The sequence below is a fragment of the Nostoc sp. UIC 10630 genome (genome assembly GCF_010747425.1).
GTDB lineage: Bacteria > Cyanobacteriota > Cyanobacteriia > Cyanobacteriales > Nostocaceae > Nostoc.
The window spans coordinates 1-41,186 of sequence record NZ_JAAGOG010000055.1; the positions used below are offsets into that span (position 1 = coordinate 1).

Genomic DNA, 41,186 nt, shown 5'->3' on the forward strand with positions numbered 1-41,186 from the left:
ATCATGAAGTTAATCTTAATGATAACTTCAGCATTTTTTTAATTTATTTACAAGAGAAAAGCAATTGTTAAAGATATAAAAATAAATAAAGTATTAAGATAAAATAACAGGCCGCAATCAAGATGATATCCCTTTATTAACAAATTCTATTTTCAGACATATTACCTTAATAATTTAGGCAGAGCAGGCAGGCAAAAGTGTTTTCTAAAAAGGTGCAGAGCTACATTAACCAAATCATGGTTCAAGAGGAAGTAATACAACAGGATGAAAAAGTATTTTGCCAGCAGGCAGATACTTCTCCTCTGATGATTTGGATGGCTGGATGCAATGCACTTTATTGCTACTTAAATTCAAATTGGCTGGAATTTACTGGAACCCATCTAAGAAAAGGCGGGCCTGCATCTGCTCGACGAGAAGAGATAAGCAATATCTGGGCTGGTAGCGTCCATCCAGAAGATCGACAACGATGTAAAAATATATACTTAAAAGCATTTGCAACGTATAATTCTTTCCAGAGGCAATATCGCCTGCGTCGGTCTGATGGCAAATATCGCTGGATTTTAGATACAGCTGCGCCACGATTTTCAGCAGATGGCAGCTTTGCGGGTTACATCGGTTATTGTGTGGATGTAACAGAAGTGCGACCTACCCTGAGAGAAGACTGCTCGGCATCTACAAATTCATCTCGTCGTCTCCGCAAATTAACAGAACAAAAACAGGCAGTAGAATTAAAAAAAGCACAAAAGCAACTACAAGCCGAAACTGCAAAACGCCAAGTAGTTGAATCACAGTTACGCCAAAGAACATCAGAATTTACAGCGATTTTGCAAGTGCTTCCTGATTTGTACTTTCGTATCAATGCTGATGGAAGTATTCTGGATTACAAACCAGGAAAGATTGAGAACTCGTATATTTCAACAGAAGATTGTCAGGGCAAGAGTTTGCGAGAATGCCTACCGACTGCTATCTGCGATCGCTTTCAGCAAGCAATAACTCAAGTACTAGTAACTCAATCTTCAGTCAGTTTTGAATATACCTTGCCGCTCCCACAAGGGAATAATAATTTTGAAGCTAGATTATTACCATTACCAGACCAGCAAATCATAGTTCTTGTGCGTGACACCAGCGAAAAAGCACAAACAGCATTAATAGAAAGCGATGCCAAGTTTCGCACCATTATTGAAAATGCCAATAACGTTATTTTTGCCCTGACCCTTGAGGGGATATTTTCTTACGTTTCTCCAAACTGGACTGAAATTTTTGGGCATGAGATTGCAGAGGTTGAAGGTCAATCTTTTGTTCCCTTTGTGCATCCTGACGATGTGTCTATTTGTGCAGATTATTTCCAAAGAATTGCGACAACAACCCAAAAGCAAGAAGCAATTGAATATCGAGTAAAACACAAAAATGGTAGTTGGCGATGGCATACAAGCAACTCATCTGCTATTAGAGATACCAATGGTAATGTTGTAAACTTCGTTGGTATTTGCTATGACACCACCGATCGCAAACAAGCAGAAGTTGCACTTAGAGAATGTGCCCAACGGGAAGCATTACTCAATCGTCTTTCTAACCAGATTCGAGCTTCCTTGGATCTCAATTACATTGTGGAAACCGCAGTGCGGGAGATTCGTGACTTATTCCAGATCGATCGCTGCGCCTTCTTTTGGTATCGGCAAGACGCTGAGGTTCCCTACTGGGAGAAAGTATACGAAGCGAAAAGTTCCTTTTTACCCTGTCTGCTTAACGAGCAAGAAGCAACTAGTGCAGAAATCAAACTCATTGCAGCCAAAACATTGAATAGGGAAATTATTCGCATTAATGATGTAGAGACTGTGGGCGATTTCACTACACAGCTATTTTTGCAGGATTTTGGTTTCACTGCCTTTATGTCGCTACCTGTACACACCCAATCTGGAGAAATAGGCACATTTAGCTGTGGTTCTTGTGGTGGCTTCCGCCCCTGGCTAGACAACGAAGTAGAATTACTACAGGCAGTTACAGTGCAAATAGCGATCGCTATTGACCAAGCTAAACTCTACACCCAAAGTCGCATTGCTGCTCAAACAGCCCAAGACAAAGCCCAGCAACTAGAAGCAGCATTACTAGAACTTCAACACACTCAAGCGCAACTCATTCAAACCGAAAAAATGTCCAGTTTGGGACAATTGGTTGCAGGTATTGCCCACGAAATCAATAATCCCGTCAATTTTATCTACGGCAATATTAGCCACGCCCGTGAATATACCAAAGATTTATTGCACTTGGTAGAACTTTATCAACAGAGTTACTGCCCACCAACACCAGAAATTCACGAACAAATCTACAACATAGATTTAGACTTTCTCAAGCAAGATTTGCCGAAAATTCTGGATTCCATGAACATGGGAGCCGAACGCATTCGGCAGATAGTCCTATCTTTACGCAATTTTTCTCGCCTTGATGAAGACGGCACGAAAGCAGTAAATCTTCATGAAGGTATTGATAGCACCTTACTGCTGTTGCAAAATCGTCTGAAAGCCAAACCAGGATATCCCGAAATTCAAGTAATCCGAGACTATGGCAACCTACCACCAGTAGTCTGTCACGCTGGACAGATGAATCAGGTATTTATGAATTTGCTGGCAAATGCGATCGATGTTTTAGAAGAGTCATTTGTCACTAGTCATTTGTCATTAGTAAATAACTCTAAACAAAGGACAAACGACCAAGGACAAATGACTTCTCCTCAGATTCGCATTCGTACCCTTATCAAAGAAGACTATGTAATCATTAGCTTTGCTGACAATGGCCCAGGCATGACTGAAGAAGTACGCAAACGCTTATTTGACCCCTTCTTTACTACAAAACCCGTGGGTAAAGGCACGGGTATGGGTTTGTCAATTAGCTACCAAATTGTCGTCCAAAAACACGGCGGAAAAATCCAGTGTATTTCAGCACCAGGAGAAGGTGCGGAGTTTATTATCATGATTCCACTACATGAGCAACCTTCAACATAAATATAACTTTAATCTTTTCTTAACCAAAAAGTTAACCTATTGGTTGTTAACTAAGATTAATTCACTTTTTGCTGCAACATTTGACCCCCCAAAAAACCTAAAATTTACAGGAATTGGGGGGATTATTTGTACTATTATGGGGGGTTAGGACTAGAAATATTACACTTTAATTACTCTGTAATGGTAGTACTATCTTTGCGTCGGCATAGCCCAACCCAGGCGATAGCACCTTTAAAAAAATCCCTGAATACAAGTAAAGTAGAAGGCTGGGATGATACAACCCCAAGGTCAAAATAGTATCACCTACACACGCGTTATTCATCTAAGTCACGTGATTGACATAGATATTCCCCAGTGGCCTGGAGATCCCACAGTAGAATTTGAAACTGTGGCTGAACTAAATAATGATGGCTATTACCTCCGACGTTTAGCCTTGGGGGAACATAGTGCTACCCATATCAACGCTCCTAACAGCTTCCATAGCTATAGTATGGGAATTGACCAATATCCCGCCCAATCTCTGGTTGTACCTGCGGTGGTCATAGATATTCGTCAAGCCACAGCCGTGAATTCTGATTATGCCCTGACTGTTGCTGATGTTGGGGCTTGGGAAGAAGAATACGGTGAGATTCCTCAAGGGTGCGTAGTTATACTGAATACTGGTTGGCAAAAAAAGTGGTTTGATAAAAATGCATTTCTAAATCATGATGCTCAAGGTATTGCTCATTTTCCAGGGTTTGGTAGCGATGCAACTCAATTCTTACTGAAGGAACGGCAAATTGCTGGGGTAGGGATTGATACTCATGGTGTAGACCGAGGACAGGATAACACTTTTGCTACTAATCGTTTGGTATTGGAAAAACCGCGTATTGTTTTGGAAAATCTCACCAATTTGGATCAGTTACCACCCAAAGGTACTACTCTAGCGATCGGGATTCTTCGATTGCGTGGTGGTTCTGGCTCTCCTGTGGGTGTCTTGGCGTTAGTGCCTTAATTTTTATATCGATATTTGCTTCTCACACCAATTTTTTAAACTTGAGGATAACCTAGAAAGCAAGCAAACTTAGTACAGCTTTGTGTCAAATCGTAGCGTTTTTAAACGCAGAGGAACGCAAAGTAAACGCAAAGGTACGCAGAGTCTTGCCAAATTTTCTTGGCTTATTGTTTCTTTCTTTGCGTCCTTTGCGTCCTTTGCGGTTCGTTTCTCATATAGAAGTGGTTATCAGTACACAAGTTTCACTCGATCATCAGCCGGGGATTTTTAAGATGACAACTCCGCTATCTTGCCGCAATTACATCGACGGTCAATGGTTGAATGCTATAAGGGAAGGAACTTTAGAAAGTCGCAACCCTGCGGACAAAACCGAAATCGTTGCCACATTTGTGCGATCGCAAGTTAATGATGTAGATACAGCAGTAGCCGCAGCCCGTAAAGCCTACCGCAGTTGGCGCACAGTCCCGGCCCCAGCGAGGGCAGAATACATCTTTCGCGTCGGGGAAATATTACTCCAGCATAAAGAAGAACTTGCCCAGTTAATCAGTCGGGAAATGGGTAAACCTCTGACAGAAGCTAGGGGAGATGTGCAAGAAGGTATTGACTGTGCTTTTTACAGTGCTGGCGAAGGACGGCGACTATTTGGGCAAACTACACCGTCGGAAATGTCTAATAAATTCGCTATGACTGTGCGAATGCCTATCGGAGTTTGTGCCTTAATCACTCCCTGGAATTTTCCTGTAGCAATTCCTTGCTGGAAAGCTATGCCAGCTTTGGTGTGTGGCAACACAGTTATTCTCAAACCTGCCGAAGATACCTCAGCCTGTGCAACTAAATTGATTGAAATTTTCCAACAAGCAGGTTTACCACCAGGAGTAATTAACTTGGTGCATGGTGTAGGAGAAGAAGCCGGGAAAGCTTTAGTTGAGCATCCCAATGTAGATTTGGTATCGTTTACTGGTTCTTCAGAAACGGGTGCCTATGTTGGCGCTACTTGCGGACGCACTCACAAGCGTGTCTGTCTGGAAATGGGTGGTAAAAATGCCCAAATAGTGATGGAAGATGCCGATTTAGAACTTGCTCTTGATGGAGCAGTGTGGGGAGCATTTGGGACAACCGGTCAACGATGTACGGCTACTAGTCGCCTGATTTTGCATCGTGATATCAAAGAAAAATTTACCGCCATGCTTTACGAGCGTACTAGTAAGTTACGCTTGGGTGCTGGCACTGACTCCAATACAGATATTGGCCCGATTATCAATGAAAAGCAACTCCAACAGGTAAGCAAGTATTTAGATATCGCCCGTGAGGAAGGAGCAAAGGTTTTAATTGGTGGAGAAATTGCCAATGAAGGCTCATTGAAAAACGGTTACTTCTTTCAACCAACTATTTTGGATGATGTAACTCCTGATATGAGAGTTGCCCGTGAAGAGATATTTGGGCCAGTGGTGGCATTAATTGAGGTTAGTTCCTTTGAGGAAGCGATCGCAATTCTCAACGATAGCAATTACGGTCTTTCTTCTTCAGTTTACACCCGCGACATCAACCGGGCTTTTACTGCCATGCGCGACATCGAAGCTGGTATCACCTATATTAATGGCCCTACTATCGGCGCAGAAGTACATTTGCCTTTTGGTGGTGTGAAACAAACCGGTAACGGACACCGCGAAGCTGGAACTACCGCAATGGATGTTTTCACAGAATGGAAAAGTGTTTATGTTGATTTTTCTGGAAGTTTACAACGCGCTCAGATAGATAACCGCAGTTAATTTCGCAATACAGCCATTTTCAGTTGAGTAGACTTTTAAAAAAGACCTAACCCCCAGCCCCTTCCCTACAAAGGAAGGGGAGTAAGCCTTTTAGAAAAGAGAATCTAAATAACACGCATTGGACTGCAAAATTTGTAGTATCCCCTTGACATCATGTAGAGCTTGTATTACATTTGTAGTATGAAAAGAAAGCCGACAACAAAGGCAAAACTAAAAGCTCTCAGAAGCTTGGCAATTGCATAAATGCCACTGTTTGGGGCCGCGATTGGGGTTCGACTGCTCCGAAACCAACAAACGGACGGTTGCAGGATTCGGGTTCGATTCCCGACGGCTCCATTTGCTTTGACTTCTATTGAAGGTTGCAATAACCTCAATTAGAGCATCGCAATCATGGAAACTTGGGTCTGTAGCTCTAACGGTAGAGATCCCGGATGTCACTTGTGCCCTGACAGAAAAAGCTTACATACTTGCTCAATGGTAGAGCGATCGTCTCTAAAACGATAAGTGCAGGTTCAATTCCTGCGGTGTTACCACAGCTTTTTCAACTCGCATGAGGTGTGAGTGTAACTCTCACAGGGAGGGTATCGGTTCAATCCCGATCAGATCCACTAATATCAATTTGTAATTAAAACAAGAGGTGATTGCAATGGTTCATATTCGATTTGAAGGACGTTCTGTTGATGTGCCAAAAACCCAATTGGGAATTGCAGCAGGGATGAATGATGTGGCAGTGAAGGAGCGCGTTGCTCGGCATTTAGATGTGAATAGCGATCGCCTTTCTGCTTACGTAATCGATCGCCGTCCTAGTGGCGATTTGATCATTCGCCCTGAAGCTGTCTATGGTTAAATTTCCTAGTCATCCGTGCCCTAACAGAAGAAGCATACATACACATTCATAACGACCCTAAGGTAGTAAAGTTCGAGCGATCGGATTAAGCGAAGCATGATTTCTAAGTCTCTCGCAGATTTAGCGTGCGTGCCCACTGCCAATATTTGGTAAGAGCGGCCGTAGCTGTAAAAAGCTTCTTGAACTTGCACGGAATGAATTAAGACTTAATTCCGCGCCCTAACTTGTAAAGCCTACACACACTCCGGCAACGGAATGCAGGTTCGATTCCTGTCGCTCCCTTTAATGGGAGCGTAGCCAAATTGGTATAGGCAATTGTGAAAACTGCTTTGCTAACTTGTGCGGAATTCTAATTATTTGAATTGTATTTATCTATAACCTTTACTCAATACGGAGGTGAGTTCAATGATGTTAGCTAACTCATGTTTAATAACAACTCAATTAGTACAACTGCATTTAAACAACGTGAGATATGAGCGAACATCGTTTGAGCGAGATTGTGATTGAGCGTCCTCGCGGTGGGAGGAGAATTAGCCTCAAAAAGGTGACTGGCTTTAAGAAGCAATTATACAAAATCACCCAGGATGCTATTCAGGATGGATTGTTGAATCCCTACCTGATTAAACCAATAAATAAATCTAAGTATCTTTCAGACCATCTCGGCCCTCTGCGTCGGTTTTTGCGATCGCAAGTTGGACAGCCTTGGAATGACGTTTACAGCCAACTGTGTCAACGATTAGATCCCAGTACAATGGCAGGACAGCATGTTATCGGTCATGTGTGGGACTACGTTGAACGGTATGTAGAAATAATTGATGGTGGTTTCTATAGCAAGCCTTATCAAGGGTATCGAAATCAGCTAGATGTAAGCTATCGCGATCGCTTCTATATCCATCCTGAAACCGGAATTCTTTGTGCATCTGAGAAAATACCTCGAAAGCAGAAGCAAAAGCAGGAACAAACTGATATTCTCATCATTGATAATTATCATCAATACCAGAAGCTAAACGATATTTGGTATTTAATTACCTTTGAAGATTTTCCACCGCCACCAACTGATTATGTGACCGATGTTGTGAAAGGTATAATTCATCGTTCTGCCGCAATGTATAGAGGTCGAATGATTTACGCTGTTAGTAAACAGCAGTGTAATAAGAAAGAAATTCGATTTATTTTAAATCAACTTTCTAAAATCTAAATTTTTCACTTCGTGCCCTAACTGAAAAAGCTTACATACTAGCCGAATGGTAAGGCACTTGAATGAAGATCAAGCAACTACGGGTTCAAATCCCGTGTGTGAATCAACAGCTTTTTCGACTTGCACGAGGTGATCTTATTTGATGATAATTTCTCTTTGCTTTCAGTGCCTTTGAGTTGCGAAAACTAGTTTTTTAAACGAACCGCATAGACGCGAAGGTGAAGAGAAAAGACAGAGAATTTCACTTACTAATCAGCTCATTACCCAGTCCCTAATCCCCAGTCCCCACTTCCTTTTACTTGGCAGTTGTTGCCGCGCCCCGATCGCAGAAGCTTACATAACTCTGCACAAGTTATACATGATGCTTCTACAACTTGCGCGGTGACTTGATCGCCCCGCGTGCAACATCTGCCTCCTCATTCATCACAACTAGAGTAGGTTCATAATGAATACCGCAGAACGTGACCTGCGTTTGGAAATGCTCAACAGTTTGCTCACAACTCCTCACCGCAAGCTTGAGCAAGTCGCAGAAATTCATCAGTTAATTGTTGAACTCGATCCCATTTTCTACGGACATTTGGCAGTCTGGTATCAGCGTCATGGTGATGTCCGTGACCATAAAGAAGTATTCCTAGCTTATTTACTAACCAGCAATTTGACTGAACACCGAGATGCTGGATTTATGATGTTGCAAGAGTTTCCACCTTATCAGGTAGCTCGTGTGGTGGACTTCATGAAGCAGCAGCAGAATAAACTGCCTCGTTCGGCTCGGACTGCGGTACGGCGTTACTTGAAGACACGGGAGAGCAATCCGGCTCTGTTTGATCGCGCCGCTTTGCGAGGTCGTAAGGCAATGAAGCACTTATATGCTTCGCTGCACATCAAGCCAAATGAACGGGCAAATGCGATTCTGTTTGGCGATACTCCTCCAGAGGGTTCCTTAGCAAATGTGCTGAAGCAGCTGGCTAAGGCAACAAATGCCGTAGAACAGGCACGGCTGATTGTGGAGTTCAAAATTCCATATACGATCGCAGTTGGTGCAATCAAGCAACTTACACCAGTTGTCTTGGTGGCGTTAATCAATAGTATGTCTCCACAAGAAGTGATCAACAACCTCAAGTCTCTCCAGACTAGAGGTGCAATGGATCACCCACAAGTGAAAAAGCTGATTGATTCCAAACTGGAAGCAGCTTCTAAGAGTGGGCGTGTCTCAGCATTCAAAGCACAGATTGCCACAGATGCAGGAGATTTTGACGCAGACACCGTTGCCCAGCTGGAAAAGGTGACAAACGAACAGGTGAAGCGGCGCGGTGCGATCGCTCGTCCAACTGCTTTACTGGTGGATAAGTCTGGTTCAATGGAAAATGCGATCGCTATCGGTAAGCAACTCGCTGCCCTAATTTCTGGTATCACAAAGGCAGAACTGTTTGTCTACGCCTTTGACACCATTCCTTACGCTGTTACGGCAAAAGGCAAGGAGTTGACCGACTGGGAGCGTGCCTTCCAGCACATCAATGCAGGGGGTAGCACTAGCATAGGCTGTGCATTGGAAGCAATGCGGCGGAAAAAGCAGGTGGTTGACCAGATTATCTTGGTGACGGATGAGGGCGAAAATGCTGCTCCTTACTTCGGTGAAGTCTACAAGAACTACTGCCGGGAGTTGGCGATAATGCCCAATGTGGTGATTGTCCGTGTGGGTGGTCATTACGACTGGGTGGAGAGTCAACTAAAGCAGCAGCAAGCACCTGTAGATACATTTACTTTTGCGGGTGACTACTACAGTTTGCCGAATCTTGTCCCACTTTTAACGCGCCCCTCTCGTCTGGATTTGCTGATGGAGATTTTAGATATGCCGTTGCCTGTAAGAGAGGATAAGTAAGGTTAGAATGTGGCATTGCTTGCCAGAACTGGTGAGCAATGCTTATTCAGTAGGTAACCCTTCATATTGGAAAAGGCAGATTTATGGAGATTCAAAATAAATTTAGTTTTTTAGGGAATTTAAGAAAGCTACATGAAGAAGATAATCAACCAATTGAGAATTTTATTGCTAATATTCTTTGCTTTCAAAATGGAAATATTTTTATTGATATCGACTCAGGAATCAAGGAAAGTTTTAGTTATAAATTTTTTTATGAATCTGCCGATATTAAATCTAAAAAGTCCTTAGAGATTATAGAAAACAAAAATCTTTATCGATTGGTAATTTCTCAAACAGACGATCTTGAAGAGGAATTAATTCAAACTCCTTATGAGGGTGATTACATAATTGAAGGAATAACTTCTGAAGGATGGGCTATTAAAGCAAACATTGCAAATGCTAATTTTACAATTAACCACCAACATTTTGCGGTAAATACTCAAAATTATTTAATTAGATTAAGCGATTTATATATTGACTATAATTCTGAATGTATTAGTGGCAAAACAATAGAATCTATCTATGGTATGTCTAACTTAGAAATACTATACAATTTTTCAACTCTTTTTCTAGATTCCAAATGTGAATTCAGTCTTGTATCGGCATATATAGGTAATAAAGAGGCTGATATTTTAAGCGCTGAAATGATATTTAAAATTATAGATAAAAACAATACAGAAGAAATTCCATTCAATACTTATTTTGCATGGTTTGAACTATTAATCTCATTTGCAACAGGAAAATCTATAAAAGAGATTTATAGAATTGAAATAACTCAGAGTAGTAGTGGAAAGAAAAAGATAGAGTATTGGTCTGGCAGTCAGGTTTTTATAAAAGGTGGTGGAGTTGCTGTAATCCAGCAGCCATATTTGCATTTGTTTATTCAGCAATGTGCTTCAAAAGTAACATGAGTTACCTTCAGTGATAAAGGACTAGGATTAGCCTTACATTGGTATATTGAAGCATTTACTACCAATACAGTTTCAGTAGAATTTATACTACTTTGTACAGTTTTAGAAACACTAAATCAAAAGCACTTGTCAGTATTTAGCAGTAAGCTCATTCCTTCCTCTATTTATAGAAAAATCCGGAAGCGAATTTTGAGTATTTTAAGTGAATATCAAAAAGAATTTGATGATCAAGATACTGTAGGAAAGTATCATATATTCAGAGCAAAAGTTGAGAAATCATTTGATGATGCCTCATTGAATAAAGTGGGTAGCCTCAGAACAAGTCTTAAACAAATGCTAGAATTTTATAAGGTTCCCTACGAAGACTTATTTCCAGAACTTGAATTCATAAAAATTAGAGACAACATTGTTCATGCAGGCTTTGGTGGCTTGGATATTGCACCAGAAGTTCGTAAACTTGCAAATCTTATAGTGCGTTTAATCCTCTCTATACTTGAGTATCAAGGTAATTACATTGAGTCCATAAGAATAGAAATTGAGGATAAAATGGGTCGTAGTAAGCACGGTCTTACCTACAAAAATTTTCCTTTTCAGAATGAGTGTTAATTACAATAACCATTCTGCATTTACATTTACAATATTTTTGTATTGTATTGTAGTATAATAATTATATGCGTGCCCTAACTCTTGGAGCCTACATACTAGTACGAGAGGAAAAGTAACACTGTCAAATACAGTGGGCGTGTGTGAACGGGGAGTGCGAAGAACCTGGGAGGTAGGCTTAAAAGTAGCCATCCTTGAAAGAGTGTGTAACAACTCACCAGTGGAGTCCCTCTAGTAACTGAGAACACGCAATGCTCCACCAACTTGCACGCAGAATTTTATTAATTCGTAATTCGTAATTCGTAATTCAGAAAGTCAGATTTTATAGGGTTGCATCTGTAACCTTGTTTAAAAAAATTGGTATTAGTTATGGCTAACATATTTAAGCTAATCAACCAAATTGCGATCGCAGAAGCGCAATTACATACCACCCAATTCCTTGCGCCCTGTGTCAAAGGTGGACGAGTTCGCACAAGGGTAGCCGGGATGGTTTACACCTTCACGCCAAAGCCTGGTAAATTTGAAGGTTGGGGTATTTTTCAGGCTGTGAATGAGAAAACAGCAACGGTTGTAGAAGAAGCAGACTTACCCCAAATTGCAGAATACCTGCAACACTTTCCCCAAATACGGCTGCGGTTAGCACATCAACTGCGGAAACAAACTTGGTTAGCATACCCCGTGAATGAAGTAGATATGCGTCAACGGTTAAAGGTAGTTAAGCCGATCGCAGTCCACTTAGTTACCGAGGGCGTTACCTTTGAGCAAATCATTGCCCGATGGAATGGATATTCTTGCTGGTTTGAGGAAGTCGATCGCCGTACCGATCCGGCAATTTTTGAAACTCTGCAATCTGCCGTCAAGCAACTCATTCCTGCTGAAGAATTACAGTTTAAGGGCATTACTTCAGAAATCCGCACAGTGTATGAATTAGCAACTCGGCGCATTGAGGGATTTACTCAACCTCAACAGGATGAAAAGCGACTAAAAAAGGCTTTGCAAATGGGTGGCGGTGAATTAAATCAATTCCACGATCGCGGCGATTATTGGACAGTCGATTGGACAACTGCTGATGGTGTTCGCCATAGTAGTGCGATCGCTAAAACTGATTTGACTGTTGTCAGTTCTGGCATTTGTCTGAGTGGACGTGATCGCGATTTTGACTTGCAATCCTTAGTAGGTGTAATGGAACACCAAGAGTATTAATTACGAATTACGAATTACGAATTACGAATTATTATGAGTATCTTTTTTCACGAACAGCTTTACCGCACCAATGCTGTGATGGCAAAGTTGAAAAACTATCCTGTAACTATTTGTGGCGCTGGAGCATTAGGAGCTAACATTGCAGAAAACTTAGCTCGCTCTGGTTTTGATAAACTTACAGTGATTGATCGCGATCGCATTGAGGAGCGTAACCTTTCGACTCAGCCTTACTACCGTTCTGATGTTGGAGCATTCAAGGCAAAAATCTTGGCAAATAATTTATATCGAGCAATTGGTACTAAAGTTGATGCCAAAATAAAGGAGTTAACACCAGCAAATACAACTCAACTACTCAAAGACAGCCAGCTAATTGTCGATGTCTTTGACAATAGTGTGGCACGTCAAGCAGTGAAAGATTATGCTCAACAGTTAAGCATTCCTTGTCTTCATGCTGGACTATCGACTGATTATGCAGAAGTGATTTGGAATGACGTTTATCGCGTTCCTTCTGAGGTTAATGATGATGTCTGTGATTATCCGTTGGCACGAAACCTGGTGATGTTAACCGTTGCTGTGGCGTGTGAAGCGATCGTTTCATTCATTGCGACAGCAGAACAACATAACTTCAGCATTACCCAGAAGGATCTGACTGTTCAATCTCTATTTTTGTAGATTGCTTAAACCCTCTTAGCGGCTTGTAGCAGGGTATAAATCCCCTTAATTACGTTAGTCTAGCGGAGGGTAGCCCATCACGAATTAATTAGCTAGATAGCTGTGTATCTTATCCTTGTGTCTTCTTAGACTACCCAAAGCTTGTTGCTCTATCTGTCGCACTCGTTCTCGACTAATACCCATCCGTTGACCAATCTCTGCTAAAGAAAGTTCATTTCCATCTGTTAAACCAAAACGTAAAGTTAATATTTCTCGTTGCTGGGGATTTAATTTTACCAATAAATTTTGAATATTTTGTTGAAGAAACTTCTGTTCAGCATATAATTCTGGAGAGAGTCCATTATCCTCCAACATATCTTGTAATTCTATATCTTTGTCTGAGCCAACTCGTAATTCTAGAGAGACAGGTTGACGTGCTAAAAGTAAATAATCTCGAATTTGTTTTGGATCTAAAGATAGTTCTTCGGCGATATCAACTGTGGTAGGAGTATGACCTAATTTTTGAGTTAGTTCACGTTGAATCCGCTTGATTTTGTTCAGCTTTTCTGTAATATGAATAGGCAAGCGGATAGTACGTCCTTGTTCAGCGATCGCTCGTGTAATTGCCTGGCGAATCCACCAATAGCCATAAGTTGAAAACTTGTACCCTTTAGTTGGGTCAAATTTCTCAACTCCTCGCTCTAAGCCTAAACTTCCTTCTTGAATTAAATCGAGAAAATCTAGGTTATGTCTTTGATATTTTTTAGCAATAGATACTACAAGTCGCAGGTTCGCCTGAATCATTTTCTGCTTGGCTTGTTGCCCTTGATGTAGCTGTTGTAGTAGTGATCTTTCACCAATATTTATATTTTCAACCCACTCTTGTTGTGTTGGTTGACGTTTTAATTGAATAGCTAATTTTTCTTTCGTAGCTAGTAAAGCCATCATTTTTTGAACTTGCTTGGCGAAATTAATCTCCTGCTCATGAGTTAATAAAGGTATCCGTCCAATCTCGCGAAGATAAGTACGCACTGTATCAGCAGTATATAAAATTTTCTCCTTTTTATTACTTTCTTCTAGATACTTGTAAGATAGATTATTCATAGTTATTTGAACCTTCAAAAACATTTGTTGGTTTAGAGGATGTTTTAAAAATCCTCTTGGTAGTAGCAAAACATTTTATATTCCCTTAAATCCAGGCTACTTGCTTCGCTTTTGTCCTAATTTTACTTTTTACTCAGCATTCAGTACTGAGTAACTTAAAAGTCAAGAAATCTGAAATATTTTTTAGTTGTTGCTACGGATCTTTATTTTGTTAAAAGCAATATTTTTTAAGTTAATAGCTTGATGTTACAGGAGCTTGTCAAAGAATTGAAAAAGTTATGTCTGTCCAAATTCTAGTCCGTTCTGAAGCAGGAGCAATAACTCTGGGACTGCTTCTACAATTAGTTTTACAGCACTGGAGACAATGGATTATGGTTTGATTTCACTTTTGCGATCGCAGGGTAACTGACTTGATATCTTAAAAGACTGCGATCGCTTTTGATTAATCCTTACTCAGATTTTGACCTTTTTCTACTAAACAAACTAGTCATACTTAATCCAGTAACCAACAACCCTAATAGCCCTAGTCCGTTCAAAATTGGGTAAATTCCCTGTAATCCCAAGATTTCACCACGATGAATCGAAAGTAGTAGACTACGTGGAACTCCAATGTTAGCTGACCACTCACCTACCAGGGTAGCTGCAATACCAGTTAACAATGTTACAGCAAGCGGTAAAGCCAAAATAATCGCCAGAGTCCGGTGATATTTGCGAAATGAACGCATTATCCAAAATCTCCAGTGGAAACTATAGCAGTTCGCAACTTGATAAGCTACAGAACTATTTGTCTCAAAGCCAGATATAAAGACTTTTTTTGGTGTCTCTTGTCTTTTAAATCCTGCTCTATGTTAGTTTTACCTCACTTAGAAACAGTGGCAATGTTTGTCTCAAGTGTTTGTAATCCTTTAAGAGATTTCGCTTTATCTTTTGCTTTTAGCGAACCCTTCACCTGGGTCGCAGCATCTTCGATGACATTATAGGTTTTTGAAGATTTAGTTTTGACACCATCCTCAACTTTAGACCAAGAATTTTCAAACTTATTAAATTCCTGTTGAGCTTTCTCAAAGTTTCCGGCTTGCACCGCAGTTTTTGTATTTGTAACGACACCGGTCAAAGTATTAAAACCTCCCTGCGTAGCACTAGGGGTTTTAGATCCTGTTGTTGCCTTAGTGGTTTCTGTGGTAGTAGGAGTTTGGGTGGTGGATTTTTGATCGCTGTTGCATCCTACTAATGTCAGTAAGCTAATTGCAGTAACAGGGATGATGTAGATTAAGCGTTTCATAAGACCTCTTGAATAATGATAAGTCGCCAAGTAATGACGGTATCAGCTACTATATCAGCTAAAGTTGCTGGAGGTGTAGGAAGATTCTATGCTAGCTTTCTCTCTGTAAATGCTAAAGTTTTTTATACAATTTTTTATTGGTACGGTTGTATTAAGGCTGTTTTTCTATATTAATTTGGAATTGATACCTCATTATTTTTGATAAGTAAGTTAGGTGTTATTTGTTACTTTATTTATAATTAAAAAGAATGTAGAATTCAAAATTAATTAGTGTGGGACTTAAACTCACATATTTATCGGCTACTCATACAGAATTCAGACTGAACACTTTCTTGTTAAAAAGTCTTGCATAGAGTTGACAAATTCTTTTAACTCTAAAACTAAGTTAGTAGCATCTCTAAGCTCTTGCTCGTAAGCTAACTTTTCTAGTTTGTCAGCTGCTAGATACATAGCTGTGGCTCCAACATTGGCACTAGCACCTTTAAGGTGATGAGCTTCTCGCGCAATTTGCCTAAAGTCATCAGATGCGATCGCTGCAATGATGGTCTCTAAACGGGGTTCAACATCTTTAAGGTATATTTGCAATAGATTTAATTCAAATTCTCCATCATTTTCCGATATCCGATGCAAGTGTTCCCAATCAATTGCTAGGTTAATTGTGTCGTTGTTTGTGGTGGAAACTGTCTGTTCTTCAACAACTGGCTCTTGTTTTGAGAGGATAACGCCTGTCCAATGCTCTAGAGTGGCAGCCAATTTTTCTTTAAACACTGGCTTACTCAGATAGTCATCCATTCCTGCATTGAGACACATTTGTTGGTCTTCTTTCATGGCATTAGCCGTCATCGCAATCACCACAGGACGACGACGCAGAATAAAAGCGTTTTCTTGCCAACGATGAATTTCTTTTGTGGTTTCTAAACCGTCAAGAATTGGCATTTGGCAATCCATTAGAATCAAATCATAAGGAATTTTTTCTAATAGCTGCAAAACTTCCTCTCCATTGGCAGCAACATCGGCTTTGTAGCCTAAACTCTGAAGTTGCTTCAGGGCAACTTTTTGATTCACCAAATTATCTTCAGCTAAGAGAATTCTTAACTGGAATTGAGTAGAGGAGTTATGGGCAGAGGAAGTAAGAATGCTGGAAGTTTCTGTACTTGAGATTTTTTTGGTAGCCTCTAGCCTTCTTCCTTTAGACCCTTCTTCTGGTTGAGGCTGAGTTTTTAGAATAGTCATAATGGTATCAAGGAGTCGAGACGGCTTAACAGGTTTGATTAAATAAGCAGCAAATCTTATTTTGAGCGCTCGTTGCAATTGGGTGCGTTGATTAATAGAGGTGAGTATAATCAAAGGTATCTTAGCAATTGCAGAATTAGCTTTAATTTGTTCTTCTAAAGTTATGCCAGAAGTTTGAGCCATTTGCATATCAACCAAGACGACATCATAAGAATTACCACGCTCACAAGCTTCCTGAATAGCAATGAGTGCAGCAGCAATACTGTCAGCTTGATCTACCTGCATTCCCCAACTGGTAGCTTGATGATAGATAATTTTGCAATTAGTAGCATTACTATCTACCACTAACAAGCGGCGATTGTTCAAAAATCTGCCTTCGTTCTTGACCTTCGTGTAACGTGTCGCAGGCAAGAAGCTATCGGAGTTTGGCAAAACAGGTTCAAGTTGTTTGGCAAAAGACACCTCAAACCAAAACTTAGATCCTTTCCCCCTCTGACTTTCCACGCCAATGACTCCTCCCATCAAAGTCACCAGTTGTTTGCAGATGGCTAATCCTAAACCGGTACCACCATACTTGCGAGTGGTAGAAGCATCCACTTGGGTAAATGGCGTAAAGATTTTGTGTTGGTCTTCAGGGCTAATGCCAAGACCTGTATCTGTAATGGCAAAATAGATGGTGGCTGTTGTGGAGGAAAGGGATGGCTTTGTCAAAGGCGATCGCAATTCTATTTGCACTACGACTTCACCAACGTTAGTGAACTTGATAGCGTTACTAATTAGGTTCATCAGAATTTGCCGTAACCTACTAACATCGCCTTTGAGGTGGGTAGGGACGTTGCTATAAAGTAGTGCAGCAATTTCTAATCCCTTACTATGGGCTGATGGAGCCAATAACTCTACCACTTCTTCAACACAAGTGGATAGGTTAAAATCTAGAGTTTCGAGAGCCATTTCTCCAGCCTCAAGTTTGGAAAGATCCAAAATCTCATTGATTAAACTTAAAAGGGCATCTCCACTAATCCGAATTGTTTCAATAAAATCTCGTTGTTCTGGATTTAAGGGAGTATCTAAAACCAAACTGGTCATCCCCAAGACAGCATTCATGGGAGTGCGAATTTCATGACTCATATTTGCCAAAAAAGCACTTTTAGTCTGAGAAGCTAATTCCGCTTGGTGACGGGCAATTTCAAGTTCTTCTCGCTGACGAGTTTCTGCTTTTAAAAGTTGAGCTTGGGCTAAAGCAATGCCTACTTGGTCGGCTATTTGCCGCAAGAGATGAGTTTCAAAACTAGACCATTGGTGAGAATCATCACACTGATGGACTATGAGCAAACCGCGAAGTTCTTCTTTGACCAAAATAGGTACAACAAAGTTGACTTTGACCCCAAACTGTTGGATTAATTTCAGGTCACTTTGTTGGACTTCGAGTAAATCTAACTCAGCCAGTCCTAAAATCTCTCCTTGACGGTACTTTTGTAGATAGTACTGTTGCAGGTATTCTGCTCGTAAGTAAGGGGCGGTGATATTTTGCTCTTTGATTTCTGGTAAGCCAGAAATTACTGCTTCAACAACGGAGGTTGCAGACTCATCTGGTAAAAGCTGATAGATTAAAACTCGGTCAGTTTGGAGAATCTTTTGCACTTCCTTGACAGTGATTTCGAGAATTTCTTCGATTTGCAAAGACTGGCGAATTTTGAGGGTGATTTCGGTAAAAAGTTGCGATCGCAAGTTTTGGCGTTGTAATTCCTCTTCAGCCCGCTTACGCTGAATAAATTGCCCCACTTGCTCACCAATAGAATTCATCGTGTTGACTAAATCTTGGTCATGAGGTTTGATTTCACGATTGAAGCAGGTAATCACGCCCAGAATTTTGTTACCAGTCCGAATTGGAAAACCGAAAGCTGCGTGTAGCCCTACTTGAGCCGCGATTTTAAAATAAGGAAAATTCAGATCCGTGACGATATCAGTAAGCCAAACAGCTTCAGAACTAGCCCAAACACGCCCAGGTAGTCCAATTCCTTCTATAAAAGTGGTTTGCCGCTTCAGTGCTTCAAATTCTTGCACTTCAAGGGATGCTTTATGCCAGATGGAAAGAAAACGCAGCACATTTGCTTGCTGATCGACCATCCAAATTTCACCTAAATCCCATCCTAAACTCTCGCAGATTCCTTGTAAGATTCGGGGGTTAGCCTCGTTGATTGTGGTAGACTCTGCTAAAACGCGGGTTGCAGCATATTGTGCAGTTAAATGCTGTTGTACTCGTTTGCGTAAGCGAAGCTCGTCGGAGACATCGGTGATGTCAGTGCCAGTGCCAACAATGTATTCCACCAATCCTTCATAGTCTTTTAAGAAGGTATTCGACCAGGCAATCAGTCGGCGACTACCATCCTTCATTACCCAATGGTTCTCATGCTCCAAAAAGCCTCTACCAGTTAGCAATTGCTCAAAAACTGCTTTGACTGACTCTACTTCTTCAGGAAGTAAGAATAAGTTCCAAAAATACCTACCCCTCACCTCATCGAAGGAGTAACCTGTTATTTGCTCACAAGCTTGATTGAAACGAACGATTTGCCCTTGAGAATCGAGAACTATTACTAATGCACTGGCTGTATCAAGAACTGCTGAGATAAAATTGCGTTCTTGATTTAAGGTTTCTTCTGTCCTTTTGCGCTCTGTTACCTCACGATATATGAAGTAGTAGACTACAGCAAGAACGATAAAACTTAGGCAAATAGCGATCGCAATTGTCACAGTTGTTTTACGAGTCCAAGCTTTTGCTGTTTGTGAAAGTTGCTGATGCCGCTCCCTTTCCTCGTTCTCTATCTCATTGATCTCCTTGCCGATATCATCCATGAGATTTTGACTTTTATTTGTCAGTACTACCTGCAATGCCGCCTCTGCTCCATTTTTTTGGCGTAAGTTGATAGTCTGCTTTAGTTCAGTAAGTTTATCTGCAATTAGAACTTCAAGCGTTGCAATCTGGTTTGGTTGATCTGTGCTTAAATTCTTGAGTTTGGCAATTTCTTGCTCGGCATTGGTAAGTGATTCTTGATAGGGTTTTAGATAAATTGGTTTTCCAGTAATAATGTAACTACGTTGCCTAGTCTCCGCATCCTTTATTTGAGACAGTAGTTCTTTTAAACTGTTGATTTTTTGAGAAGTATTTTTTAATATACTGCGATTATTAATAGATACTGTTGTATTTTGATAGGAAACTACACCAATCAAAACTAAAATTACCGACGCGACACCAAAACCTGCTGCAATCTTTTTAAAAAACTGTTTGCTTACCTTCTGTGTCTGTTTGTTTTTCTTGGTAACAAGTACCAAACTTGCTAAATTTCGGCGCAATTCCAGTTGCTTGATGACTTGACGGCCTAATGCTCGTAATGCCTCTATCTGATCTGGAGTAAGTTCTCGTTGTACGTAATCAATCACACACAGAGTTCCTAGAGCATATCCTTCAGGGTTAGTCAGAGGTACACCAGCATAAAATCTAATATTTGGGTCAGATGTAACCAGTGGGTTGGTGGCAAACCTTTCGTCATCTCTTGCATCAGGCACAACAAAAACGTCAGGCTGTAAAATAGCATGGCTACAGAATGCAAAATCTCGATGTGTTTCTAGGGGATCTAAACCGACTTTTGACTTGAACCACTGGCGATTTGTATCAATTAAGCTAATTAAGGCAATAGGAGTCTGACAAATATACGAGGCTAAACGGGTGAGGTCATCAAAGGCAGCTTCAGATGGTGTGTCGAGAATTTTATACTCCAAAAGTGTCTCGATTCTCTGTATTTCGTTATTAGGTAATGGTGCTTTCATCCTTAAGCCTTATCTACATTTTGGGGGCTGGGGAAGAAGCAGGGAAATGAGGGAGATTAAAGGGGAGACAAGGAGATTGCCCACCATGCCCAATACCTAATATCCAATGCCAATGCCCAGGTCAATAAACTTACTTCAATTAATGACAATAGTTTAGTTAAAAGCGTTAGCGTAATTTCACTGAGTTCTAGCTGATGCATAAATTTGTCAAATGATTAAGTCTCTACTGTATTTTTTGTGGGCTGGTTTATTTGAAATTGGAGGAGGCTACCTAATCTGGTTGTGGTTGCGAGAAGGTAAGCCGTTCTGGTGGGGCATATTGGGGGGAATTGCTTTAGCTTTCTATGGGATTATTGCAACTCTTCAATCGGCAAATTTTGGCAGAGTGTATGCTGCTTACGGTGGTGTGTTTATCGCAATAGCAATGTTTTGGGGTTGGAAGGTAGACGGTGTAATTCCAGACCGCTACGACCTCATAGGAGCATGTTTAGCTTTAGTGAGTGTTCTCATTATCATGTTTGCACCCAGATCTTAAGTAGAACTTCTAGATTAATAAATTTTTTAATACCCGCTTTTCAGAGACTGACAAAAAATAAATTATCCAAAATTATTTATACATTTGTTTGGATAGCACATCTGTGCTATCTGGAGATGGGATGTTTCTTTTGCTGGAATCCCCTAAACACATAATAAGCTGACCAAAAATCGCCAAGGTTTTTTAATAACCAGCCGAAGATAAGCAAGAATCTGTATACTCCCGCGTAAATGCGTAGAGATAAAGAGAATTCATGATAAATTTGTACAAATTTTCTAAAAATTGATAATTATTATCAATTTTTACAAGTATCTTGTTTTGTAACAGTAAGTAACTAAAAATTTGGAGTTTTGTAGCGCTTGCATAAAATGCTATCCTGCACAAAAAGATGCAATCATTGCATGGTTACACTCTTGTTTCCATTTTGGCAACTACAATCCGGATTATATTTTTGTTAACATTTCCACAAAATTAAAGTTAAGTAACTTTTAAGACAAAAATGTGTAGCTAAAAGTAATCAAATGTAGTTAAGGATACAAATCGTTGGTGCTTAGGAAGAAAAAGAAGTGTTGAAGAAAATTGTGATGATTGGGGCTATGACCCTACTGTTTTTGGCAGGGCCGCTAATGGGCAATGCTTTTGCCCAAACACCAGCTGCTGCTCCACCAGCTGCTGATACTGGAGATACGGCATTTATGCTGATTTCAGCAGCACTCGTGCTGTTAATGACACCAGGATTGGCATTCTTCTATGGTGGATTTGTGCGATCGCGCAATATCCTAAACACATTGATGATGAGCTTTGTCTTGATGGCGATCGTGGGAGTTACCTGGATTCTCTGGGGTTATAGTCTTTCTTTCGCACCAGGGTTGCCTTTCATCGGTGGATTGCAATGGTTTGGGTTGAACGGTGTCGGTTTAGAGACTCAAGGCTACTTGCCGCACCTGCCTTATGAAGATGCGCTCAAAGCAGCAGACCCCAAATATGCTGATGTAGTCTCTTATGCCGGAACGATTCCCCACCAGGCATTCACGATTTATCAAGCCATGTTTGCCATTATCACCCCAGCTTTAATTTCTGGGGCGCTCGTTGAGCGGATGAGTTTCCGCGCCTATTCGCTGTTTGTACTGCTGTGGTCAACCTTCGTTTACGCCCCCCTAGCCCACATGGTATGGGCGAAAGGTGGATTCTTGGGTTTATATGGTGGATTAGGTGCCCTAGACTTTGCAGGTGGCACAGTAGTTCATATTAGTTCTGGTATTTCTGCTCTGGTAGCAGCGATCGTTCTTGGCCCTCGGAAAACCCATCCTGATCGCCTTAGTCCGCCGCACAACGTTCCTTTCATCTTGCTGGGTGCTGGCTTGCTATGGTTTGGTTGGTTCGGTTTCAACGCTGGGAGTGCCCTAACTGTTGCTAGTGGAACTTCTGGGGACTTAACAACAAATTTAGCAACAACAGCCTTTGTTGCCACCAATACGTCGGCGGCGGCAGCGACTTTAATGTGGCTAATTTTGGAAGCAGTTTTACGGGGTAAACCCACAGCCGTGGGAGCAGCTACAGGAGCCGTTGCTGGTTTAGTAGGTATCACTCCCGCCGCCGGATTTGTGACACCCCTATCAGCGATTTTAATTGGTTTCATTACCGCCTTTGTTTGCTTCTATGCTGTAAGTTTCAAGCACAAGCTGCAAATTGACGATGCTTTAGATACCTATCCGGTACATGGCGTTGGTGGTACAGTGGGGGCAATTTTAACAGCCATCTTTGCCACGACTCAAGTCAACGGCGGAGGTAAAGACGGAGTGCTGCGTGGTAATTTTGGTGAATTGGGAGTTGAACTAATAGCAATTGCCATTGCTTACGCGATCGCAGGTGTTGGTACGTGGATTATTCTCAAGGTTATCGATGCTACAGTTGGACTGCGTGTTAAAGAAGAAGCAGAATTGCAAGGTATGGATATCAACGAACACGGCGAAGAAGGTTACAATTCCGAGTTTGGCGATCGTCCGACTTAGTTAGTAGGAAATGGGAATTGGGAATTGGGCATTAGTTATTTCCCCTTTGCTCCCTCTGCTCCCTGCCCCCTGCCTCCCATTCCCCACTCCCGAATTTAAGATTGTGTAATTTGCGACCGCTAGCGTTAAAATTTGATTCAAATAATTGGTAAATTTCGCTAGTCGTGTCTACTTCTGCAAAAACCTTTCCTATCTGGGCATTTTTCTCGCTGTTAACCAACGGCATCCTAATGTTGGCGGTCATTCTGCTAATTTGGCAACAGCAGAAATTGGCCGCTTTTTTTGGGATAGTAACATCCCCAGAACAAATTAACCTGAACAACTCAACCCAAATTGCTACACCTGATTTGGGTCGCCGTCATCAACTCACTTATCAGGAGTGGGTAGAAATTCTCAAGCAAGAAGCCAAGGTCGCTGCTGACCAACTTCCTCCGCATTTAACTATCCTGGCGGGAGATTCTCTGAGTTTATGGTTTCCCCCTGAGTTATTACCCGAAGGTAAAACTTGGCTCAATCAAGGGATTTCTGGCGAAACCAGTAATGGACTCTTAAACAGGTTGAAAATATTTGACCGCAGCAAACCAGAAGTCATTTTTGTGATGATTGGCATTAATGACCTAATTCGGGGGGTGAGCAACGAGGAAATTTTAGATAATCAGCGGCAAATTATCAATTACCTCCGAAAGAGGCATCCCACCGCGCAAATTGTTGTGCAATCGATTTTGCCACATGGGGCAGAGGAAGCAACCTGGAAAGGACGAGATAAACTTCTGGCTGTTGCCAATAGTCGCATTCAGGGGTTGAATCAGCAACTGCAAAGCATATCTAGCAAAAAAGGTGTCAAATATCTTGATTTATATCCCCTGTTTACTAACAAGCAAGGAAATCTACGCCGCGAATTTACTACTGATGGCTTACATTTAAGTCCCGAAGGGTATATAGTTTGGCGTTCTGCATTGCAGATTTATAGCGAAATCGAATTAAAATCCCAGCAAGAAGAAGAGGGGAAAAGGTTAAAGGGTAAAGGGTAAAGGTCTTAAATCCTTTTACATCTTATCCTTTTCCCTTTCCCCCTCTCTGATAATATTTTTGAATACAACTGTGTATAAATCTCGTCTGGGCACGAGAAAATAAAAAATAGTGGTTGAAGTAGACAAATCTAATGGATACAAAAGCTTTTAAGCGCAGTCTGCAACATTCAGAAAATTACAATCGCAAGGGTTTTGGTCATCAAGCAGAAGTTGCCACCCAGTTGCAATCTGAATATCAGAGTAACTTGATTCAAGAAATTCGCGATCGCAATTACATCCTGCAACGGGGTGATGTTACCATCCGGCTAGCACAAGCCTTTGGTTTTTGCTGGGGTGTAGAACGGGCTGTGGCCATGGCCTACGAAACTCGTCAGCATTTTCCCACAGAACACATCTGGATTACTAACGAGATTATCCACAACCCTTCTGTAAATCAGCGAATGCAGGAGATGGAAGTAGAATTCATCCCTATTGAAGGAAAGAATAAAGACTTTTCTGTTGTTGGCACTGGTGATGTAGTGATACTACCCGCTTTTGGGGCTAGCGTTCAAGAAATGCAGATCCTTCACGAGAAAGGCTGCAAAATTGTTGATACAACTTGTCCTTGGGTATCTAAAGTTTGGAATACAGTAGAAAAGCACAAAAAAATAGATTATACATCAATAATTCACGGTAAATATAAGCACGAAGAAACAGTCGCTACTAGTTCCTTTGCTGGCAAATATTTGATTGTGTTGAATTTACAAGAAGCACAATATGTTGCTGACTATATTCTCAATGGTGGGAATCGTGAAGAATTTCTGACAAAATTTGCTAAAGCTTGTTCAACAGGATTTGACCCCGATCGTGATTTAGAAAGAGTTGGCATTGCTAACCAAACTACGATGCTTAAAGATGAAACTGAGCAAATCGGGAAGCTTTTTGAGCGGACTATGTTGCAGAAGTATGGCCCCATAGAGTTAAATCAGCATTTCCAAAGCTTCAATACTATCTGTGATGCTACCCAAGAACGGCAAGATGCAATGTTGGAATTGGTGGAACATAAATTAGATTTGATGGTAGTAATTGGTGGGTTTAATTCATCGAATACTACTCAATTGCAACAAATTGCTTTTGAGCGAGGAATACCTTCTTATCACATTGATACTGTTGAGCGGATTCAATCAGGAGATTCCATAGAACATCGGCAATTAAATGGGCAGTTAATAACTACAGAAAACTGGTTGCCAGATGGAGAAATTGTTGTGGGAATCACTTCTGGTGCTTCTACACCAGATAAGGTAGTAGAAGATGTGATTGAGAAGATTTTTGCTGTGAAAGCAACAGCCGCACTGGTTTAACAGTGATTACTTATCAAGGAAGAAAGTTCGTAGTCAAGACTTTAGTGCTGAAAAATCAGGACTAAAGTCCTTACTACAAACCCTCAAAACTAGCTTGACAAAGTACTAATGTTTACTGTTCACTATTTAAAAAATTTGTGAAAAATGAAGGCAGCAATATTCTTATTCAATCAGTGCCTCATACTCATCATGTGAACCAATCCAGATCCAGTAATAATCCTCGCCGTTCTTAATTGCTAGTGCGCGATATCCACCACTAATCCTGACTGACCACAAATCATTTCCAACTTTTTTGAAATGTAAAGACGGATAAAATTGATTATTAATCCAAAGACGATACGCCTTTCTAGCTTGCTCTTAAGCTTCAGGTGAAAGTACAGCATAAGAGCGCCAAAAATCAGGGGTTGTTAAGGATTTCATCTAACGGTTTTACCTGATTAGCTTCAATATCTGCCTTTGCATGCTGGATTAACTGATCCAATTTACCAGATTTTGCATCTACTTCAATTTGCTTGTCCCAGGCATCATTGAGATATTCTTGAAGCCAGTTTGATAAATCCCGCATTTCACCTTCAGACAATTGCATAATAGCAGCTTCTATTTCTGGGAGTGAGTTCATCTTGCTATCCTCAATCCAGCACTATGAACTATATCCTACCAAAATTGACGCAATAATTCAGAATTAGAATTAGCGTCAAATCTTAGTTATTAATCATGAATTAACATGACACAGAAATGGCTTTCTATCGTCGGCATTGGAGAAGATGGGTTACAGGGGTTAAGCGCGATCGCTCGTTCTCTAGTCGATCAAGCTAAAGTAATCGTCGGAGGCGATCGCCATTTGGCAATGCTGCCTACAGATGACCAACGTGACAAACTAGTCTGGACATCTCCCATTAGCGTATCTGTAGAAGAAATCATCCAGCGTCGGGGTCAGTCAATCTGCGTACTCGCAAGCGGCGATCCGATGTGTTACGGCATTGGTGTCACCTTGATGCGGCGAATTCCCATTTCTGAAATGACGATTATCCCCGCACCTTCAGCCTTTAGCCTCGCCTGTGCCAGGGTGGGATGGTCTTTAACTGAGGTAGAAACCTTAAGTTTGAATGGTCGTCCATCCTCCCTACTCCAGTCTTACATTTACCAAAAAGCGCGACTATTGATTTTGAGCGAAGGGAAGGACACGCCCGCCATTGTTGCGAAAATTTTGACAAATCGCGGCTATGGTGGCAGCAAAATTACCGTCTTGGAGCGTATGGGCGGCAATCATGAAAGAATTATAGAAGGCACAGCTGCATCTTGGAGTGAGACTGAAATTGCGGCTTTGAATGCGATCGCAGTTTATTGTATTGCTGATGCTGGGGTTATTCCTTTACCAAGATTACCAGGATTGCCAGATAACGCCTACCACCACGATGGACAGTTAACAAAGCGTGAAGTTAGGGCAATCACTCTAGCAGCTTTGGCTCCCACACCGGGAGCGTTGTTATGGGATGTTGGCGCGGGTTGTGGCTCAATTTCCATCGAATGGATGCGGAGTAATGCTCGGTGTCGAGCGATCGCGATCGAGCAAAATTTATCTAGACTACTCTATATTGCCGATAATGCCGCCACTCTTGGTACTCCAAATCTGCAAATCATTGAAGGGAAAGCGCCCCATGCCCTGAAAAATTTGCCAGCACCAGATGCCATTTTTATTGGTGGTGGAGTGACAGCAATGGGACTTTTTGATGTGTGTTGGGAAGCATTGCGGCCCGGTGGGCGTTTGGTGGCAAATGTGGTGACGGTAGAGGGTGAGCAAACTTTATTTCAATGGCATAAACAAGTCGGTGGCGATTTAACTCGTGTTGCTATTCAACGGGCGGAACCTATTGGAAAATTTTTGGGCTGGCGGGCAATGGCACCTGTCACGCAATGGGTAGTTATAAAATAATTTGATTTGTGCAGCATCTGAAAATGTGCCAGCTAAATCTTTAACTGCTTACTTTGTTTTGTACCCTTCTTATTGCAGAGAAGATACGCCAAGGGCAAAAGCAATAACCATATCAAAAGTAATTAACCGGACATCATAAGCTAAAAAACATCTAATTTGCATAATCGAATTAAATATAGCTCTTGTGGGGTGGGCATTTTGCCCGCCCAGTATATGCAATTTAAATGTGGAACCGCTTATCAAACGCTAAATCTGATTATTGTTTTTATACATGAGCCAATACTTTTGTCAATATTATTTTAGATGTGCTTAACCTACTTTATCTTTGATTTATAAATATTCTATTATCTTAAAGTTTTGAAAATTAGATGGAGATTCTAAGTTTTTTAGGGAACTATTAGATACGCAGAACAAATAATATATTCGTTTATGAACTTAAATTTACAGGCATCAAGCAAAACAACTCAGTCAAACAATAACTGGCATGATTTTGATCATTCATCGATGAATTTCAGCTATCAATCCGCAGTGAATACACTTGGACAAAAAGCACTGTCAGGACTGGAATTATCGTATTTGTTCCAAGATACAGTTAGTTTAGTAGCTCAAATACTCAATGTTAAATACAGTAGAATCTGGCAAGTACTTTCAGATAGTACTGCTTTGCGTCAAGTAGCTAGCGTTGGGGAGAAACCTTTAGAAACAGACTCTGCTGATATTAATGTCACAACTAATCAGCAAGTACAAAAATTCTTGGATAATACTCAGCTAATTGTTAATTGTAACGCACCCAATTGTCAGATCGATGATTTAACTATTCCCTCTCCTCCAGATAGCGTTACTGGTTTGAGTGTGCTAATTCCAGGTGAGAGTAAGCCTTTAGGTTTGCTAGAAGTCTATGCTACTGAGTCCAGAACTTTTTCTTCAGATGATGTTCATTTTTTACAATCTATAACCCATATTTTAGCAACAGCGATTGAACGCAAGCGTTCAGAAGCGTTAGTTTACACCCAAAGCCAAGTTTTAGAACAAGTTGCGTTTGGAGTCAACCTATATGAAATTTTTAATAACCTTTGTATCTTACTAGAGCAACAATTACCTGGAGCATATTGCTCCATTTTAGTTGTAGATGAAGAGAAGCGGCAGTTACGGGGCGGAGCAGCACCTACTCTCCCAGAAGAATTTGCTAAGGGTGTTGATGGTTTGATGATTGGTGAATGTTGCGGTTCTTGTGGTACTGCTGCTTATAGAGGAGATTCAGTATTTGCTACTGATATTGCTAATGATCCTTTATGGGCTGATTTCCGAGATTTCGCTTTGAGTTATAACATTAGAGCTTGTTGGTCATCACCTTTTACTTCGCAAACTGGTGAAGTTTTAGGGACATTTGCTATATCTCATAAATTTCCTTGTCATCCGACTCAGCATCATCTAGAAATTCTGAAAACTGCCACCCATATTGCCAGTATTGCTACAGAAACCTACAGAGCAGCAGCAGCGTTACAAAAGGCTAACAATGAGTTAGAACGAAAGGTTTTAGAACGAACATCTGAATTAAGAAAGGCTTTGCTGGATTTACAAAAAACACAAGCTCAACTGGTTCATAGTGAAAAAATGTCAAGTCTAGGACAAATGGTAGCAGGGATTGCCCATGAGATTAACAATCCAGTGAGTTTTATTGCTGGTAATCTCAGATATGCAAATCAGTATATCAATGATTTACTAAATTTAATTGCAGTTTTTCAAGAGCAGTATCCCCAAATAAATCCCACCATAGAAGCCAAAATAAAATCTATCGAGCTAGAGTACTTGTGTGACGATTTACCTAAGTTAATGGCATCTATGAGTACAGGTAGTGAGCGAATTACAGATATTGTTCTGGGCTTACGCAACTTCTCACGACTAGATGAAGCAAAAATAAAATCTGTAGATATTCATGAAGGCATAGATAATACATTGATGATTCTAAATCATCAGTTGACACTACCAAATAAATTACCTGATATTCAGATAGTTAAAGATTATGGTCAGATGCCTAAGATTAGTTGCTATGCCAACCAATTAAATCAGGTTTTTATGAATATTATCAATAATGCAATTTATGCCTTAAAGGATAATATGCAATATTGGCAGTCTGCAAATAAGATACCAACTATTCAAATAAAAACTTTAGTTGTAGACAACGAGAGGCTTTTAATTAGTATCAAAGATAATGGACCTGGTATGAAGTCAGAGATTCAGGAACAAATTTTTAATCCTTTTTTCACTACTAAACCTGTTGGTCAAGGAACTGGTTTAGGTTTATCAATCAGTCATCAGATTATTGTCGAAAAGCACCAGGGAAAACTAAATTGTATCTCTGCATTAGGTAAGGGAACTGAATTTCAAATTGAAATTCCTATTCAGAATTTTCAGCAGTCAGGAATAACATCAATTGACTCTTTACCTTAAAGTTGGGCTGTATCTCTTGTATAACTACCGATGTTCTTCCGGTGTGCTGGAGTTATTGCAGCGATGATTGGGCAAATGGTGGTACGAAATGGACATCGCCCTAACAGAATTCCCCTGGTTAACACTGGGGAATTTAGTTTACGCCTATATATTTCGTGAGCAACTTCAATCCTAGAAGCGGCTTGCTGTAGGCTAATCCAGAGGACATACAAAGCTTAGAACCACTCAATCTTGCAACATTATTACCAGAAACTGGTATAGTCTAAGCTTAATGTGCATGATTCAAAAGTCTTATTATCATCACAGCTAATAAATAGCTAGTTGCTGTATACTTGATATTGTGTTCCCTTTTAGACTGGCTCATCGTTCACAATAATCGCGGCAATTTCTTCATTGAAGCCATCTTTGTTGTGATTATCGTTGGTAAAAGTCACTTATTGGGGGTGAAATAATGGACGAGACTAATCTTGACGACAAAAACAAATTTCTTTACCCTCGTAGTCGCTATTACGGTCAAGTTAAGCCAGAGAATTTAGTATTTAATGCCAACCTTCAAGAATTTGCTCAAAAAGTTGGCTACATTACCAATCTAGAAACATCTGGAAAGCTTGGGCCAGAAGATGCTTACAAACAAATTAAAGCACTTTGGAAACAATTGAAGCGCAGTAAAAAAGCATTGTTCATTGATGAGGAACCCTCAGAGAAATCCTGAAATTAATCCCATTCCAAGCAAATGTTAGTATCTAGTAAATAAGGACGACATTTGATTGTACTTAATTGCAGTAAAAGTTGTGCCTAGGTTGAGCTACGCCTAGGCATTCTCATACTTACTACTTCGCATCCTCCAATATCAATGTAGACTCAGCAGTACGCCCAAATTCTTCTGGTGCATATTGCAGGTGAACTTCTGCACCAGGCCAGGAAAATGTCCCAGGGGTGACAGAACGGACTAAGTAATGCAGGCTATAAACTCCTGGTTCCAGGTGGTCAGCATAGGCGATAATGCGATCGCGGTAGATATTTCTAAAGCCAAGTTCCCAATTATCGGCTTTTGCTTGTAATGCAGCCGTGGTAGTTTGAAAACTTGCATCCACCGCCTCAAAACCTGCTGGTAGCGGATCTTTAATTACTATATGATCCACGGGGCGATCGGCGATGATTTCTAAACCAATATCAAACACCTGTCCAGAAGCTAAAGTCAAGGGTTTATCGAAAGCGTAAATCCCCGTTTTTTGTAAAACTTTCTCTTCATTTACTTGACTAAGTTCTCGCGTTATGCGTAAACCGTTAAATCTGCCTGGTTGATTTCCTTGCAAGCGATAATTATAAGCAACCAGATAGTGTAAAGTGCCATTACCTGCTTTTTGCAGCGTTAAATCATTACGACCACGAGGTAATAGATTCATCGGCACAATTAGTTGTAAGCTAGGATTTTTGTAACCTTCAAAGCGATTTTCTCCTAACTTATTACCAGCTAATTGCACAGTGGCAACAAAATTCGGCGGTGTGGGTTGCAGTTGACTATAATCTACCAAAGCTGTTAGTGCTTGGGCATTATTATAGTTAGTTTGCCATGTGCCGTCCCGGCGCAGTGCGAGAAGGCTTTGGAATAACTTATCTATAACTTCGGGTTTACTTTTCTTGGCAATAAATAAGCGTAAAGCTTGCGCTTGCGTCGTTGTAGATGAACTCATCCATCCCCAACTGCTGGGTAAACTCACAACTGCTGTGCGGCCAGTTTCATAGATATTCTGTTGCAGCTTGTTTACTAATTGTTGAGATTCATCTTGCCATTCTGGGAATTGAGATAAATATCGCGCTAGTTTAATTTGAGTTACTAAATCAAAATTATTATGCTGTTCGTAAATATCTGCGAGAAAAGTGTTGCGTTTATCTCCTAAATCTCCTAGGGCGATTAAAGCATTAATTTGCAGTTGCCTTTTACAGAGTAATTGTTTGCAAAAATCATATTCTCCAGGATTCGCTAGAACTTTTTGCAAATAAGCTTTGAGGCGAGACAGCATTCCAGAGTCAACTAAATTAGGGAACACCTGACTGGCTTTAGCCAAAGATTCACCTGCATAAGCAGAAACCCAAGGGTCGGATTTTTCCTGTCCGGGGAAAGCAGCAAAACCACCATCGGCTATTTGGAGTTTTTGTAATTGTTCGATTGCTAAATTAGCTTGTTGGCTAGGATTAAATTCTGCAAAAGTTTGACCATATTTTTGGGTGATAGTTTGCAAATTGGCCGCAATCATTAATTGACTTGCAGCAGGTTCTGTAAACGGCAAATCATTATCTTTTAAAACCTGCTTTGCTGGTGCTTGCATCTCCGGTATCAAAGTACTCGCTAACTGAATATCTAAACCTCCTGCATCAGGGAAGGTATTTTTATCAACATTCAGGGGAATTTTCACCTGTTTTTCGGTGACACCAGTTTCAACGACTTGTTCGGTAATTTCAATTGGCTTAATTTCCAAAGGTACTTCAAAAGCATCTGCGGCTGTACCATTTAGCTGAGTGGTAAAGCGAACCTTAGCAACTCCGACGCTATCCGCCAGCATTGGAAAACGATAAGCGTGAGTTGCAGATTCGGTTTTGGTTTGCAAAGCAGTAGTTGTGGGGTTTTTGTCAGCAAACTTCACATTGCCGCTAAGTTCGCCATTAATTGAGAGATTTCCTGTATTCCCGGTGTTGTTGGTGACGGATAAACCAGCGAGAATGCGATCGCCTGGACGTGCAAATTGTGGCAAGATGGCATTAGTTAGCAGTGGCTTGGTGGTGATAAACGTCGCGTCCCCATTCCCGAAACGCAGATTTCCATCGGTAGCGACAGCCATTACTCGCCATGTAGTTAAGTCATCCGGGAGTTTAAAAGTTATCTGTGCATTACCATTTGCATCGGTAAGAACAGAAGCGTTGTAGTAAGCTAAGGCTTTAAAATCGGTGCGAGTGCGAGTATTAGCTGCACCAGTTGAGAAACCACCACCATAACCCCAACCTTTCGGTTTAGCTACATCTTGCGGTTGTAATATAACATCCGCGCGATTATCGTTAAAGCGGGTAGATATTGTCTGTTCTGCATAAACTGTATCCACCAAATCTGGCGGACGATAACCAGAAAGTTGTAACACCGCTTCATTTACCACCATGACTGTAAACTGTCCTTTGGTGGGATTACCTTGATTATCCTTCAGTTCTAGTTGTACTGTTTCTTCTGCACCAGGTTCTAATGATGCTTGCACTGGTTTAACTTGCAGTTTTAAATACTTATCTTCTAAGTTAACTTTAAAAGGTGTAAAACCAATCTTCACCAAGTTATCTAAAGTTCCTACTTCCACTTGGCTAATGGGTTTACCTTGCCTTACTAATACAGCTTCAATGGCTGCATTTGGCAGCATTTCTGGTGTAACTTGAAACTGAATTTGTGGTGCGCTTCCTTGAACTTTGGTAATTTGTTGATAAAGGGGTTTGTCTTTAATCACCGCAAAGTACAATTCTGCATCTGGATAAGGAGATTGAATTAGTACAGTAGCAGTTTCACCAGGTTTAAACTCTTGTTTATCTAATTTAAGTTCTAAGACATCTTTTTCTTTCGAACCCCAAAATACTGGGTTTTGTCCAGTTGCCCAAATTTGTAAATCTGTGGCGCTTAATTCGGATTTTGCATCACTAAAATTCACTCTAATCCGGTATGAACCAGATTCCGGTGCTGTCAAACTTACCGATTGGGGATTGCTAGCAGATGTAATTTCTGCTTGTCCGACTGTTTTATATTCAACTTGATTTTTTGCCGTTCGGCTACCTTCAACTAATTGAGTGACACTGCTATATTTAATCTCTTGTAATTCCAGTAGCACTCGTTGACCTGTTATCGGTTTTCCTGTAGGGTCAGTAACAACTACATCAATAGGAAAAGCCTTACCAGCATTAGTAATAAAATTAGTTTTTAACCCAATTAGACGATTGCTTGGTAAGGCTGTAAAAGTTTTGGAATTCGCTACAGACAGATTAGAAACATCTGCAACTTGTACATCTACTTGGTAAGTCATGGGATATGGCAAATCTTTAGCCACACTAACCGTTTGACTACTTTTACCATTAGCATCTAGTTGGGTATTATTTTGCAACACATCACTAGAGACACTAGGAGATTCTTCTGGCCATAACCACTGCCGACCAAAAGTAAATTCGTCCCAACCTTTGGGAATAAAATTAGCCTGTTGACGAGTAATAAAGTATTTTGCTTCTCCACCTTCTACAGGCGCACCAAATAAATAATTACTGGTAGCATTAATATTAACTTTATCGTCAATGTAAGCAAATTCTTTATCTAAGTTAAGTTCGACTTTAAAATTTGGTGGCTTAAACTCAGCCACTCGAAATTCCCCAGAAAGTTCTTGTCCATTCTTACCCTTAGCCTGGATTGTATGGTAGCCTAAGCGCTGGGTAGTTTTGATTGGCAATTCCAGAGCAAATGTACCAAATTCGTTTGTAGTTTGCGTACCTAAGTTGGTCTTTTGCCCATCAGGATTTACTAAAGTTAATTGGTAAACGGCATTTTTATCTTGTTGAATTGTGCCATTTTGCAAGAAGCCAGCAAAACCAGTAAACCAAGCTTTTTCACCTGGTTGATATAACTGTCTGTCTGAGAAAATTACCCCGCGTGATTCTGGCTTACTATCTTGCCAACCTGCATCAATGCCGTAACCATAAACACCGCTATATTCTTCAGTTCTAGCGAATGCCCAATCTTGGCTTTCACGGGCAATTACTAATAATTGTGGTGATTTACTAGAACTTTCATTCCCAGAATAACATTGCTGTAATTCTTCACGAACAATTCTAAAAATTCCATTTTCATCAGTTTTACCAGTTGCACAAGGTACTGGTTCTGGGCGAGATTTTGCTTGTAATTTTGATTGATAAATTTCCACAGCCGCCGCTTGAACTGGCGAACCATCTGTCAAATGATTGACGCGAATTAAGCCTGAATCAGGGAACCACTGAGTAAATACGCCCAAATTCGTCAATTCAACCATGCCATAAGTGGTAGGTTCTCGCCACAGTTCTTTACCATTCTCCTGATATTTATTAGTACGGGCTTGCACTCCATAAGCTAACATTCCTGTAGCTGCACTTATTTTTTCCCGCAGAGGAACAGCAATATCGACTGATTCATTCTTCTTACCCGATACCTTAAAGCTTTGCCAATCAGAAGGTTGTGGTAATAAATCACTACTATTATTAAAATAAACTAAATCTGTCGGTTTAACTGCTCGATAAGCTGCTTTATATTTAGATTCTGGAAGATTTCCGGTAGTAATATTTAGCTGTAAATTTTTATCTGTGGGGAAAATATTCAAATCTGATGGCACCCAGATATCCCCGGCTAAATCTCCAGTATCATATTTAAGCGTGATGGGTTTACCTAAAGTCTGACCAAACTTATCTTTGAGATTTCCGTCGATAGTGATTGTATAATTTTTAGCTGGTTCTAGCGCATAAGGATTGATACCAACAATTTTATCTTCATCATTTATTTGGATGATTCTCGAAATGTCTTTTGGTGCTGGATTAATGGTGATACTTTCTTTGGCTGAATCTGGCAGTAAGACATTATTAAATTCTAGCTGGGGACTGCCTTTAATAAATCGTCCAAAAGTTCCACCTGAATCTGGCTGTCCGTAAAAGTTGATTTTCTGGAATGCTAAAGGTGAATAAGTTACTAACTTACTGGCAAATTCTTTCTCTGTAGAGAGATTGCCATAAGCAGGACGTATTCCGGGAGAAAAGACTAGGCGATAAGGAGTTGCCTTTTCGAGGTTTTGCTGTGGAATGAGATTATAAATCCAATTGCGGGCTGAAGGGTCAAATTTTTCTAAAGGATCTTCTTCATTTTTTACTAGTTTTTCTTCTTTATTTAATTCGACTTTGAAGCCTACACCCTTATTTTTTCCTTCAGGAATTAACTGTAATTTTTCTTGTACAGAAGCTAAATTTAATTCTACGTTAGAAGTAAACTGTAGCTTTGGTTGTAAATCAATGGGTTCAATATCAGCCTTCTCAATGGGATTGACACCGGGTAAATTAGTCAGGTTGATAGATTCGGTATTGAAAGTCCAAGGTAAATCTTTATCTAAGCGATGATTTTTTAAATCAGCTAAACCTGCTTTGAGAGTGACTTGAAATCTTGTCGCTATTGGCAATGCTTTCTCAGCTTGAAAACCTACCATACGCGGTGTTAAAAAGCGAAATTGGCCGGGTAAAGGCGGCCAAAGGGCAAATTTTTCTAATATTTTCTGTTGTTCTGGACTATCAAGATTTTCAACTGGAATTAAAGCTTCTTTAAAACGGATGCGAATTTGGTTGAGAGGTTTTGCATCGCCAATAGGACTAATTTGTTCAATCCAGTCTGGTAATTTTGGTGGTGTAAGTGAGGATACTGCTGGGAGTTGTTCTTTACTTGAGTTGATACCAAAAAAATTACACCCTGTCATTGCTAGCATGAATGTAAAGAGAAGAAGAAACTGTATCTTTCTCTTCTGGCGTGGGGAACGGCTAATTTTTTTTAACGAACCGCCAAGAACGCCAAGGACGCTAAGGAAGAAATAGACAATTTTATAGTGCAAACGGAGTAAAAATCTGATAATCATATTTTTAGTAATTCAAAATAAAAAAATCACAAGTTATAGCGAACAAAATTTTACACGCCTTATTGAGTTGGCAATGCCAAGACAAATAAAGGATGCTATATGACTATTTTTTACCTAGGGTTTGGATTTAACTATGTTTATTTACATAGATAACTAATCCTGTGTGATTGTTCCTATAAATTACTACAATTCTTAACTATGAATCAGTATTTAACTTCTGCAAATATTAATTTACATCTACTAAGTGATTTCAAATAAATTATTAAGGATTTGACATATTTACTGATATCGATGTAATTGCTGCGTCAAAATTAAAGTAGGTTTTCTTGACAGGGATTCCCTGATGAAACTAATTTTACGATCGCTACTCCAAATTAAGCACAGTAGCAAATTTATCTTGGCTGTGCTGGTAATCTGCCTGCTTATACGCTTATTACCGTATTTTGCACCCGTTCGGGCCGCAGACATTGCTCAAAATCAGTTGGCAATGCAATTTAGCGATCGCAATGGTTTACCATTAGGAACATTACTCACCCGTGACCAAGAACATACATCAGTAGTCGCACTAAGTCAGGTTTCGCCCCAGTTTATCCATGCTATTTTAGCCGCCGAGGATGGCAGCTTTTACCATCACGGCGCGTTGGATATGAAAGCTGTTATCCGCGCCAGCAAAGAGGCCATCCACGCGAAACGAATTGTTTCCGGCGCTTCCACTATTACTATGCAATTATCGCGGATGTTAGATCCCGTCCCCCGCAGCTTTTCTGGTAAACTGCAAGAGATTTGGCTATCTTGGCGGTTAACAGCAGGGATGAATAAAGATGAAATTCTTTCTGCATATATTAATCGGCTACCAATGGGCGGGAATATATATGGTGTAGAAGCAGCCGCACAGACTTATTTTTCTATCCCAGCGAGTGAGTTAAATCTTGCTCAAGCCAGCTTGTTGGCCGCTATCCCCAATAATCCCACATACTTTAACCCTTACGAACATTGGGAACGGTTAAAGCAGCGACAAAAATACGTCCTTAATCGTATGGTAGAGGAAAAATATATAAGTGGTGCGATCGCAGACCGAACACAAACCGAAAAAGTTGTGTTTCAATCTCGTCCACGGGGAATTATCGCCGCACCACACTTTTTATTTTGGTTAGCGAATCAAATGCCCGCCCTTGAAAAGCAAGACCGGGTGGATAAATCCGTTATTCGCACAACTATAAATCGCCCTTTACAGCAGTTTGTGGAAGCACAGGTGCAGCAGGTAATTTCTTCCCTAGCGGCTAACAATGTCCATGATGCCGCTGCATTGGTGATTGACAACCACACTGGTGAAGTTTTGGCTTATGTCGGTTCACCTGATTACTTTAATCAAGCAAAACTAGGACGCAATGATGGAGTGCAAGCGCTACGTCAACCTGGTTCTACCCTCAAGCCTTTTGTCTATGAATTAGCTTTAGAAAAAGGTTTAATTCGCCCAAATACCATTTTGGCAGATGTCCCCGCCCGTTATGCAATTCCTGGTGCGAGACTTTATAGCCCAACCGATTACACCGAACGCTTTCTTGGCCCTGTGCGGGTGCGAATCGCCTTAGCAAATTCGTTGAATGTACCCGCAGTAAGGGTGTTAGAAAAAGTAGGTGTGGAGACTTTTTTAGAACGATTGCATCAACTGGGGTTTGAAAATCTCAATCAAACCCCAGAACATTACGGTTTAGGGTTAACTCTCGGTAGCGGCGAAGTCAGTTTATGGGAATTAGCCCGTGCTTACGTTACTATGGCACGACTTGGAGAGTCTATCCCAATAGTCAGCACATTTTCTGATTCTCCAATTCAAAATCCAAGTTGCGCTGAAAGCACACCAAATATGCGATGTAACATCCAAAATTCAACGACGATATGGCAATTAATTACTAATATCCTCAGTGATAATCATGCTCGTGCAACAGCATTTGGTGTAAACTCTGTGTTAAATTTACCCTTTCCTGTTGCTGTTAAAACTGGCACTTCTTCCAATTTTCGTGATACTTGGACAGTTGGCTTCACTACCGATTACACCGTCGCTACTTGGGTAGGCAATTTCAACGGTGAACCGATGCGACAAGTTTCAGGTGTGACAGGCGCTGCACCCTTGTGGAATCGGATTATGCTACACCTGCACGAACATCAAGAACCAGCAGCTTTTCCGCCTCCAGAAGGTTTAGTGCAATTACCTATTTGTGCAATTTCGGGATTACGACCAACACCAGATTGTACTTCAGTGGTGCAAGAATATTTCTATCCAGAAGATAAAATTGCCTACGAAGGTGACAACCAATTTAACTTACCACCAGAGTATAACGAGTGGTTGGCAAAACAACAGCAATCGAGTCTTGTTTCTACTAATTTGAGAATTTTGTCTCCGCATCATGGCGATTTATTTTTAGTCTATCCAGGTGAAGAAACGAAGCAAAAACTCGAATTTAAGCTAGCGGGAAATAAATCTGTACCTGTGGAATGGTGGCTAAATGGGGAAAAATTAGATACAAATTCAGCTAACTCTTTATTTTGGAATTTGCGCCCTGGAAAGTGGGATTTGGAAGCGAGAAGCGGTGAAATGACTGATAAGGTAAGTTTTAAGGTGGAATTAGCTAATATTAAACCTACTCGTCGAGGATTTTCTATCAGTAATTATCAGGTAAAGGAAAATCGCCCATAATTAAAGAGTAATGCCTTACCTTGCTACAAGGCATTGATTAAAAAAGGCAGGAATTACCTGCCTAGTTCCGTTAAACGGTTTGATGAGTGAATTATTGCAGAGCGTATTGACAAAACCATTGCAAGATTATGTCAAAGATATGACTATAAATTAATACGCTTGGGTTAGCCCTAAAAACCTAGAAAATTCCAAATGAGTTTATATTTACTTACTGCATCTGCTTGATGGGAATCTCAATTACAAATTCTGTACCCTTCCCAGGTGCAGAAATGCAGTTGATTTTTCCCTTATGCTTCTCTACTATAATTTGGTAACTAATAGATAATCCTAAGCCAGTACCTTTACCTACAGGTTTAGTAGTAAAAAAAGGGTCAAACAATCTAGCCTTAACTTTCTCTGGTATTCCTATCCCATTGTCTTTAATACTAATAATTACAAAATTTTCATTTTTAACTTTAGTATGGATAATAATAGAATTCAGATGTTTTTTAACATCTTTTTTTAAATACTCTTCTTGCTGTTCACATAAAGCATCAATAGCATTACTTAAAATATTCATAAATACCTGATTTAATCCTCCTGCATAACATTCAATAAGAGGCAGATTTCCATAATTTTTAATTATTGCAATTTCTTGCTGTTTATGACTTTCTTTAAGGCGATGTTCTAAAATTAATAGCGTGCTATTAATTCCTTCATGAATATCAACAGGTTTCATTTCTGCTTCATCAAGGCGTGAGAAGTTCCGCAAAGTTAACACAATCTCACAAATGCGCTCAGTACCAACTTCTATTGAGGATAATATTTTTGGCATATCATCAATAATAAACTCTAAATCTATCTCATCAATCAGAGTAGTTATTTCTGGATTGTAATTACAATTATCTTGTTTATACAGCTTAATTAAAGTTAGTAATTGCTGACTATATTCTTTAAGATGTATCAGATTACCATGAATAAAATTAACTGGATTATTGATTTCATGAGCAACACCAGCAACTAACTGGCCTAATGAGGACATTTTTTCAGTTTGAATAAGTTGTACTTGAGTGTATTGTAATTCTTGTAGTGTCTGTTCAAGTTGAATATTTTTGTGTTCTAATTTTGCCGTTCTCTCCGCCACTTGCATTTCCAATCTACAATTTGTTTCTTCTAAGGCGGCTTGAGCATTTTTTTTATCTTTTAAGTATTGCTGCAATAAATTCAATACCAAAAGCCATGCTGGAATCAGTAGTGCTAAACTTATAACAGATTCTAAAACTGCCCAAAATATTCTTTTATAATATTCATCAACCTTCTGCTGTAACTGAAGTAAGATATTACGATTTCTTTTGGCAACACCCTCAGCATAAATGTGTTTTTGAGTTTGATATTCTCGGCTAGAAAGTAGTAGTTGTGCTGTCTCTTTTTGATTTTTGTTAACTAACTCAAAAGATTTATATTCCATTGCGACCAAAAGCTGATTAGCAACATCAATTTTTTGGGCATCCTCATTTTGATATGCTTTAGGAGCCAGTTTGATAGATTCTTTAATAGCAATATCGAGTTTAGGCTCAAATTGGCGATATCGTTTTTCCCAGATAGAGTTTCCTGTAGCAGCATTCATCCGGGCTGACATTGTTAATACTTCATCAAGATAAGTAATTTCATCACTCAGCGTTTGTAGTTTAAATTCATGTTTAATAATACTGTTGAAGTTATAATATACTTGCCAGTTTAGCCAAATTTGAGGAATAAACAAGATTAATGTCAACAGGACTGTTACAGTTATTAGTTGAGAAGAAACAAATCTCAGTTTGTAAGGCAGGCGCATTTTTATATTGTTTTTTTAGATCATAATTGTGTGTTAACTAAAATTAGCACTTCCTATAAGCCTTTTTTTCAGTATTAATACCGAATAAATAGTTGGGAAAACTTTTCCAGGCAACATTAATAGACTATTAAAATGATGTATTAACCAAAATTTAAAATCATTTTCTAGCTAATTATGTAAACT

27 protein-coding genes, 1 tRNA gene and 1 other annotated feature are annotated in these 41,186 nt (G+C 40.2%); of the genes, 19 read left to right on the forward strand and 9 right to left on the reverse strand.

Annotated elements, in window-relative coordinates; all coding sequences use genetic code 11:
- The first annotated feature begins 197 nt into the window (after nt 1-197).
- From G1O98_RS15235 to G1O98_RS15245, 3 genes are all read left to right on the forward strand, one after another.
- Entirely contained in the window at nt 198-2,999 is a 2,802-nt protein-coding gene (locus G1O98_RS15235) for a PAS domain S-box protein (RefSeq protein WP_345940558.1), read from the forward strand.
- Between the two features lie 271 nt (nt 3,000-3,270).
- Nucleotides 3,271-3,993 carry a cyclase family protein gene (locus G1O98_RS15240; RefSeq protein ID WP_163929571.1) on the forward strand — a complete coding sequence of 241 codons (723 nt, stop codon included), beginning with the start codon at nt 3,271-3,273 and terminating at the stop codon, nt 3,991-3,993.
- 272 nt (nt 3,994-4,265) lie between these two features.
- Nucleotides 4,266-5,762, forward strand: coding sequence for an aldehyde dehydrogenase family protein (locus tag G1O98_RS15245; protein WP_163929595.1), 1,497 nt, complete (start codon nt 4,266-4,268; stop codon nt 5,760-5,762).
- Nucleotides 5,763-5,972: 210 nt separating this feature from the next.
- Here the strand turns inward: G1O98_RS15245 and G1O98_RS15250 are convergent, their stop codons facing one another.
- Nucleotides 5,973-6,200 (reverse strand): hypothetical protein, encoded by a 228-nt coding sequence (locus G1O98_RS15250; RefSeq protein ID WP_163929572.1) that lies wholly within the window; start codon nt 6,198-6,200, stop codon nt 5,973-5,975.
- A 208-nt stretch (nt 6,201-6,408) separates the two neighbouring features.
- Here G1O98_RS15250 and G1O98_RS15255 point away from each other — a divergent pair, with 208 nt between their 5' ends.
- The 8 genes from G1O98_RS15255 (at nt 6,409) to G1O98_RS15290 (ending at nt 13,114) form a co-directional block, all read left to right on the forward strand.
- Complete coding sequence (locus G1O98_RS15255) at nt 6,409-6,609, forward strand: hypothetical protein (RefSeq protein WP_015132106.1); 201 nt, start codon at nt 6,409-6,411, stop codon at nt 6,607-6,609.
- 472 nt (nt 6,610-7,081) lie between these two features.
- Entirely contained in the window at nt 7,082-7,807 is a 726-nt protein-coding gene (locus tag G1O98_RS15260) for a hypothetical protein (RefSeq protein ID WP_163929573.1), read from the forward strand.
- Between the two features lie 32 nt (nt 7,808-7,839).
- A tRNA-Phe gene (locus tag G1O98_RS15265) sits at nt 7,840-7,908 on the forward strand.
- Nucleotides 7,909-8,252: 344 nt separating this feature from the next.
- Nucleotides 8,253-9,686, forward strand: a complete 1,434-nt coding sequence (locus G1O98_RS15270; RefSeq protein ID WP_163929574.1) for a vWA domain-containing protein — start codon at nt 8,253-8,255, stop codon at nt 9,684-9,686.
- An 83-nt stretch (nt 9,687-9,769) separates the two neighbouring features.
- Entirely contained in the window at nt 9,770-10,636 is an 867-nt protein-coding gene (locus G1O98_RS15275) for a hypothetical protein (RefSeq protein WP_163929575.1), read from the forward strand.
- A gap of 189 nt (nt 10,637-10,825) precedes the next feature.
- Nucleotides 10,826-11,242, forward strand: coding sequence for a hypothetical protein (locus G1O98_RS15280; protein WP_163929576.1), 417 nt, complete (start codon nt 10,826-10,828; stop codon nt 11,240-11,242).
- 162 nt (nt 11,243-11,404) lie between these two features.
- Nucleotides 11,405-11,460: a sequence feature (23S ribosomal RNA rRNA prediction is too short), on the forward strand.
- 148 nt (nt 11,461-11,608) lie between these two features.
- Nucleotides 11,609-12,442, forward strand: a complete 834-nt coding sequence (locus G1O98_RS15285) for a hypothetical protein (protein ID WP_163929577.1) — start codon at nt 11,609-11,611, stop codon at nt 12,440-12,442.
- Between the two features lie 33 nt (nt 12,443-12,475).
- The gene (locus G1O98_RS15290) at nt 12,476-13,114 is read left to right on the forward strand and encodes a ThiF family adenylyltransferase (protein ID WP_163929578.1); all 639 of its coding nucleotides are present in this window, start codon (nt 12,476-12,478) and stop codon (nt 13,112-13,114) included.
- An 84-nt stretch (nt 13,115-13,198) separates the two neighbouring features.
- On the opposite strand, the gene G1O98_RS15295 is transcribed toward G1O98_RS15290, so the two are convergent.
- The 4 genes from G1O98_RS15295 to G1O98_RS15310 all read right to left on the reverse strand — a co-directional run bounded on the left by G1O98_RS15295 (nt 13,199) and on the right by G1O98_RS15310 (nt 20,537).
- Complete coding sequence (locus G1O98_RS15295) at nt 13,199-14,197, reverse strand: RNA polymerase sigma factor, RpoD/SigA family (RefSeq protein ID WP_163929579.1); 999 nt, start codon at nt 14,195-14,197, stop codon at nt 13,199-13,201.
- 449 nt (nt 14,198-14,646) lie between these two features.
- A complete protein-coding gene (locus tag G1O98_RS15300; protein WP_163929580.1) occupies nt 14,647-14,922 on the reverse strand; it encodes a peptidase in 276 nt (91 codons plus the stop codon).
- A gap of 134 nt (nt 14,923-15,056) precedes the next feature.
- Nucleotides 15,057-15,479, reverse strand: coding sequence for a DUF4363 domain-containing protein (locus G1O98_RS15305; RefSeq protein ID WP_163929581.1), 423 nt, complete (start codon nt 15,477-15,479; stop codon nt 15,057-15,059).
- 315 nt (nt 15,480-15,794) lie between these two features.
- Nucleotides 15,795-20,537: a GAF domain-containing protein gene (locus G1O98_RS15310; protein WP_163929582.1), complete on the reverse strand. Its 4,743-nt coding sequence runs from the start codon at nt 20,535-20,537 to the stop codon at nt 15,795-15,797.
- 211 nt (nt 20,538-20,748) lie between these two features.
- Between G1O98_RS15310 and G1O98_RS15315 the strand changes: the two genes are divergently transcribed.
- The 4 genes from G1O98_RS15315 to G1O98_RS15330 all read left to right on the forward strand — a co-directional run bounded on the left by G1O98_RS15315 (nt 20,749) and on the right by G1O98_RS15330 (nt 25,455).
- Nucleotides 20,749-21,072, forward strand: coding sequence for a YnfA family protein (locus G1O98_RS15315; RefSeq protein ID WP_163929583.1), 324 nt, complete (start codon nt 20,749-20,751; stop codon nt 21,070-21,072).
- A 566-nt stretch (nt 21,073-21,638) separates the two neighbouring features.
- Nucleotides 21,639-23,084, forward strand: coding sequence for an ammonium transporter (locus G1O98_RS15320; protein WP_163929584.1), 1,446 nt, complete (start codon nt 21,639-21,641; stop codon nt 23,082-23,084).
- A gap of 164 nt (nt 23,085-23,248) precedes the next feature.
- A complete protein-coding gene (locus tag G1O98_RS15325; RefSeq protein ID WP_163929585.1) occupies nt 23,249-24,115 on the forward strand; it encodes an SGNH/GDSL hydrolase family protein in 867 nt (288 codons plus the stop codon).
- 131 nt (nt 24,116-24,246) lie between these two features.
- Nucleotides 24,247-25,455, forward strand: a complete 1,209-nt coding sequence (locus G1O98_RS15330) for a 4-hydroxy-3-methylbut-2-enyl diphosphate reductase (RefSeq protein ID WP_163929586.1) — start codon at nt 24,247-24,249, stop codon at nt 25,453-25,455.
- A gap of 397 nt (nt 25,456-25,852) precedes the next feature.
- Here the strand turns inward: G1O98_RS15330 and G1O98_RS15335 are convergent, their stop codons facing one another.
- A complete protein-coding gene (locus tag G1O98_RS15335; protein WP_163929587.1) occupies nt 25,853-26,074 on the reverse strand; it encodes a hypothetical protein in 222 nt (73 codons plus the stop codon).
- A 105-nt stretch (nt 26,075-26,179) separates the two neighbouring features.
- Between G1O98_RS15335 and cbiE the strand changes: the two genes are divergently transcribed.
- A complete protein-coding gene (gene cbiE, locus G1O98_RS15340) occupies nt 26,180-27,388 on the forward strand; it encodes a precorrin-6y C5,15-methyltransferase (decarboxylating) subunit CbiE (protein WP_163929588.1) in 1,209 nt (402 codons plus the stop codon).
- Between the two features lie 429 nt (nt 27,389-27,817).
- Nucleotides 27,818-29,839: an ATP-binding protein gene (locus G1O98_RS15345; RefSeq protein ID WP_163929589.1), complete on the forward strand. Its 2,022-nt coding sequence runs from the start codon at nt 27,818-27,820 to the stop codon at nt 29,837-29,839.
- Here G1O98_RS15345 and G1O98_RS15350 read toward each other — a convergent pair.
- Nucleotides 29,836-30,051: a hypothetical protein gene (locus tag G1O98_RS15350; RefSeq protein WP_163929590.1), complete on the reverse strand. Its 216-nt coding sequence runs from the start codon at nt 30,049-30,051 to the stop codon at nt 29,836-29,838. The two genes, G1O98_RS15345 and G1O98_RS15350, sit on opposite strands and share 4 nt — an antisense overlap.
- 239 nt (nt 30,052-30,290) lie before the next feature.
- On the opposite strand from G1O98_RS15350, the gene G1O98_RS15355 reads away from it, so the two are divergent.
- Nucleotides 30,291-30,551 carry a hypothetical protein gene (locus tag G1O98_RS15355; RefSeq protein WP_163929591.1) on the forward strand — a complete coding sequence of 87 codons (261 nt, stop codon included), beginning with the start codon at nt 30,291-30,293 and terminating at the stop codon, nt 30,549-30,551.
- Nucleotides 30,552-30,669: 118 nt separating this feature from the next.
- Here the strand turns inward: G1O98_RS15355 and G1O98_RS15360 are convergent, their stop codons facing one another.
- Nucleotides 30,670-36,339, reverse strand: a complete 5,670-nt coding sequence (locus G1O98_RS15360) for an alpha-2-macroglobulin (RefSeq protein ID WP_243458449.1) — start codon at nt 36,337-36,339, stop codon at nt 30,670-30,672.
- Between the two features lie 499 nt (nt 36,340-36,838).
- On the opposite strand from G1O98_RS15360, the gene pbpC reads away from it, so the two are divergent.
- Nucleotides 36,839-39,190 (forward strand): penicillin-binding protein 1C, encoded by a 2,352-nt coding sequence (gene pbpC / locus G1O98_RS15365; RefSeq protein WP_163929592.1) that lies wholly within the window; start codon nt 36,839-36,841, stop codon nt 39,188-39,190.
- 208 nt (nt 39,191-39,398) lie between these two features.
- Here the strand turns inward: pbpC and G1O98_RS15370 are convergent, their stop codons facing one another.
- Complete coding sequence (locus tag G1O98_RS15370) at nt 39,399-41,003, reverse strand: ATP-binding protein (protein WP_163929593.1); 1,605 nt, start codon at nt 41,001-41,003, stop codon at nt 39,399-39,401.
- Between the last annotated feature and the right edge of the window lie 183 nt (nt 41,004-41,186).

Bases quoted from the DNA above. Each gene is read 5' to 3' on its own strand.
- G1O98_RS15275 (WP_163929575.1), top strand. From the start codon at position 9,770: ATGGAGATTCAAAATAAATTTAGTTTTTTAGGGAATTTAAGAAAGCTA.
- G1O98_RS15255 (WP_015132106.1), top strand. From the start codon at position 6,409: ATGGTTCATATTCGATTTGAAGGACGTTCTGTTGATGTGCCAAAAACC.
- G1O98_RS15245 (WP_163929595.1), top strand. From the start codon at position 4,266: ATGACAACTCCGCTATCTTGCCGCAATTACATCGACGGTCAATGGTTG.
- G1O98_RS15345 (WP_163929589.1), top strand. From the start codon at position 27,818: ATGAACTTAAATTTACAGGCATCAAGCAAAACAACTCAGTCAAACAAT.
- G1O98_RS15360 (WP_243458449.1), bottom strand. From the start codon at position 36,339: ATGACAGGGTGTAATTTTTTTGGTATCAACTCAAGTAAAGAACAACTC.
- G1O98_RS15355 (WP_163929591.1), top strand. From the start codon at position 30,291: ATGGACGAGACTAATCTTGACGACAAAAACAAATTTCTTTACCCTCGT.
- G1O98_RS15305 (WP_163929581.1), bottom strand. From the start codon at position 15,479: ATGAAACGCTTAATCTACATCATCCCTGTTACTGCAATTAGCTTACTG.
- G1O98_RS15370 (WP_163929593.1), bottom strand. From the start codon at position 41,003: ATGCGCCTGCCTTACAAACTGAGATTTGTTTCTTCTCAACTAATAACT.
- G1O98_RS15330 (WP_163929586.1), top strand. From the start codon at position 24,247: ATGGATACAAAAGCTTTTAAGCGCAGTCTGCAACATTCAGAAAATTAC.
- G1O98_RS15315 (WP_163929583.1), top strand. From the start codon at position 20,749: ATGATTAAGTCTCTACTGTATTTTTTGTGGGCTGGTTTATTTGAAATT.
- G1O98_RS15240 (WP_163929571.1), top strand. From the start codon at position 3,271: ATGATACAACCCCAAGGTCAAAATAGTATCACCTACACACGCGTTATT.
- pbpC (WP_163929592.1), top strand. From the start codon at position 36,839: ATGAAACTAATTTTACGATCGCTACTCCAAATTAAGCACAGTAGCAAA.
- G1O98_RS15285 (WP_163929577.1), top strand. From the start codon at position 11,609: ATGGCTAACATATTTAAGCTAATCAACCAAATTGCGATCGCAGAAGCG.
- G1O98_RS15310 (WP_163929582.1), bottom strand. From the start codon at position 20,537: ATGAAAGCACCATTACCTAATAACGAAATACAGAGAATCGAGACACTT.
- G1O98_RS15300 (WP_163929580.1), bottom strand. From the start codon at position 14,922: ATGCGTTCATTTCGCAAATATCACCGGACTCTGGCGATTATTTTGGCT.
- G1O98_RS15295 (WP_163929579.1), bottom strand. From the start codon at position 14,197: ATGAATAATCTATCTTACAAGTATCTAGAAGAAAGTAATAAAAAGGAG.
- G1O98_RS15270 (WP_163929574.1), top strand. From the start codon at position 8,253: ATGAATACCGCAGAACGTGACCTGCGTTTGGAAATGCTCAACAGTTTG.
- cbiE (WP_163929588.1), top strand. From the start codon at position 26,180: ATGACACAGAAATGGCTTTCTATCGTCGGCATTGGAGAAGATGGGTTA.
- G1O98_RS15290 (WP_163929578.1), top strand. From the start codon at position 12,476: ATGAGTATCTTTTTTCACGAACAGCTTTACCGCACCAATGCTGTGATG.
- G1O98_RS15260 (WP_163929573.1), top strand. From the start codon at position 7,082: ATGAGCGAACATCGTTTGAGCGAGATTGTGATTGAGCGTCCTCGCGGT.
- G1O98_RS15335 (WP_163929587.1), bottom strand. From the start codon at position 26,074: ATGAACTCACTCCCAGAAATAGAAGCTGCTATTATGCAATTGTCTGAA.